Genomic DNA, 53,678 nt, shown 5'->3' with positions numbered 1-53,678 from the left:
GACAAGAACTGGGGTTTTGGTGGCTGCTGCCGAGAGAGTGCGCAGGGTCTCCTGAGCTACTCTCGCGTCATAAAAGACGTCGCCGGCGAGGATCAGGTCGACCTCGGGCATACCGAGCTCGGTCCAGGCGTGCAGCGTTGCTCCATTGGCTTCGGCATTGAGCAGCATGGCGGCATGCGCGAGGGGATCGGGCTCGATGGCCCAGACTTGCGTCGCGCCAGCCTTGGCGGCGGCAATACCGACGAGACCGGAGCCAGCGCCGAAATCGAGCACAGTCTTGCCGGCAACCAGTTGGGGGTTTTGCGCGAGATGAACGGCGAGGACGGCGCCACCGGCCCAGGCATAGGCCCAATAAGGCGGTTCGTCGGCGCGGCCTTCTTGAGCCAGAAAAGAGATCAGCCCGCTCTTGGGCGTGGGGCGATAAAGCGAAATATCCGGACGGGCCGAAAGGGGCGTCAGCGCGAAGTGGTCAAGGATATAGTCCCTGGCGCTCACTCGGGGAGCTGGCACGCATCCACCCATCTGTTGCCGCAAAGCTCGGCCAGCCGCGCGACGGTGAGGCGCACTGAAGCGTGGGTATCGCCGCCGGCGGGAATGACCACGTCATAAATCTTGAGCGAGGTATCGAGATAGATCGGCAATGGCGCGGGAAGGCCGAAGGGGCAGACGCCGCCGACGGGATGGCTCGTCAGCCGCAACACATCCTCGGCGCCGAGCATGCGCGGACGACCGCCGAAGGCTGTTTTCGATTTCTGATTGTCGAGCCGCGCATCGCCGCGGGTCACGAGCAGCACTTCTTCGTCGCGGATGCGGATGCAGAGCGTCTTGGCGATCTGGCCGGGTTCGACGCCATGCACGGCCGCGGCAAGTGGCACGGTGGCGGTCGATTCCGCAGTGACTTCAACCGATAGGTCAGGCGCGCGGTTGGCGAGATCGATACGGACGGAATCAAGGCTCATCGGGAAAAGACTCAGAACAGGTCTGCGAGACGGGTTTCGTATTTGAACCGCGTCTGTTCGCGGATCGGCGTCATCACGGCACGGCGGAGAAAGTCGAGCGGGATATTTTTCGTCGTATCGAAAGCCATGAGCTCGGAGACCGTCACCCGCTCGCCCGCATAGGGCGTGACGGAGACATCCATACCGGCTTCGACAGTGCCGGGCTGCAGCACGCGGCAATAGGCGCCGGGGCGATTGGCGCGGTGAAAGCGCTTGACCCAGAACTTGTCGCCCATCTTGGCGGCAAAGGTCATGCAGGGGGTGCGATGATAGGCGACTTCGAGGAGGCAATCGCCGATTTGGTAGCGGTCGCCGATGGCGGTTTCAGCGCTGACCGGACCGTCGATGACGAGGTTTTCGCCGAAGAGACCCGGCGTGTTCGCCACCCCGTCTTGGGCCCACCAATCGTAATCGCCCTGGAAATAGACGTAGATGGCCTGGTCGTTGCCGCCGTGATGTTTGCGATCGAGCACGGCGTCCTCGGCAATGCCGTGCATTTCGATCGCTACTGGTCGAGCGACCGGGCGCTTGTTGATGCCGGTCAGTGGGCGATAGCCTTCTATGTGTTCAGCCTTGCCGATGCAGACAGCGAGCAGTTTTGCCATTTCTCAGTTCTTCCGGCTGGCAAAGAATTTTGCGGTGGCGCGGAGGCCATCGGCCTTGGGGCCGAAGGTGCGGAGGGCGAGGAGCGCCTCATTGACTGTATTGTCCAAGACCTTCCTGGCGCCTTCAAGGCCGAGGGTCGAAACGAGCGTCTGCTTGCCGGCTTCGGCGTCCTTGCCAGTCGCCTTGCCCATGGCTTCGGGCGTGGCGGTGACGTCCAAGATGTCGTCGGCGAGCTGGAAGGCGCGTCCGGCCGCTTCCGCATAGGCAGTGAGTGCCGATAGCGCGCGCGGATCGGCGCCGCCGATGATGGCGCCCATGCGGACGCTGGCGCGGATGAGGGCGCCGGTTTTCATCGCCTGCATGATGGCAATCTGGCCATCGGAAAAGCCGCCCATTTCGCCTTCGATATCGCGCATCTGTCCGCCCACCATGCCGCCGGCTCCGGCGCCGAGGGCGAGTTCGGTGACGAGGCGAATGCGGACGGCGGGGTCGGCATGGGTGGCCGGTTCACCGAGGAGCGCAAAAGCGTGGGTCAGGAGCGCGTCGCCGGCGAGTATGGCGGTGGCATCGTCATAGGCCTTGTGGACCGTCGGGCGGCCTCGGCGCAGATCGTCATCATCCATGGCAGGCAGATCGTCATGAATCAGCGAATAGCAATGGATCATTTCGACCGCGAGGCCAGCAGGGAGAGCGGCCTCCGGCGGCACCGAAAAGATCGCGGCGGCCTGGCGCACCAGCAACGGGCGCAAGCGCTTGCCGCCTTCAAGGCTGCCATGGCGCATGGCGGCGATGACGCGGTCGGCTGCCGGGCCCGGACCGGACAGGCGCGGGCCGGTCAGATAATCGGAGAGGCCGGCTTCGACGGCTCGGGCGCAGGCGGCGCTGTCGGTGGAAAAGTCGTACATAGCTTGTTGCTAACCCGTTGCCCCAAAAGCGGCAAGGGGACTCCGGCCTTGGCCCCGGCGCCAACTGCCGCTATCACCGGATCATGGCACGAAAGGCAAAAGGTTTGAGGCGGGCATTGCGCCTTTTGTTCACCGCGATTGCGGTGCTCGTCGCCATTCCTCTCGTCCTGACCCCGGTTTATCTGGTGGTCGATCCGATCTCGGTGCCGATGATCGAGCGCTATCTGACGGGACGGCCGGTGACGCGGGAGTGGCGGGATATCGATCAGGTCTCGGACCGCCTGAAGGCGTCGATCATCCTCTCGGAAGATGGACAATTCTGCCGGCATTGGGGCGTCGATTTTGGAGCGCTGCGCGCCGAGGTCGACAATTATCTCGAGGGCAAGCCGACGCGGGGCGCTTCGACCCTGACCATGCAGGTCGCGCGCAATCTCTTTCTCTGGAACGATCCGAGCCCGATCCGCAAAGTCCTCGAAGTGCCGCTGGCGCTTTATATCGACCTCGTCATGCCCAAGAAGCGGATCATGGAGATCTATCTCAATATCGCGGAATGGGGGCCAAATGGCGAGTTCGGCATCGCCGCCGGGAGCGAGCGAGCCTTCGGGCGCGAGCCGCAAAACTTGGATTGGCAGACGGCGAGTTTGCTTGCCGTGACGCTGCCCAATCCATTGGTGCGCAACCCCGCGCGGCCGAACAATGGGCTATTACGGGTGGCGGGGATCGTCGCCGAGCGGGCGCAGATGTATGGCGAGCGCGCAAATTGCGTCGGCAGCGGCGGGCGGCTGGCGCTTTAGGCGTCGTCACCGCCGCCATGTTCGCGGACGAACTTGGTTTCCGGCTCCGGTGGGGTATCGTGGGGGCGGCCGAAGTCGGGGGCGGCGGTTTCCTGGCCGGCGTTGATGATGGAGCGGCGGATGGCGCGGGTGCGGGTGAACATCGCTTCGAGCGCGTCGCCATCGCCGGTGCGCACAGCGCGTTGTAGCACCGAGAGATCTTCGAGAAAGCGGCCCAGCATTTCGAGCACGGCATCACGATTGGTGAGGAACACGTCGCGCCACATCACCGGGTCGGAGGCAGCGATGCGGGTGAAATCTCGGAAGCCGGAGGCGGAAAACTTGATGACTTCGGATTGGGTCGCGGTTTCGAGATCGGCGACCGTGCCCACGATATTGTAAGCGACGAGATGGGGGATGTGGCTCGTGATAGCGAGCACCATGTCGTGGTGCGCGGCATCCATGCTTTCGACCTTGGAACCCATGGCGCGCCAGAAGGCGGCGAGCTTTTCGGTCTGATCAGCGGGCACTTCTGGGCCCGGCGTGAGAACGCACCAGCGACCGGCAAAGAGCTCCGGGAACCCCGCGGAGGGGCCGGAATGTTCGGTGCCGGCGATGGGGTGGCCAGGAATGAAGTGCACCATGGCGGGCAAGTGTGGCGCGACGACCTTGACCACATGCTCCTTGACCGAGCCGACGTCGGATACGATGGCGCCGGGTTCTAGGGCGGGGCCGATGGCGCGCGCAAGCGCATCATAGGCGCCGACGGGGGCGCAGAGAATGACGAGATCGGCGCCGCGCACAGCGTCGGCGGCGTCGAGTGTGTAGATGTCACCGAGCTTCAGGTCGCGCGCTTCGTCGAGCGTTTCCTGGCGGCGGGTGGCGATGGAGATGACATCGGCCAAACCCTGGCGGCGAGCGGCGAGGGCAATGGACGAGCCAATGAGGCCGATGCCGATCAGGGCAAGCTTGCGAAAATGGGCGCTCATTGGGCGGCTTCCATGGATTTGAGAATTTTGGCGACGCCTTGCATGGCTTCATCGGAGCCGATGGAAATGCGCAGGCCATTGTGGATGTCGTAGGACTTGCCGACTTCACGCACAACATAGCCACCCGCGAGGAGAGTATCGAAGGCACGGGCCGCTGTCGCTGCATCGGGAAACAGCACGAGGATGAAATTGGCCTGGCTCGGCAGCACCCGCATGGCATTGCCACTGAGTTCGGTCGTCAGCCAGTCGCGCCACTTGGCATTGTGAGCGCGCAGCTTCTCGTTGAACTCGACATCGCGCGTCGCCGCAGCGCCCGCAAGCTGGGCCGGAAGGTTGACGTTGAACGGCCCGCGGATGCGGTTGAGCGCGTCGATAATGTGGTCGGGACCAACCATCCAGCCGATGCGCGCGGCAGCCAGACCCATCTTGGAGAAGGTGCGGACCATGACGACATTGTCCGCCTCGCCGACCAGTTTTAGCCCTACGGAAAAGTCAGCCGCGGTGACATATTCGGCATAGGCATTGTCGACGACAAGCAGAATATCGGGCCGCAGCGCAGCGTGGAGCCGGCGCACTTCGGCGTCCGAGAGATAAGTGCCTGTCGGGTTATTGGGATTGGCGAGCCAGACGATCTTCGTGCGGTCGGTAACGGCGGCCAAGATGGCGTCGACATCGGCGGTATAGTCGGTCTCTTCGACCATGACGATCTTGGCGCCGGTGGCCATGGTGATGATCGGATAGACCGAAAAGCCATAGCGGTTCATCACCGCCTCGTCGCCTTCCCCGAGATAAGTCTGGGCGATCAGGTGAAGGAGGTCATCCGAACCATTTCCGCACATGATGCGGGCGGGATCGATGCGGTGCACTTCGCCGAGGGCTTCGCGCAGGATACGCGAGGAACCTTCAGGGTAAATCGCAAGATTTTCTGCAGCGCCTGCGAAGGCCGCGACGGCCTTGGGGCTGGCGCCAAGCGGGGATTCATTGGCCGAGAGTTTGACCGTCGTGCTGCCCGGCGCGCCGGATTTGCCCGGCAAATAGGGGGCGATATCCAAAATTCCGGGCTGCGGCGTGGGGCGAATGGGATTGGTCATGACGCACTTTTATGACGGGCAGGAAAGGCCGCGCGGACCATATGCAAAAGGGGTCTGAAAGGCAAAGCCTGTCTTGCCTGGATGGTGATGGTTGGGTCGGGGGATGGGCACACTTATCCCGTTTATCCCCGCCACCCCGGTTTCACGCTATTCTTTAGGTCCAACCTCGCACGGACGGTCTGCAGACGACAGTGGCGAGGGGGCCCGGCGATGGATCGTCTCCATCGCACGTTCGGGGATTGGCCGCCTCGCGACGAGCGATCAAAGGGGCGCTGTGAATCCTGTCCGAAAAGCGGGCGCCCCGGAGCGGTTTCCGCTTCATAACCTCTAAATTCCTTCGAGGCGAATGCCGCTCCGGGGTCCGTCCACCACGTCAACCGGAGGCTCAGGCCATCCGGCGCCCCGTCATGTCCTCAAGAGCCGGATCGGGCGGTTGCCGGTGCCATGCCGGGAAGGCGCACATAGCGCTCGGCACGTTTGCGGCGGGGGATGGCTGGGAAGGCTTCCTTGCGGGCGCGGACGCAGATGACGCCACTCATCGGCGGGCCGAAAAGGCGGCCCATGCGCTCAAAAAAGCGGGCGGAGCGGAGGAACAGCGAGGACTGGACCGGGGGCAAAAAGAGGCCGTCGCGCCAGGCCTCGGGTACAAAGGAGTGATCGCGGAGCAGCTTTTCGAGTTGCCCACCGGAATAGGGATTGCCCTGGCCGAACGGGGTCACATCACGTTGGGCCCAGATGCCGCGGCGGCGGGGGACGATGATGATGAGATGCCCGTTAGGCGCGGTGATGCGCCAGAGTTCGCGCATCAATTCTTCAGCATCGGCAACATGTTCGAGGGCATGGACGGCGATGGTGAGATCGATCGCGGCATCGGTCAGCGGCATCTCGAGGGGATCGCTGAGGACGGTGCGCGACGGACCTTCACGCGGCCAGGCCGAGGCGCCCTGGCGGGCCGGCATAAGGGCGACGACGCGTTCGGCGGGTTCGAGCGCGAAGCGTAGATAGGGGGTGGCAAAGCCAAGACCCAACACGCGCTTGCCGGACAAATTGCCTGACAAAGCAATGATTTGCTCGCGGATCAAGGCGCGAGAAATGCGCCCGAGCGGGGATTTATAATAGGAGATCAGGCGGGTGACATCGCTGGTCATGGCTTGAGTTTAGCCATTGGGGCGTGGACTTGTCCAATGCGGCGGTTGTGTTCGGCCCTTGGGCACCCTAGCTTTGGTACCCGAACCGAATTTTGAAATTGCAAGGAGCCGCTAAATGGCTTTGGTCGTCGATGTTTTTTCCGCCCGGACCGATAATTTCGGCTATTTGCTGCATGATCAGGCGACCGGCAAGACCGCGGCGCTCGATGCGCCCGAAGCGAATGCGATCCGCGATGCGCTGGAGCGCACCGGCTGGACATTGACAGATATTTTTATCACCCATCACCACATCGACCATGTGGAGGCCATTGCCGAATTGAAGGCGGCGTTTGGGTGCCGGGTCGTAGGGCCGCGGGCCGAGGCGGACAAGATCGATGGGCTCGATGAGCTGGTGGGCGATGGCGACACCGTTACGCTCGGCGAGACCTCCTTCAAGATCATCGCGACGCCGGGCCACACGCTGGGGCATATCGTTTACTTCGAACCCTTTGGAAAACATCTGTTTTCCGCTGATGCGCTGTTCTCGCTTGGGGTCGGGCGGATGTTCGAGGGGACACCTCGACCGATGTGGGAAGGGGTCAAGCGCCTCCGCGAACTGCCGGACGATACGCTTGTCTATTGCGGTCACGAATATACGCAATCCAATGCCAAATTTGCGCTCAGCATCGATCCGCATAACCGGGCGCTGCAGCAGCGGGCGGATCTCGTGAACTCGCTGCGCAATGGTGGGAAGCCGACGATTCCGTTCGAATTGGGCGAGGATAAACGCGCCAACCCATTCCTCCGGGCGGATGCGCCGGAACTGGCAGCGCATTATGGTTTGGAAGGCAAGGATCCGGCCGAGGTGTTCGCCGCGATCCGCAAGGGCAAGGATAATTTCTGACCTCTGACGACGATTTGGGATCGTAATCGGTTAACATTCCGTTAACATCTGGCACGCCCGTTGCTCCTATAGGGGCATAGCAGTGTTGTCCCGTCTCAAAATGGGACAACCGGCTCGCAATGAGACAGGCGAGGGTTCCAGATGACCGAGACTGAGACATACCGATCCCAATTGCCCGCGCTGGTGACGCCGGCTGCGGCGCGTCCATCGCTCGCGAGCGGCGCGCCGACTGTTGAATTTATCAGTCAGTTGATTGCGGCGCGCGATCGGTTGCCGCCGCAGCGCGAACGGCGCCGGGCGAGTGTCGATCGCGCCGTCGGGGCCTATGCGCAGAGCGCGGCTATCGCGGTGCTCCGGATGCCGGAAGGTTATCGAAAGACGGTTGTGGCCTGAAGGTTTGACCAGAGTTCAAAAGAACAATCCCCGCTGATGAGGCGAGGATTTTTTGTTTTTGGGGGATGGCCGGTACATCTCAGGATGGGCCCGGGCCTTCGCCGGGGTGACATCCGGGAGAAGCCCAAGTCAGTTCATGGAGACGTCGCGGCTCGCGCTGGTGATGGAGACGGTGAAGCCGGCGACGACGTCGATCAGGCTCATGACCATCAGAAGGAAGAAGACCGAGCTGGCGGCGGCGCCGACGAGCAGGAATTCGACGAGGAAGATGACGAAGAGGAACATCGAGAGCATGTGCTCGATGATCGAATTGCGCGCCGTCTGGGTCGATTTCAGCACTTCGAAGAAAAGCATGATGACGCCGATGACGAGGAGAAGATCGCCCGCCGTCACGGCCCAGGGCATGCCTGAGGGCATGGGAATGGAAAAAAGCCCGGCCGCCCAATTGATCGGATTGCCGCCGAAGAAGAGGAACACGACGAGATTGTAGATCAAGAAGGGGATGATCAGCAGCGGCACGATGAAGCCATTGCGGCGGCGGCTGGTGACGGTGTGAGTGGGCAGTACGACGGTTTCCGTCATGGCGGATCTCCGATTGGTCGCACGAGCATGCCAGAGGTTTGATTGAGGCGGAAGAAGACTATTCGCCTGCCTCAGGACTTTGCGACGAGTTTCCTCAGCGCCCGAGCGATGGCAGGCGGGTCATAGGGTTTGGGAAAGAAGAGGCTGCCGTGGGGGAGTTCTTCGTTTCCGACGAGGCGGAAACCGGAGGTGACGGCGAGCTTGATATGGGGCCAGCGCTGCCGGACGATATTCGCAAGCTCTATGCCGCCCATGCCGCCGGGCATATCGACATCGGTAAAGACCACGGTCAGATCGGGGCTGCGCTCGAGAAGTGCGATGGCTTGATGGGCATTGCCTGCTTCGAGGACCACAAAACCCTCGTCTTCAAGGTGATCGACAATGCCCATGCGCAGAAGCGGTTCGTCTTCAACGACAAGAACGTTGATCGGCCTTTCCATCAGGCCGAGACCTCGACAAGACCCGCATCGGCCGGCGGAATATCCGCTGTGTCCCAAGCCGGGCAGGTAAGGGTGCAGACAAGACCGGTTGGGGGATAGTCGATGGCGACTTCACCGGCAAAGTCGGATGGCAGCACACGGGAAATCAGCCGCGAGCCGAAACCCGAGCGCTGCGGCGGGGCGACGATGGGGCCGCCTTTTTCCTGCCAGGTCCAGCCAAACATGGGCTGGCCAGTTTCGGACCGGAAGAGACTCCAGCCGATCGAAATTTTGCCCTCGGCCTCGCGAAGGGCCCCATATTTGATGGCATTGGTCGCAAGCTCGTGGACCGCAAGCGACATGGACAGCGACTGCTTGGGGCTGAGATCGAGCGTGGGACCCGAAATATGGAAGCGGTGCGCCTCGCCGTGGGGCAGGAGGGCGGACCGGATGGTCTCGTCGAGCGGCGCGCTATGCCAGGTGCGCTTCAACAAGAGCTCATGCGCATTGGCGAGCGCCGAGAGGCGCGCGGTGAAGGCCGCACGGCGATCCTCGATGTCGGCGCCCTTGAGCGTCTGCATGGCGATGGCCTGAACCATAGCCATGGAATTCTTGAGGCGGTGGCTGATTTCGCCCTCGCGCAATTTTTCCGCAGCAACGGCTCGCGCCTGCTTAAGGGCGGCCTGGGTGCGGTCCGCGACGGCGCGAACGAAATCGGCCTCGACCTTGCCGAAGGGGCGGGGCTTATCGAAATGCAGCAGCATCAGCCCGGTCATGACGCCGCTTTCCATGATCGGGATATTGACCAGCATGCGGATATCATGGGCGAGCAGCAGCGCCTCGGAGTCTCGGGTTCGTTCGTCCTCCGAGACATCGAAAATCAGCACATCTTCGCCGCGCTTCAAATTCTCGATAAAAGACCCGTAATCGCGGAAATGATGCATGCCGGCCATCGAGACGGCGCTGCCCGATGTCCAATCCTGACCGACCTCGACAGTTTCGGTCAAAGGATCGACCTGCCCATACCCTGCACGCGTGCTGCCGAGCGCCTTGCCGAGGACTTCGGCGGTGCTTGCAAGGATCAGATCGATATCGATGGTGGCGCGGGTCCTGTCGCCAATTTCAAGGAGAGCGGCCTGGCGCAGCGTCGTGAAATCCTGGCTCGCCCGCAATTCTTCTTCGGCTTTGACGCGAGCCGTGACGTCCATAAAGAGCATGACGAAGGTATCGGGGCCCGTCGACTGGCAAGATCCCTCATACCATCGATCAAAGCCGCTGAACTGGCGGAGGAAGCGGGCAGGCTGGCCCGTTTCGACGACAGAGGCGACTTCATCGAGCCATTCACGCTCGATGGCTGGAAAAAGCTCGCGGAGGGTTTTGCCGGCTATCTTGCGATAATCGATACCGAGCATCCTGCCGCAGGCTGGGTTCACCTCGCGATGGCGCCAATCGTAAACGTGGCCCGCTTCATCGCGGAGGACCTCGCCCATGATCATGCCTTCATGCAATTGGGCGAACATGGTCTCCCAATTGAGATCGGAAATATAGGCGCGGATCTTGTCGCTGACGACTTCGGCGATGGATTCAAGAAGGAGACGGTTTCGCTCGCTCCAGGCGCGCGCATCGGTATCGATGGCGGCGAGAGCGCCGACGACCTCGCCGGTCGGCAAACGGAGGGGCGTGCCGAGATACGCGATGACGCCGAGATCGCGAATGGCGAGATTGTCCTTGAGCACCGGATGAAGGCGCGCGTCGGCGACCGAAAGATTGGCTTCCTCGCGCACGACATATTGGCAAAAGGAATGGGTGAGCGGGGTTTCACCCTTTTCGGCCCAGACTTTTGGCAGGCCAGCATGAGCGGCAAAAACCTGGCGATCTTCTTCGAGCAGCGAGACGATAGCGACGGGAACGCCGAGCGCGTTGCGCACGAGCTGGATATGCTTTTCGAAGTGATCGTCGCCGGCTGCGTTGAGCAAACCGGACTGACGAAGAGCGCGGACATGGGGCGCCACACCCGGCGCTCTGTGGCTTTCAGTCAAGATCGGCATCCGATACGCGGAAATAACACGGGTTAACAGTGTATCGGCAACTATCACTCACGCCAACGAGTTCCCGGCGGCTTCATGGATTGTGGGAAAAGTGGTGATTGGACAGGCTTTGAAAAAGAGCCAGACTGGGTGTCGAAGACGCCAAGGCTCAGGCGTCGTATTGGTGATCCCGCTCGGCGGGCTGGTTTGAGGAGACAATCATGACGATCGCCAAAAATACGATTTGCATCTGGTTCGACAAGGATGGCGAAGCGGCAACGCGGTTTTATGCCGAGACTTTTCCCGATACCGTCGTCAAGTCCGTGCACAGGGCGCCGAGCGATAATCCATCGACCGACGCGGGGGCCGTGTTGACGGTCGAGTTCGACCTGATGGGCATTTCCTGCATCGCGCTCAATGGCGGACCCGCCTTCAAGCACAGCGAAGCGTTTTCCTTCCAGATCGCGACGGACAGCCAGGAAGAGACCGATCGTTACTGGGACGCCATCGTCGGCAATGGCGGGCAAGAGAGCATGTGTGGCTGGTGCAAGGACAAGTGGGGCATTTCCTGGCAGATCACGCCGCGCGCTCTGTCCGAAGCCATGCAGAAGGGCGGGCCGGGTGCGAAGCGCGCCTTTGAAGCGATGATGAAAATGAAGAAGATCGATGTCGCTGCAATCGAGGCGGCGGCGCGGGGCTAGGCTTCAGGCTCTTATGGCACCCCGGCTTTGGGTCGGGGTGCCTCGACATCTCAGGATGGGCCCCGGGTCGAGCCCGGGGTGACATCTGGTGGGGTGGGGACGAGGTGAGCCTCGGTGTTGCGAGGGATAACCTGCCTTAGTGGCGCGGGGTCAGTTCGATGACTGGAATGGCCTCGCGCGTAGTCTTCTTTTCGTAATCGGCAAATTGCGGGAAGAGGCTCGCCTGGCGCGCATAGATCGCGTCGCGCTCTTCGCCTTCGACGACGCGGGCATGAATGGGAAGGCGGCTGATGGTCGTGCCGTCACCTACGGAAATGTCGAAATCGGGGTGGGCGATGAGGTTGTGATACCAAGCCGGATTGTTGGGGGCGCCGGCATAGGAGGCAAACACATACCAGGGGCCGGTGTCGTTTTCGCGCAGATACATCAGCGGCTGCGTGCGTTCGAGCCCCGACTTTGCGCCGATCGAATGCAGCAGGAGCACCGGGGCGTTTTCGAAATAGCCGCCGGGCCTGCCGCCATTGGCGTTAAAGTCGGCGATGACCTGGTCGTTGAAATTGCTCATGTCGGACCTCGTGTCTGGGGTGAGGCTAGAGCTAGGTGTCGCGGACCCATTGAACAAGACCGGTGAAAACAAATGCCGCCCGGTTGGGGCGGCATTTTTTTGAGGCTGACGAAGCTTACTTCTTGATCGTCAGTGGACCGACCATCTGCTCGGGCTTCACTTCGGCGTCGAATTCTTCGCCTGTCAGGAGGCCAAGGTCGATGGCGGTTTCGCGCAGCGTCGAGCCGTTCTTGTGTGCGGTCTTGGCGATCTTGGCCGCGTTATCATAGCCGATCTTGCGGTTGAGCGCGGTCACCAGCATCAGCGACTGATCGACGAGTTGCTTGATGCGCTTGCGGTCGGGTTCGATGCCGACGGCGCAATTGTCGTTGAACGACTTGGCCGCATCGGCAAGGAGGCGGACGGACTGGAGGAAATTGTAGGCGATGACGGGCTTGAAGACGTTGAGCTCGAAATTGCCCTGGGAGGCGGCAAAGCCGATGGCGGCGTCATTGCCCATGACATGGGCGACGACCATGGTCATGGCTTCGGACTGCGTCGGATTGACCTTGCCCGGCATGATCGAGGAGCCGGGTTCGTTTTCCGGAATGGTCAATTCACCGAGGCCGGAGCGGGGGCCGGAGGCGAGCCAGCGCACGTCATTGGCGATCTTCATGAAGGCGACGGCAAGCTGTTTCAGCGCGCCCGAGGTGCCGACAAAGGCGTCGTGGCCGGCCATGACGGCGTATTTGTTGGGGGCAGTGATGAACTCGTGGCCCGAGAGCGTCGAGATTTCAGCGGCGACAGCGACGGCATAATCGGGGTGGGCATTGAGACCCGTGCCGACGGCGGTGCCGCCAAGGGCGAGTTCGCGCAGCTGGGGCAGGGTGACTTCGATGGCTTTTACCGCGAGGTCGATCTGGGCGACCCAGCCGCTCATTTCCTGGCCGAGGGTCAGGGGCGTCGCGTCCTGGAGATGGGTGCGGCCGATCTTGACCACGTCCATGAATTCTTCGGACTTGGAATGGAGCGTATCGCGCAGGATTTTGACGCGCGGGAAGAGGTAATTGACGACGGCTTCAATGGCGGCGATGTGCATGGCCGTCGGGTAGGTGTCGTTGGACGACTGGCTCATATTGACGTGGTCATTGGGGTGCACCGGCTTTTTCGAGCCCATTGTGCCGCCGGCCATCTCGATGCCGCGGTTGGAGATGACCTCGTTGACGTTCATGTTCGACTGGGTGCCCGAGCCGGTCTGCCAGACGACGAGGGGGAAATGATCATCGAGCTTGCCCTCAATGACCTCATCGGCTGCAGCAACGATCAGGTCGCGCAGCGCGGGGTCGAGGAGGCCGAGCTTGGTATTGGTGATCGCCGCGGCCTTCTTGAGGATCGCGAAGGCGGTGATGATTTCCTTGGGCATCTTTTCGCCGCCAATGTCGAAATTGGCGAGGCTGCGAGCCGTCTGAGCACCGTAATACTTGTCGGTCGGGACATTGATGGTGCCCATCGTGTCCGATTCAATACGCATGGTCATATCTGGCTCTCCGGCTGTGGCCGCTCTTGTCGGCGGTCCCTTGGACAAAACAAAAAGGCCGACCCTTTTGCAAGGATCGGCCGATACATCATTTCAGGTCGCGCGCATTCGCGTCGCCAGCCCTAAGGCTTAGCTCTTGACGGCGAGGATCTGACGACCGCGATACATGCCGGTCTTGAGGTCGACGTGATGCGGACGACGCAGCTCACCCGAATCCTTGTCTTCGACATAGGTGGGGTTTGCAATCGCGTCGGCCGAGCGGCGGAAGCCGCGCTTCATCGGCGAGGTCTTTCGTTTTGGCACTGCCATGGTCGGTACTCCGAATTCAAAATCGTTGCGCCGCCGAAAGCGGCCCAGAGACACGTCTCTGTTGGGATTGGGGGCTCTATAGAATAGTTGCCCGCCTTTGGCAACACGGGCTTTGGGGGATTCGATGGGGCTGACCTTGGCCAGTGGTGATTGCCGCTATCCCCACCCAGCCTCCCCTTGGAAGGGGAGGGGCCGCGGTTGAGAGACCGACTTGCCTCAGATTAAAAAAGCGGCGGCAAAGTCGTGATGGGGAGGAGGCCGGAGGAGAGGGTGCCGGCGCGGAAGTTGAGTTGATTGGTGTGGCGGCCGTCGGCGCCGGGGACGCCGAGGACGAGGGTGCGCCAGGGTTCTTCGATCATGGGGCCGATGCGTTCGGCAACGCCCTGGGAATCGATGTTGATGGTGCCATCGACGAGACCGGTAGGGCCAAGGGCGAGGTTGCCGCTGGCATTGAGATCGGCGGTATCGTCGGTCATCTTGACCGAGACGATCTTGAGTTCGCCGCCGGCCTGCTGCCAGGTGGGGAGAACGGGCGTGAGGCCAATGGTCGAATAGTCGTCGGGAATGCCGGTGAGTTCGGCTTCGACTTCGACGGCCGTGTTGGTCAGCGTCGCGGCGGGCAGTTCGAGGGCATCGGCGCGCATATAAAGAGCGAGCGCGGAAAGATTGCGCTCGGCATTGTGCGCCTCGGGCATATCGAGAAGGTGGAATTCGGCGTGCTTGGTCCGCGCGAGGAGCGTGTCGCCGAGCAAAAGATCGTTCCAGCCGATGTCGTCGCCGATCAGGGAAAGGCGGGCGATGCGGTTGTCGGTCAGCCGGAGGCTGCCTTCAAGCGCCGTCCAGGACACCGCGGAGCGTTGGCCGGTAAAGGCATCGGAGATTTCCGCCGGGCCCTTGGCCGAGCCGAGGAAATGATTGAGTTCGTAGACCATGGCGCTGGCGCGAAGGCCGGGAACCTTGATCATGACATCGCCAGTCGTGACGACGGCATCGGTGCAATCGACATCGAAAGCGAAGGGGAAGCCGCTGACGCCGAGATTGGCGCAGGTGAGGCGCGGGGAGGTCTCGCCATCGGCATAGGCGAGAAGCTCGATCTGCTGCCGCAGCTGGCCGGCGAAATAATACCAGGCGCCGGTAACGGCGGCGATGACAAGCAGGATGACGGCGCCAAGGGCGATGATTCGATTCTTCATGGGTCGGTTTTATCTCCAAAGCGCGTCGCGATCTCCGAGATTCGCATCGCGCGCTTTAGCTCTTTGTTTTTCGCATGTCGTCATCCTGACCCTAGGCGATTTCGGGCGGCATGCTACGGGATTGGCAAAATGCAAAAGCGGGTCGCCTTGAGACCGCCTTTGTTGGCATCAGATTATCTGCCCCATGGTTGTGGCCGGGGCGAGGCCGGGATTAAGCTTGTGGACCGCCGTGAAGGTGGGTGTGGGACTGAAGCGGAGATAGTGATGACGGAAACGACTGCAGCAAGCCACTGGGTGTTTGGCTATGGTTCGTTGATCTGGAACCCGGGCTTTCCGTTCGTTTCAACCCAGATCGGGCGCCTCAAGGGCGCGCATCGCTCGCTCTCGATCATTTCGCACCATCACCGGGGCACCAAGGAACAGCCGGGTCTGGTTTTCGGCCTCACGCGGGGCGGTTCCGTGCGCGGCATGGTGTTCGAGGTGGCTGATGAAAACTGGGCTGACGTTCGCGCCTATCTTGAAGAACGCGAGCAGGTGACGATGGTTTACCGCGACGTGATCCGACCGGTCGTGCTCGACGATGGGCGACGGGTTTCAGCGCTGACTTTTATCGTCGACGAGACCCATGAGCAGTTTGCCGGCAATCTCGATCTCGACGCGCAACTGGCCATGGTGAAGGTCGGTGTCGGGATTTCGGGGCGGAATGTCGACTATGTCATCAATACCGCGCGGCATCTCGAAAGCCTCGGCATTCATGACCGGGTGCTGATGGATCTGGCGCGGCGGCTCGAAGATAATGAAGCGACGAGTCAGGCGGCCTGATCGATCCTTGCGGGCACGGCGCCTTCTAGATCTGCAATGACCGAGAGCCGGCCATCGTCCAGCATGGGGCGGGCGAGGCGGAACACACCATCGGCGCGGTTCATGGCTTTGCGAAAGCGCAGGCGAATGGCGGGTTCGGCAATGAGATCGAGACCGCAGCCGACCCAGAGAACGCTGTTGCCGCGCGCGATCAGATAGAGATCGGCGCCGTTAAGAACAAAGTCCCCGAGATTCTCATGTTCCAGAGCATAGGCATGGCCGGACAGGCCGAGCCACTGGCTGGTCTTCTTATGGCGAAGTGGCGGTTCGAAACCCGCCTCGATCCAAGAAAGCATCCTGTCCCTCCCTGCACGGAGTAGAACAAAATTAGAACAAATACCGCGAATCAGTCAAGCGGCGTTTTCAGTCCTACTACATCTAGTGGCGGGTGGCTCTAGGGGATCAAGATGCGGAGGTGCGCTGTCGGGCAGCAGCAATCCGCTTGGCAAGGTCGGAATCGATCGGGCGAACGAGGCCTTTATCGACTGCAGCGAGCGCCAATGCGTCCGAGCGCGGCTCAATCGCTTGGCGCAGCCGCTCGGCAAAAACGTCGGGAGCAAGGCCCGCTTCGATCGGCGGCATGATCTCGGCCTCGGCAAGGCCCGGCCAGATGATGAGCGAATTGCGGCCCCAGAAGAGGCCTGAATTGAGCGCCACGGGGACCACCGGCACATTGAGCTCGCCATACATGCGAACGATGCCCTGGCGATAGGCGGGAGCCGAAAGGGGCGCCTTGCGGGTGCCTTCGGGGAAGATGACGATGCGGCAGCCGCGATTGATGGCGTCACGGGCGCCGCGCATCATGGCCGGGATCGCCTCGGCGCCCTTCTTGCGATCGACCGCGATACAATCGAGCGACCGCGCGGCCCAACCAAAGAAGGGAATATTCATCAGCTCCTGCTTGACGATGTAAGCAGGGCGGCCGGTATAGGGGAAAATAGCAAAGACGTCCCAATCGGACTGGTGCTTGCTGGCAATGATGCAGCCGCCGGGTGGAATATTTTCGGCGCCTGTGACCTTGGTGCGGAGCCCGGTGATGACGCGCAGCAACTGGACGTTCGACCAGCACCAATAGCGAGCCAAAGCCCAGGTGAAGCGGGTGGGGCCTGCAATCATGCCGACAATGCCGATGATGATGGCAATGATCGCCGTCTGGCCGATGAAGATGAAATAGAAGAGACCCGTGCGGATCGCCTGGACGGCTGTTATCAGTGGCATGCGTGCTCCTGGCGTCGGCTTATCCTTAGCGGGATAGGGGCGAGATGACGAGGGGGGCTTTTTTGGGGGGAGAGGATTGTTCGCTGAGGCCCCCTCACCGACCTGCGGCTTCGCCGAGCCTGCCCTTCCGGGCCTTGTTCGCTGAAATCGCTCCACTGGAGCGATTTCCGGGCGCGTCCAAGTCTCCCCGAGAGGGAGAGGAATAGGAAGGGCGCGTTGGGCTATTCTTCTCCCTCTCGGGGAGAAGGTGGCCCGAAGGGCCGGATGAGGGGGCTCTGCAGCGACCGTTAGGTGCGATGACTAAGAGGCTTCGCTGAGGTAGCGGCGGACGGTCATGCGGGAGGTGACGGCGGTCAGGACGGCGATGACCGGAATGACGAGGATGACGAAAATGGTGCCATCGATGCCGAGGACGAAATTGCCGAAGATGAAACCGACCTGGGTCGTGGCCTCTGTGGGGAGCACCGAACCGGCAGCGGTGCCGATGAGGATGAAGAACAGCGTGCCGAGGAGCGCGCCGAGAAGGCCGCCCTGTAGACCGATGGTGAGGAAGCGGCCCTGGAATTCTCCAGCGATGAACTTGTTGGACGCGCCGATGAAGTGAAGGACGTCGACGATCTCGCGATTGGTGGCCATGGCGCCGCGGGTGGCAAAGATAATGGCGAGAACGGTCGCGACGCCGATGAGACCGAGAACCAGCAGACCGGAAATGACGACTGTGCCGGCCATGGTGTTGAGCTGCTGGCGCCATGCAGCGTGGGTATCAAGGCTCGCGCCCTTGATGGCCTGAAGATTGCGCTGGAGCTGATCGATATCGGCGTCGACCGGATCGCCCAATTGCACGACGATGAGACGTGGCACGGCAATGGCGGAGAGATCGAGACCCGCGCCGAGCCAGGGCTCGAGCAGGGCCTGGCTTTCTTCAAGGCTGAGGGCGCGCGCACCGGCGACGCCGGGCGTTGCCTGCGCGAGGGACACGGCGGTGCGCAGATTGCTTTCCATCACCTCGCCCTCGACCGGGCGGATCTGGATGGTCATTTCGCGGCCGACATCGGCGGACCAGGCGATCGCCGATTTTTGCACGAGGACGACGCCCCCGAGCGTGACGGCGGACAAAAAGCTCATGATGGTGATGAGCATGAGGAGCGTTCGGCCGGCGACGCTATGTTTGGGGACGATGGGTGCGCCAGCGCTACGGCGCGTCAGGCGCGCCAGCAATTGCCTAATCATGGATGGTCAGCGTCCCTTTGTTGAGCACCATGCGCGGATAGGAAAAGCGATCGAGCAGCGGCAATTCGTGGGTGGCGAGAATGATCGTCATCCCCAAAGTGCGGTTGAGCTCGGCAAAGAGATGAACGAGGCGGCTTGAAAGATCGGGGTCGACATTGCCGGTGGGCTCGTCGGCCAGAAGAATTTTGGGCCGGGCGATAACGGCTCGAGCGATGGCAGCGCGCTGCTTTTCACCGCCCGACAGAACGGTCGGGAGCGCATGCATGCGCTCGCCGAGGCCGACCCATTCGAGAAGTTCGGTGACGTTTGGCCGATATTCGCTTTCCGGCTGGCCGAGGACGCGGAGCGGCAGAGCGACATTTTCAAAAGTCGTCAGGTGATCGAGGAGCCGGAATTCCTGGAAGACGATGCCGATATGGCGGCGCATCTGGAGGAGGCTATCGCGATCGAGGGTGCCTACATCCTCATTGAGCATGGTGACCTTGCCGCGGCTCGGTTTGAGCGCCAGGAGCAAAAGCCGGAGGAGGCTGGTCTTGCCCGAGCCCGAGGGGCCGGTCAAAAAATGAAACGAGCCGGGCTCGATGGAAAAGGTCAGATCACTCAGGATTTCGGGACCATTGCCATAGCGAAGGCCGACATCGGAAAATTCGATCAAGAACGGGTGCTCCCCAGCTCGTCCGGTGGTCTTGCCGCAACACGCGAATCAGAGACCGCGCCATCATAGCAGCGTCGTGCCGGGTCTGCGGCATCGCACCCGCTATGGACGGGGGAAAGCGGCACTTTTGTGTTCTTGCCTCAGGTTCTTGCCGGTTTGAGGAGTATTAACCCGCGGCAGGCTAGGGTCAGGACAAGCCCAATATGGTTGCGCCGGTTTAGATGATCATTACCTGCCCCAATTGCCAGACGAAATACCAGGTGACCTTCGAGGCCATCGGCTCGGCTGGTCGTAAGGTGCAGTGCGCCAGTTGCCGGCAATCCTGGCAGCAGCCGGCGCTGCCTCCGCCGGGGCCGGATCTGCGACTGGTGCCGAAATCTGAGCCTGAATCGGACCGGCTTTTCGACAATATGAGCGAAGAGGCGCTCGACGCTGCGATCGAGGCGGAAGAAAAAACCGCCGTCGAAGACGCGCCGCGTCCGGCCGATCCTCTCGATCCTGTGGAGCCGCGCCCGGCGAAAAAACGGGAATCAGCGGCCGAAGTGCGCGAGCGGCAGAAAAAACTGTCGCGCCGCCAGGTCGCCATGGCCGCCAGCATGCCGCTGGCGCGTATGCGACGGACGGCAAGGATCGCCGGCGCAGTCACCTTGGTTGGTATTCTGGGGCTTGGCTATTTCGGGCGCGTCCAGATCGTCGAGCGCAATCCTGATCTTGCGGGCATTTACCAGGCCGTCGGGCTGGGCGTGAACGTCGTTGGGCTCGAGCTGTCGGATCTGCAATCGACACGCAGCCTCAGCGAAGGCAAGGAAGTGCTGGTGGTTTCGGGACAGATCGTGGGGCTGATGCCCAACCCGGTTTCGGTACCGCCAGTATTGGTGAGCCTCCTCGATAGCACGGGGCACACGGTTTATGAGTGGAGCGTCGCGCCGCGTATTCGCGATCTGATGGCGGGCGAGCGCGCGACATTCGATACGCGCCTGCCGCTGCCCCCCGTCGAGGCGACGCGGGTGCGCCTGAGTTTTGCAGGCGGACGCACAGCCATCAATGGCGGCGAAGCCACGCAGCCGGCGGGTGTGCCGCCGAGCCCGACCAGCGATGGTCACGGTGCGCCAGCTGAACACGGGGCGCCAGACGTGGCCGCTGCAGAAAGCCATGGCGAGCCGGCGGTTGCCGAAGCGCATGGTGCGGAAGCCGAGGCAGGACCCGCCGGCCACGATGCGCCGGAGCCAGAGCATGGCGCGGCGGAAACGCCTGTTGAAGCCGAAGCCCCGGCGGTTCACCACTGACGGGATCGTTCCTATATTCAATGCATTCTAACGCCGGTTCTTCACCCCAGAACTGGTTCTAGCCTTGCAACGGCCCGAGCGCCGTTTGCCCGGAGACGACATATGGCCCGCATTCTTGTCGCTGAAGATGATCCCTCCGTCCGCGCCTTTGTAGTCAGCGCGCTGACGATGAAGGGGCACGAGGTCGTCGCCGAAGAAGATGGTGGCCTCGCCGCAGAGACGATGGAAGCAGAGGAGGGCAAGTTCGACCTCCTGCTTTCGGACATCAAGATGCCGGTGATGGACGGGATTGCGCTGGCGCTGCAGGTCGGCTCGTCGTTTCCCGAGGTGACGATTGTCTTGATGACCGGATTTGCCGATCAGCGCGAGCGGGCGCATGGGCTAGAGGCGCTGGTTTACGATGTGATCGTGAAGCCGTTTACGCTGGCGGAGTTGCTGGCCAAAGTTGAGGATGCGCTTGAGGGGCGGCCTGTCGAGGTGGTTTCGCTGGCACGACAGGCTCGGGAAGAGTAGGGGGCGCTTCCTAAGTCCCAGCTCTTTCTATTCTTCTCCCCATCGGGGAGAAGGTGGCGCTATAGCGCCGGATGAGGGGGCTTCTTCCGGGGGGCGCGTTTGCTGCGACATCCCCCTCACCGACCCAGCTTTGCTGGGCACCTCTCCCCGAGGGGGAGAGGGATAAGGGCGGTGCTCGCCTGCCAATTCAGATCCAATCTGGGACGCTATCGAGCGCCAATAATTCCTCGATGCTCTTGCGCGGGCGGATGACGTGCCAGCGGTGGCCGTCCACAAGAACTTCGGGGATCAGGGGGCGGGAGTTGTAGGTCGAGGCCATGACGGCCCCATAGGCGCCGGCGCTCATGATGGAGAGCAGATCGCCTTCCTTGACACCGGGGATGGTGCGGCCCTTGGCGAGGTAGTCGCCGGTTTCGCAGACGGGGCCGACGATGTCGCCGGTGATGGGCGGCAGGTTGGACTGGTTGACCAGTTCGACGTCGTGATGGGCCTCGTAAAGGGTGGGGCGGATCAGGTCGTTCATGGCGGCGTCGACGATGATGAAGTTGGACGCGCCTTCCTTCACATATTCGACTTTTGTCACCAAGATTCCGGCATTGCCGACGAGGAGGCGGCCGGGTTCGATGACGAGGGTGCAGTCAAGCTGGCCGACCTTTTCGCGCACGATGGCGGCATAGGCGGATGGGGGCGGCGGGGCGTCTTCGTTCTGATTATAGGGGATGCCGAGACCGCCACCGACATCGACATGATGGATGGTGTGGCCATCGGCGCGGAGCGTTTCGACGAGTTCCGCCATGAGGCCGAAGGCGTTCCCAAAAGGTTCGAGATCGGTGATCTGGCTGCCGATATGCATGTCGACGCCGACGGCAGTGATATTGGGCAGTTCGGCGATGCGCTGGTAGACTTCGCGGGCGCGCTTGAACGGGATGCCGAACTTGTTCTCGGACTTGCCGGTCGAGATTTTCGCGTGGGTGCGCGCATCGACGTCGGGGTTGATGCGGACGGAGACGTGGGAGGTGAGGCCCATGTCGCTGGCGATCATCGAGAGGCGTTCGAGTTCGGGTTCGCTCTCGACGTTAAAGCACTTGATGCCGGCGGAAAGCCCCTGGCGCATTTCGGCGACGGTTTTTGCAACACCAGAGAAGACGATCTTTTCGGCCGGGATGCCGGCGGCGAGGGCGCGCTGGAGTTCGCCGCCGGAAACGACGTCGGCACCGCAGCCTTCATGGGCCATCAGGGTGAGGACGGCCTGATTGGAATTGGCCTTCATAGCATAGGCCATCAGCGTCGGGATGCCCTCAAAGGCCTCGCGGACGACGCGGACATGGCGGCGGAGGGTCGCGGCGGAATAGACGTAAAAGGGCGTGCCGACCTTTTCAGCCAGGTCGTTGAGATTGACGTCCTCGGCATAAAGCGTGCCGTCGCGGTGGTTGAAGTGGTGGACCATTTTTCGCCCTTTGGTGCCGCGCTCGCCGCGTGGGTGCTGAACTCTGCGCTTCCCCTAAGCCAAAGGCCCAAAAAACAAAAGTCAGACTTCTCGATCCGTCTCATAAACGGCTTCGATGCGCTCTGCGACGAGGTTTTGGAGGCGCCAGAGGTGAGGGTCGTGGAGGCCCATCTGTTCGAGGTGTTCTACGGTGGCAAAGAGATAGTCGGCCATTGAGCCGCGACTGCCGACGGCCTTGGCGAGAACATCGGCGATCTCGGCTTCGGAGAGGCCCGATATGTATCGGCCCGAATTACGGTCGATGCAGAAGGTCAAGGCGTTGATCTTGCGCTCGCCGGAGCGGACGCTGACCGTGCGCGGCGGAAAGGCGCTTGGCAGCCAGCTCATTTCGCGCTCGAAAAGTTTGATCAGGCATTCGTCGCGGCGGCCGGGCGGGAGGCGGTAAAGCGCGCCCTTGCAGGCGCCGCCGCGATCGAGCGCCAGCATGAGGCCGGGGTTTTCGTCACTGCCGCGGAAACGGTTGTTCCAGCCGAGGCAAAAGGCACGATGCCAGCCGTGGAGGAGGCCGGTCCGCACTTCAACGAAGTCGCAGGCGGGTTTCCAGATCAGCGAGCCATAGGCGAAGATCCAGGTTTCGTCAGATGGGTCGGCGTCACCGAAGAATTTGGCGATGGTCGCGAGGTGGTCGGCTTCGGAGGCCTGGTGCATACCCTCGGGCGGTGGGGGCAGGTCTTCGCTGACGGTTTCGGGCTGGAGATAGGCGACGTGGCGCGGGCTGAGGCGCATCTGTCGCTTTTTGTCAGGCATGAATTTTCTCTCGCCACATCAACGGCTGCCGGCACCCCCTCCCAACCTCCCCCGTCGAGGGGGAGATGCAGATCGAGTTTCGAACTCGATAGGAGCCAAATCCACTGGTCCGGCACCCTCCCCCTTGCGGGGAGGGATGGGGAGGGGGATGACGCGCTCAGGAGCGGAGGTGTCTGCCTCGATGATTAAGCGTGGAGTAGTTCGTCGCTTTATTCAACACCGCCATCGCCATGGCCGCCATGCTTCTTTCTGGTGAGCGGCTGGGGTTGGTGGTCTTCGCCGGTAAGGGCTGATTTCCAGCGGGCGGCCTGGGCCATGACGTTGATGGGGGCGGTGCCGCCATAGGATTTTCGCGCGGCGACGGAGGCCTCGACGGTCAGCACCTTGTGGATGCGACTATCGATGCGTTGGTCCACGGTCTTGAAGTCCTCGATGGTGAGGCCTTCTAGGCCGCAATTCTTTTGTTCGGCGAGGGCGACGATCTGGCCGGTGATGTGGTGGGCGTCACGGAAGGGAATGTTGAGTTCGCGGACGAGCCAATCGGCGACGTCGGTGGCGGTCGAGAAGCCAGCGGAGGCCGAGGCGTGCATCTTTTCGCGGTTCGGGACCATGTCGGCGACCATGCCGGTCATGGCGGCGAGCGAAAGGGAGAGGGCGTCGAGGGCGTCGAAGGCGACTTCCTTATCTTCCTGCATGTCCTTGGAATAGGCGAGCGGCAGGCCCTTCATGACGACGAGGAGCGAGTTGAGCGAGCCCATGATTCGGCCGATTTTGGCGCGCACGAGTTCGGCCGCGTCCGGGTTGCGCTTTTGCGGCATGATGGACGAGCCGGTGGTAAACTTGTCCGAGAGCCGGATGAAGCCGAACTGCGCCGAGGACCAGATGACCATTTCCTCGGCAAAGCGGGAAAGGTGCATGGCGCAGATGGCGGCGGCGGCTAGGGTTTCGAGGATGAAATCGCGGTCGGCAACGGCGTCGAGCGAATTGGCGGTCGGGCGGTCAAAGCCGAGGGCCGTTGCCGTCATGTCGCGATCGATGGGATAGGGCGTGCCGGCGAGGGCGGCGGACCCAAGCGGGTTTTCGTTGAGCCGGCGGCGCGCATCGGTGAGGCGACCGGCGTCGCGGCCCAGCATTTCGACATAGGCGAGGAGATGATGGCCGAAGGTGACGGGCTGGGCGTTCTGGAGATGCGTGAAGCCGGGGAGGATGGTTTCGGCTTCTTCCTCGGCGCGCTTGACGAGGGTCAATTGCAGCGTGTGGATCTGGGCGACCAGGTGATCGATGGTGTCGCGGACATAGAGCTTGAAATCGGTGGCGACCTGATCGTTGCGGCTGCGGGCTGTGTGGAGGCGGCCGGCGGCATCGCCGATCTTTTCGCGCAGGCGCGATTCGACATTCATATGAATATCTTCGAGCGCCCGCGAGAATTTGAACGAGCCGTTCTCGATTTCGGCGAGCACCTCGTCTAGACCCGCAAGGATCGCATCGCGATCGGCCTGCGTCAGTATGCCAGTGGCAGCGAGCATTGTGGCATGGGCTTTGGATCCGGCAATATCCTGGCGGAAAAGGCGCTGGTCGAAACCGATCGAAGCGTTGATTTCTTCCATGATGGCGTCGGGGCCGGAAGCGAAACGGCCGCCCCACATCTTGTTGCTCATCTTATGCCTTTCGGGAGTTACCCATGTCGGAAACCAGCCAGCCCAAACCAGCCCGCCGAACAGTGCCGGCGCTTCTGGGGGTGGGGGTCGCAGGTTTGGCGCTAGCTATAGCGGCGTGGATTTATCTCGGCAACACTGCCCAGGCCAACTCATGCCCCGCCAAGATCGCGCAGGCGCAGGTGGTCGATGCGGCGGCCACAGGGGAACTTGCCGCGCTCATGGGCACAGGGGAAGGCCGGGGTTATGCCGACATGGCGTTCAAGGACGAGAGCGGCAAGGCGATGACGCTGGCCGACTTTTCGGGCAAGTCGCTACTCGTCAATTTCTGGGCGAGCTGGTGCGTGCCGTGCCGGGAAGAAATGCCGGCGCTCGACGCGATTGCCGGCGAGTATAATTCGGACAAGTTCCAGGTCGTGCCGATCAATCTCGATATCGGAGAGGGCGGCCTCGGCAAGGCCGAAGAGTTTTTGGCCGAGGGAAAATTCCAGAACCTGCCGCTTTATGCCGACAATACGTTTGCCGCCTTCGATCGACTGAAGCGCGAGGCGGTGGCGGTGGGCCTGCCGGCGACGTTGCTGCTCGATCCCGAAGGGTGTGAGATCGCGGTGTTGCAGGGGCCGGCGGAGTGGAACAGCCGCGATGGCAAGGCGGTTATCGACGCGTTGATCGGGCTGAGGGGGTAACAGCCCACGGCTTCCGGATTTGATCCGGGATCCATCTCCAGATTTCAGGATGGGCCCCGGCTCAAGGCCGGGGTGACGACCGAGTTCTGGAACGTGCCTTAGTGCACTCGTGCCTAAACCAAAAGATCGACTTCCGCGCCATTGGTGGGCGTGAGCAGGGCTTTGCTCGGGGTTTCCGAGCGGGCTTCTTCGGCTTGGGCAGCGAGCATCTCGCCGCGGGATTTGGCGACCTGGGCGAGGAGCGAATTGGTGCTGGCGCCATCGCGGAGGGCGAGGCGGGTGACCATGGCATTTGGATTGGTAGCGATGGCGCTGGCCATCGGCGTTACGCCGATTTGTCGATCTGCGTGCCTTGACCGGGCGGGAGCACGGCCTGGGCCGGTTGCAGCAGCATGTCGAGAAGCTGGGTCTGCATATCGTGCTGCTTCTTTACGATCGCGATCTGGACCGACTGATGCGTCTGGGCGCTACGAGCCGCCATGAGGCTGGAGGCGAGGTCGGTATCCATGGCTGATTGTCCTGACGCGATACTTACGAGACGCGGGTTAGGTTAAGGGTTTTGGGTAAAGAAAGTGTCTGCGGAACTCAGGCTTCGTGGCTCCTTACACCCCTCCCGGCCTCCTCGCCTGAATTCGCTCCGCTGGAGCGAATTCCCCAACGGGACGGGTCAGAGCCCATCAAGGGGGAGGTGTGGCGCTTGTGAGTGAGGGTCGTTTATCGCCCGCCGAAAAGCGGAACACTTTTGCGGCGCATCAGTGGGGCGAGGGCGATGCCGGCCAGGAAGCCGCCGATATGAGCCCACCAGGCGACGGGTTCGGTCGATCCTATAAGGACATAGAAAAGCTGGGTGGCGACCCAGAAGCCGAGCATCCAGAAGGCGGGGACGGGCAGCGGAATGGGAATGACGATGCGCGCGAGGACAAAGACGCGGGCATGGGGGAAGAGGAGGATATAAGCGCCCATGACACCGGCGACAGCGCCGGACGCGCCTATAAGAGGGCCATTGCCATCGAGGTTGAAGGCGAGATGGGCGAGCGCCGCAAGGACAGCGCAGGCAAAGTAAAAGGCGACGAAGCGAATGTGGCTCAGCGCATCCTCGATATTGTCACCAAAAACCCAGAGGAAGAGCATGTTGGTCAGGAGGTGCAGCCAATCGGCATGAAGGAAGGCATAGGTAAGGAGTGTCGCCCAATCGGGGAGCCAGGGGAGCGGGGCAGGGTAGAGATCGCGGACGACGATCGGGATCATGCCGAAACGAATGGCCGCCTCGTTGATCGCCGAGGGCGGCATCAGCATCTGGATGAGGAAAATCAGGACGTTTAGGCCGATGAGGCCATAGGTGACATAGGGGAAGCCGACATGGCGGTGCGGGTTGACGTCATGGAGGGGGAGGAACAGGGTTTTTCTCCTTTCGCCAAGACGTCAGTTGTTTGCATGGTGTGTCGGGGGCTCTCGACCACCCCCACCCAACCTCCCCCCCGAGGGAGAGGGGTGCTTCTGTAGGTGGGATGATGGCTTAGCCGCCGCGGCCGCCGAAGAAGAAGAGGGCGCCCATGAGGAGGATGATGGCGACGGCCTGGCCCATGACGCGGAGGCGCATCAGGCGCTGGCTGGTGTTGGACGAGCCGCCCTTGGTCATGTTCCATAGGCCCATGCCGAGAACGATGACGACGAAAAGGAGGGCCAGCGCGATGCCGATATTGAGAAGAGTGTCCATAACGACCTGACTATGTGCGGCGTTCAGCCCTGCATATAGGCGGAAAGGCGCTCCGCCAAGGCATCATAGATGGCACGAATGCGATGGGAGGTGAACAGTTCCCGATGCGTCGTCAGCCATATGGGGAGGGGCGGGATGGCCAGATCGATGGGCAGGATTTCGAGCCCCGGCGTTTGTCGCGCCAGATTGGCCTGGCCGAACCCGATGCCGAGCCCCGCACGGATCGCTTCCCAGAGATGGGGCTGGTCGTCGGAGCGGATGATGAAATTGTCGCGGGTGAGCGGAAAACCGAGCTTTTGGGCGTGGAGGATGATCGCGTCTGACCGGTCAAAGCCGAGGAGATCGTGTTTCCAGAGCTCTTCGGCTTTCGTGGGGCGGCCGCGGCGCGCGAGGTAGCGCTGATGGGCGATAGGAACGACGGGAATATCGCCGAGGTGTTTTGTGACCAGTTCGAGCTGGGTGGGGCGGAACATGCGAACCGCGATATCGGCCTCGCGCATCAGGATATTGCCCGCAGCATCGGTCGGGACGATTTCGAGCGCGATGCGCGGATGCAGCATGCGTATGGCGTAGAGAATTTCGGGCAGCACATAATTGGAAATCATGGTGCTGGCGGTGATGCGGACCGTGCCGCCGGTATCGTCCTGGGCGCCTTCGGCCATCATGGTGGCCTCGGCCAGTTCGCCCTTGGCGCGGGCAATGGGGCCATAGAGTTTTAGAGCTGTTTCATTGGGCTTTAGTCCGGAGAGGCTCCGCTCGAAGAGCTGAACGCCGAGTTGGTCTTCGAGCAGTTCAACATGGCGGCCAACAGTGGGCTGGCTGGATTTGAGCGCTCGCGCCGCGCCTGAAAGAGAGCCGTTTTCGATGACGGCGGCAAAGCTGCGCCACAGGGACCAGTCCGGCTCTCTATTCATGGGTGAATATCAAATCTCGAATTTTGCGCAATCGCTATAAATATCTGTAGCGCGCAGAGTGAGCTTCAGCAATCGCACAATGGAGCTGAAGAATGAGCAAGGGCAAGGTGACGGTCCTCGGCAGCAATGGCCATATCGGGAATGCGGCGATGATCGCGTTTCGCGATGCGGGGTGGGAGGTTACGGGACTGGGGCGGACAAATCGGCGTCCGGTCAGCGGCACGACGTTTGTCGCGGGTGATGCGGATGATGTCGGGGTGGTGCGGGCCGCGATCGCGGAAGCTGATGTCGTCGTCCATGCGCTCCACCTGCCCTATGACCAATGGGGCAATGGCCGCTCGGAAAAGCAGTTGCAAGTGGTGATCGATGCGCTGGGGACGAGCGGCAAGACGCTGCTGTTTCCGGGCACGATTTACAACTATCGCGCCGGGGACCGGGTCGTTTCGCCCGCGACGCGGCAGAGTGCCGAGGCGCCGCGCGGGGAGATCCGCATCAAACTCGAAACCATGCTGCGGGAGGCTGCAGCGGCGGGCAAGTTTCAGACGATCATTTTGCGCGGCGGGGATTTTTATGGGCCGGGCAATCGCGGCGAATGGTTCGGCGATGGCATGCTGATGGATCTGGGCAAGGGCCGGATCTATCACATGGGCGATCTCGATATGCGCCATAGCTGGGCCTATCTGCCCGATCTGGCGCGAGCCTTTGCGGTGCTGGCCGAAAAGCGCGAGAGTTTGCAGGCGTTCGAGAATTTCCACTTTGCCGGCCATTGGGTCGCGCATCGCCAGGTGATGGCGGCGATCGAAGCCGCCCTGCCGCAAAATTTGAAGGTTGGGGCTTTCCCATGGTGGGGATTGGCGATGATGGGGCTGATCAATCCCGTGATGCGGGATTTGCATCGCATGCGCTATCTCTGGACCCATGAGATGGAGCTGGTCGATCCGCGGCTCGAATCGATATTGGGCGGGGGGTTCTTGACGCCGTTCGAGGTGGCCGTGGCGGCGACAGTGGAGGAGTTTGTGGAGGCGAAGAAGGCGGCTTGAGTTAGGAAGAAGGCCCCCTCAACCGCCGACTTTGCCGTCGACCTCTACCCCAGAGGGAGAGGTGTCGCTTCGCGACTTTTTTAAAAGCCGACGGCCCGCTTCACATCGTCGGCGGTCCAACCCTCGCTGCGCAGATCGGCGAGGGTTTGGCTGTTTTTGGATTTGGAGAGCTTTTGGCCATCGTCGTCGAGGAGGAGGCGGTGGAAGTAATAGATGGGCGTCGCATAGCCCAGCAGCATCTGGAGGAGGACGTGAATATCGGTGGCCGCTTCCATGTCACGGCCGCGGGTGATGTGGGTGATGCCCTGGGCGGCGTCGTCGACGACCACGCTGAGGTGATAGCTGGTGCCGATGTCCTTGCGCTGAAGCACGACGTCGCCCCAGCGCTGGGGACGGGCGTAGCGGATCTGGGGGCGGTCGGTCAGCGTCGGGCCGATAACAGTATAGGTCAGCATGCCGGCTTCCTCGATCGCGAGATCGGTATGGAGGCGGAACTGGACGGGGTCGCCACGCTCGAAGCGCTCGATGCGCTCGGCATTGGAGAGATGTTTGCAGGTGCCGGGATAGATCGGCGCGCCATCGGGATCGGTGGCGTCGGCATGGGCGGCGATTTCGGCGCGGGTGCAGAAGCAGGGATAAATCAGATCACGCTGGCGCAATCGGTTCGCAGCCTCCGCGTAAACTTCGAAGCGCTCGGACTGGATCATGACCGGTTCGGGCCAGAAGAGGCCAAGCCAATGGAGGTCCTCGACAATCGCGTCGGTAAATTCGGGTTTACAGCGGTTGATGTCGATGTCTTCGATGCGCAAAAGCGCGGTGCCGCCCCAGGTTTTGGCGGCCGTCCAGGTGACGAGTGCGGAGAGGGCGTGGCCGAGATGGAGGCGTCCGTTCGGGCTTGGGGCGAAGCGAAGAAGTGGTTTTGACATGGTTATTGCAGTTAGCACTTTCGCGCCGGGCGCGTCACCGCGGATCGATACGCCGGAGGGCGTTGCGGCTCATCTCGATAGCCTGATGGCTTTGGTGCCCGAGCTCATTCCCATGCGTGAGCGGGTCGGTGCGGTATTGCCGCGGGTCAATCCCAAGGGTTTTGCCGGCATGGCCAAGGTGATTTGCGGGCAGCAGCTTTCGGTGCAAAGCGCGGCGGCGATTTGGGGTCGGTTTTCCCTTTTGCCCGGAGCATTGGAGCCCGAGAGTTATTTGCTGCTCGACGAGGAGACTGTGCGGGGCGCCGGGTTTTCGCGCGGAAAATTTGCTGCGGTGCGGACGATTGCCGAGGCGGTGGTGGCAGGGGAACTCAACTTTGCCGAGGTGGATGCGCTGCCGGCAGAGGAAGCGATTAAGGCGCTGGTGGCGCTCAAGGGGATCGGGCCATGGACGGCTGAGGTCTATCTGCTCTTTTGCGCTGCGCATCCCGACATTTTTCCCGCCGGAGACCTGGCGCTCCTCAAGGCCGCGCATCACGGTCTCGAGCTTGACGCGCGACCGACGATCAAGGAAATGATCGGGCTTGCCGAGAGCTGGTCGCCGCATCGCTCGGCGGCGGCTCTCTTGTTCTGGCGCTATTTCGCGATGATGCGTGACCGGGAGGGAATTCTTCTATGACCAAGCTTTCGGGTCCGATGATGGCGCCAGCCAATGGGCAGGCGCCGGACAGCGCAGTGGTGCTGCTGCATGGTTATGGCAGCGACGGCAATGACCTTATTGGCCTCGCGCCGCATTGGCAGAGCCTGCTGCCGGGCACGCTGTTCGTCGCGCCCAATGCGCCGACGCCGACGGGCATGAGCGGCTTTCAGTGGTTCTCGATCGACTGGACCGGTGATCGCGTTGCGGGACGGCAGCGGGGCATTTTGGAAGCGCGGCCGGTGATTGAGGAATTTCTGCGCGATCTCTGGGCCCAAACTGGCATAGCGCCCGAGCGCACAATTCTCGCTGGCTTCAGCCAGGGGGCCATGATGGCGCTTCACACCGGCACGGCGCTCAAGGAGCGGTTGATGGGTGTCATCGGTTTTTCTGGCGCCTATCTACCGCCCGAGGGCCTCGGCGGCGACACTATGGCCAAGCCGCCGATCTGCCTTGTCCATGGGGATATGGATCAGGTGGTCGATCCCAATCTCTCAAGCGACGCCAATGCCGTGCTGACCAAAGCCGGCTTTGATGTGAGCTATCACGTCAGCCGCGGCGTGGGGCACGGGATTTCGCCTGATGGACTCAGCTTTGCCAGCGATTTCATAGCGAAAATTGCCGCGAAATAAGTCCTTCATCCCCGCTTCACAGCCCTGACACAAAGGGCTTACTATAAAGGGGCTATGGACTTTACAGATTCCCGCTTCGGGAGACTCTCGTGACCATCCATGTGTCGCCTGAGGCCTGTCCCGCTCTCGTGTTGAACGCCGATTTTCGGCCGCTCAGCTATTACCCGCTCTCGCTATGGTCGTGGCAGGACGCGATCAAGGCGGTGTTCCTCGAGCGGGTCAATATCGTCTCGCTTTATGACACGGTCATCCATTCGCCCAGCTTCGAAATGCGATTGCCGAGCGTCGTGTCGCTCAAGGATTATGTGAAGCCGGCGCGGCATCCGGCCTTTACCCGCTTCAACGTTTTCCTGCGCGATCGCTTCCAGTGCCAATATTGCGGCTCGCGTGATGACTTGACATTCGATCACGTCATTCCGCGCTCGAAGGGCGGTCTGACGACGTGGGAAAACGTGGTGGCGGCCTGTGCGCCATGTAACCTTAAAAAGGCAAACCGGTTGCCGAGCGAGATCAAGATGTTTCCGCATCAGGCGCCGTTCGCGCCAAGCGTGCATGATCTCCACAATAACGGCCGCGCGTTCCCACCGAACCACCTGCACAAGAGCTGGCTCGACTATCTCTATTGGGACATCGAGCTCGAGCCCTAAAGGCGTCGGTGGTTATGCGGACTTGCTGCAGACTGCGCCAATAACTATTATTGGATGGAGTTTGCAGGAGATATCGACATGGCAATCAGTGCAGATTTAGGTGCGACGCTCGAAAAGGTCGTGAACGATCTCGTCGAAAACGGGCGGTACAATTCCAAGAGCGAAGTTTTGCGTGAGGGCGTGCGGCTGGTGCAGGAGCGTGAGGCGCGATTGCGAGAACTGGGTGCAGCGCTAGCGGCGGGACAAGCGGATATTGATGCTGGTAGAACCAAGCCGATCGAGGAAGTTTTCGAGCGCCTTATCGCCAAGTATGAATCCATGGCGAAGGTGAGTGGCTGATGCATGTAACCGTCTCTCACCTTGCCGAAGCGGACATTGAGACGATTACGGACTTCATCGCGGCAGATAACCCGATACGCGCGCTCTCATTTGCCAAGGAGCTTTTGAAGGCGTGCCTAGACTTAGCCGACATACCTTTCCGTTTCGCACAGCTAGAGGATTACGAGGCCCTTGGATACCGAAGGCGTATCTATGAGAGATACTCAATCATTTATCAGGTCAATGGCGCAGAAGTCGTAATCGTCCGCATCATTTCCAGTGCAATGGATGTGGATATTGCACTTGGGCAAAATTGACCGCTGACTAAGCTTTCCGACGCGCCTGAAACACCATCGCGGCGATCAGGAGCACCACCATCGCCAGCGAGATCAGGGCGTTATAGCCGGCGAGGGAAATGCCGAGGAAGCGGAACTGGACGACGTCGCAGCCGATGACGGGCGTCATGTTGTTGAGCTGATCAAAGCTCATGGGGCCGCCAACGCCCGTGCAGGCCGTGGGGCCGGGCCAGAAACGCCATTCGACGCCAGCATGGTAGGCGCCCATATAGGTGCCCCAGGCAAAGATCGCGGTGGCGATGGCCATGGCAGTATACCAGACAGGCAGCGGCAGGCGGTTCCAGAGGATGAAAATGAGCGCGAGAAGCGGCAGGCCCCAGTAGTAGGCGAGGCGCTGTTCGAGGCAGAGCTCGCAGGGCTGCAGGCCCCCGATATATTGGCTGCCAAGGGCGCCCAGAATGGTCGCGAAGCCGAGAAAGAATGCTGCGCCGGTGGCGAGTTTGTCGAGGGGGCGGGAGGCCAGAGTTGCCATGAAAATTCTCAAGTGACGCTTGGAGTGGGTGCGATAGCTCCGCTTTACGGCAAAAACCAGCGGAGCACGGGGACGTGATCAGCTCTTCGGTGGAATACCAAGCTTGGCCGCCAGCGCCATGGCATTTGCCGGCGCATGCAGTTTGTCCTCGTGGACGAAATAGGCATAGGTGTCTATGCCCCCATTGCGCCAGCCGGTGATGGTTTTGGCGAGATCTTCGATGTCGGCGTCATCGTAGCCAGTGGCGTCCGGCCGGGCTGGACCTTGCAGGCGGCAATAGGCGAAATCGGCGGTCAGGTCACGGCTTGGATTGTCGATCGTATCGGCGATGACGCGGGCGACGTTGTGTTCGCGCAGCAGCGCATCGACCTCTGGCGTGTGAAAGCTCGGATGGCGCATTTCCACGGCGTGCCGGAAATCAGTGAGGCCATTGGCCTCAAGATAGGGCGAGGCCTTGGCACCGTCGGCTTTGCTCGCCAAGGCGAGATAACTCTCGATGTCGCGGGGCAGAGCGGCAAGGAATGGTGAAAAGCTCGTGGGATCGTAGCTGAGATTGGGCGGCAATTGCCAGATGAAGGGGCCGAGGCGATCGCCCAGGGCCAGCGGGCCGGAGGCGAAGAAGCCGGCGAGCGCTTCGGTCACATTCTTGAGCCGCTTGATATGGGTCACAAGCTGCGGACCCTTGACCGAGAACTGAAACCCTTCAGGCGTCTCGGCGGCCCATTTCGCAAAACTTTCGGGCTTCTGGTTGCCGCGGAAGGTGGCGTTGATCTCGATGCTGGTCAGATGCCGGCTGGCATAGTTGAGTTCTTTTTTCTGCACGAGCCCTTCGGGAAAGAAGGTGCCGCGCCAGGGCGCAAAGACCCAGCCTGCCGTGCCTGTGCGGATCGTTCCCGTCTTGCTCATGTGCACTCCCCTTTTCCCCGAGCTTGGCTGAGAGCGATGTGATTGGCAATCTCGGCTTGTGATCGGGGATGGTCAGGATCTGGTAATGCTTTTTTGCCTTATTGGTCCTTATGGTGAACGAAGTCTTTCGGGGGCCGGATTGCGCGTGAATAAGCTTTTGTCGACTGCCGCCTTCGCCTTGCTGGCCAATTCCGCTTTGGCATGCGAGAGCCTCGACATGATGCCCGGCGGGACGATCGTCGAAGTGACCGATGGCGACACGGTGGTTCTGAACGATGGGCGCAAGGTGCGGCTGATCGGGACGCAGGCGCCAAAACTACCGCTCGGCCGGGAAGGTTTTGAGACCTGGCCGCTGGCGCCCGAAGCGCAAAAGGTGCTGTCCGATCTTTCGCTCAACAAGCCCGCTCGGCTCGGTTTTGGTGGCGAACGCATCGACCGCTATGACCGCGCGCTGGCGCATCTCTTCGTCGAGACGGCATATGGGGAAATCTGGGCGCAGCTTTTCATGGTCGAACAGGGCTTGGCGCGGGTCTATTCGTTCCCCGACAATCGCGCCTGTCTCGATCAGCTTTTTGCCGCCGAGGCGCGGGCGCGCACGGAGCGGCTTGGCATTTGGAGCAATCCCTATTACAGCGTGCGGGCGGCGGACCGACCGGACGAGTTGCTGAATCGGGTTGGACATTATGAGCTGGTGGAAGGCAGGGTTTTCCTCGCCGACCGGTCTGGCTCTCGTGTCTACCTCAATTTTGGCCGCTTCTGGAAAGAAGACTTCACCGCTGTGATCGAGGCTCCAGCCCTACGCCTTTTCGAGGCGGATGGCATGGATCCGACAGTGCTTGAGGGGGCGCTGGTTCGCATTAGAGGATGGGTGGACGATCGGGATGGTCCACGCATCGAAATCACCCATCCCGAGCAGATCGAGGTTTTGGCGACGCGATGACGGCGCTTTCTCTATCCAAGTCACTGCGCCTCGGCGCCCTAGCTTTGTCCGTCCTGGCTGTCGCGTCGTGCTCGTCGCTGACCGGGAAGTCTGTCGCCGTCACCAAGACCGGCGACAATCCCGCACCCATGGTGGTGCCGGAAGGCACGGAGCCCGATGATGTCGTCATCGGACGCCGCGAGCATCCGCGGATCATCGCCGCCTATGGCGGGGTATATTCCGATCGCGAAGCCGAAATCATGGTGGCGCGGATCGTCGGGCGCCTTTTGGCGGCGGCCAATCAGCCCAATGCGCAGTTCCAGGTGACGATTCTCGACACGTCCGAGGTCAATGCCTTCGCACTGCCGGGCGGCTATATCTATGTGACGCGCGGGATTTTGGCCCTGGCTTCGGATACGAGCGAGTTGGCCGCGGTTCTGGCGCATGAAATTGCGCACGTGACGCTGCGCCATGCGCGTGCGCGCACCGACAAGACACGGACGACGCAGATCGTCGATCGCGTCATCACCGGGATTTTTGGTGGCGACACATCGACGGATGCGACGGCGAACCGGACGCGAGAATCGCTGGCGGCCTTTGGTCAGCAGCAGGAACTTGAAGCGGATCGCGAAGGCATCAAGTTTGCCGGCAAGGCGGGCTTTGATCCGCAGGCCGCGGCGCGCTTCCTTGGCGTGATGAGCCGGTTTGCGACATTCTCGGCCGGCGAAAATGCGGGCAACAATGGGTTCCTCTCGTCGCACCCCTCGACGCCGCAGCGTATTCAGAAGGCTATGGAAACGGCCCAGCAGATGTTTGGGACGGCGCCGGTCGGTGAGACCGATCGCGCAGGCTATATGGCTGCGATCTCCGGGCTCGCCTTTGGCGACAGTCCATCGCAGGGCTCGATTGTCGGTAATCGGTTTATCCAGTCGGGCTCGAAATTTACCTTCACCGTGCCGCAGGGTTATACGCTGCAGACGGCGCAGAGCGCGGTGGTTGGCGTTGCCGGCGATGGCGAGGCCGTGCGCTTCGATAGTGCCGATGTGCAGCCCAACATGCCGCTGACGGATTATCTGAAGTCAGGCTGGATCGCCGGGCTCAAGTCCGAGACGGTCACCTCGCATACCTATAACGGGATCGAGATGGCTTCGGGCCTGGCGCAGACGGAACAGTGGTTCTTCCGCGTCGCCGTGATGCGGCTCGATGGGGCGGTCTATCGCTTCATCTTTGCTGCAAAGGCCGATAGCCAGCGTTTTGCCGCCGGGGCCGATGCGACGATCAAGAGCTTCCGTCGTGCCGAAGCCGGCGATCTCAACCAGATCCGCAAGCTCTCGATGCGCGTGGTGACGGCCAAGGCCGGCGATACGGCAGACAAGCTCGCCGCGCAGATGTCGGGCGTTCCGGGTGGACGCGACCTCTTCTACATCCTCAACAATCTTTATCCGGGCGATCCGGTCAAGGTTGGCGAGCGGTATAAGGTCGTGGGGCCGAACTAGGCCTTATTAGAGCAAATCACAGAGAGCCGCGATGAGCGGTTCGTCGGCGGGCGGCATGGGGTAATCCCGTAGCGCCTGCGGGCGGACCCATTTGAGCGCCTTGTGCTCAGTGGTCTGTGGCGTGCCCTGCCAGCGGCGGCAAACATAGAGCGGCATCAGGAGATGCATGTGCTCATAGGAATGGCTGGCAAAAGAGAGGGGCGCGAGACAGGCTTCCTTGGTCTCGACGGCCAATTCCTCACGCAGTTCGCGGATGAGCGCGGCCTCAGGCGTTTCGCCTTGCTCGACCTTGCCACCGGGAAATTCCCACATGCCGGCCATATGCTTGCCTTCGGGGCGCTGTGCGATGAGGACGCGGCGGTCAGCGTCGACGAGAGCGCAGGCGACGACCAGCAGGATGGGCTTGGCTTCACTCACTTGACCGCTCCTGGGATGCGATAGGTGTAATCGTATTGGTGGGTAAAGCCGAGCTTTTGGTAGAGCGCCTGGGCGCCGGAATTGTCGGCCTGGACATTGAGGGCGGCGGTTTTTGCGCCCTTGGCTTTGGCCCAGTTCAGGCCAGTCTGCATCATGGCGGCGGCAAGGCCCTGGCGACGGCGGGTGGGGTCGGTAACGACATTACCGGTGATGACGATGTCATTGGAAATCGCCATGAGGCCGGAGGCGACGGGCTCGCCATCGCGATAAACGACGATGCCGGTCGCGGGGACGGCCATGACGCCAAGAAGGGCTTTCATGCCGGCAATTGTTGTCTCGCTATGGCCCTGCAGCTTTTGCTGGGCAGACAGAAAAGCGGGATCGAGGAGCGGCAGGAGCTTTGCCTCGCTGTCCGGCTCATGATCGCCGAGAGGCATCGCGTAAAGGTGCGAAAGGTCGATCGTGTTCCAGCCGGCGTCGTCGAGCGCTTCGTTGAGTGCGGGGGCTGAGAGCGGTGTGATCCGGAAGACCGGTTTGACGCCGCGCACGACGAGCCAGGAGCTGGCGCCGATGATGCGATCTTCGACATCGGCGTCGTCATTGGGGTCAAAGCACTGCACGGAATTGGCGCGCTTGGTGTAGCCGCCGGCGGTGCGGCGCACCCAATTGCCATCCCACTTCACCTCGATGCCGGGCCAGGCTTCTAGGCCGGCGCGTTCGAAGGTTTCGACGGAGGGGAGGGGGGATTGGGTCATGATTTTCTTCGTTTCTCGCCAAACCCACCGGCTGTCATCCCGGCAAAGGCCGGGGTGACATCGTGTTGGTGTCGGCAGTGGGCTCTTACCCTCAGCTTTTATCGTCGCTGAAAATCAGCTCCGATAATCGCCGTTGATGGTGATGTAGCCGTGGGTGAGGTCGCAGGTGTAGACGGTAGCCGAGCCGGTGCCGAGGCCGAGGGAGACGGTAACTTCGAGCTCTTCGCCTTTCATATAGGCGGAGGTGGCTGCTTCGTCATAGACCGCGGCGCGTTCGCCGTTTTCAGCGACGAGCAGGTCGCCGAAGCGGATGGCGAGGCGGTCGCGATCGGCGGGTTCGCCGGCCTTGCCCACGGCCATGACGACGCGGCCCCAATTGGCGTCTTCGCCGGCAATGGCGGTTTTGACAAGCGGGCTATCGGCAATGGACTTGGCGATGCGGAAGGCTGAGGCGTCGTCGGTGGCGCCTTCGACATTGACGGCGACCTGCTTGGTGGCGCCTTCGCCATCACGGACGGTGAGAATGGCGAGTTCAAAGAGAACATCGAAAAGCGCTTCGCCAAAGATTTCGGCGCGCGGATCGTCAATGCTCGTGATCGGATCGAGCTTGGCCTTGCCGGTGGCAAAAGCGAGGAGCGTGTCCGAGGTCGAGGTGTCGCTATCGACGGTGATCGAATTAAAGCTCTTCTGGACGTGCTTGGAGAGCAGCGCCTGCAGCACCGGGGCGGCGATCGGCATGTCGGTGACGACAAAGGAGAGCATGGTGGCCATATCGGGCGCGATCATGCCCGAGCCCTTGGCGATGCCATTGATCTTGACCTCGACCCCGTCGATGTCGAGCACGGCGCCCGAGAGTTTGGGGAACGTGTCGGTGGTCATGATGGCCTTGGCCGGCTCGATCCATGGGGTCTGGGTGAGGCGCGTCGCGGCTTCATCGAGCACGCCGGCAAACTTGGCGGCAGGGAGAGGCTCGCCGATGACGCCGGTCGAGGCCAGAAAAATCTCATTGGTCGAGCAGCCGAGCGCCTTGGCGGCATAGTCGGCCGTGAGCTGAACGCTTTCCTTGCCCTTAGCGCCGGTAAAGGCATTGGCATTGCCCGAATTGACGACGAGGCCACGGGCCTTGCCACCAGGCAGGTTGGCGCGGCACCAGTCGACGGCAGCCGAGGAACATTTCGAGCGGGTCAGAACACCGGCAGCCGTCGTGCCTTCGTCGAAGGTCATCAGCAGGACGTCGGTGCGGTTCTTGTACTTGATGCCGGCTTCGGCGGTGGCGAAGCGCACGCCATCGATTGCCGGCAGGTCCGGATAGGATTTCGGGGCAAGCGGGGAAACCGGATGGGCAGCCATGGCAAAACCTTGAGCGGTAAAATGACCGTCCCGGTTTGCCCGATTAGTATGACGGGTGCAAGGCTTGGTGGGTTTTAGGGGTGAGGGAGCGTTGGGGGCCTATTGATAGATCCCCCTCATCCGCCCTGCGGGCAGCTTCTCCCCGAGGGGGAGAAGAATAAAAGGTGGCCCACCTTTTCCCCTCCCTCTCGGGGAGAGGTGGCCCGGCGCAGCCGAGTCGGTGAGGGGGAAGCTTTGCGGACTTACGCCGCTACTCTCTTCTTGCCGGCAATGAAGGCGCCGAAACGGGTGGTGATGAAGGGGACGATGAAGAAAACGATGGTCGTCGCCATGAAGGGCACGAGGATCATGCTGCGCTGCCAGAATTCCCAGCCGGGGGTGAAGGTGGCAACGATGGTCGCGTAGACGACAACCACGGGATAAACCGCAAATGTCATCAGAAAGGCCATGCGGGCACGAGCGGAAAAGGACATAGGAACCTCTATCGAAACGGTACGTTCCGTTAAATAATGAAACGAGCCGTTTCGTTCAAGTCTTTTCTTTGAGATTATTTCGGCCCATATAGAAGCCATGACCAGCACGGCTGAACCAGACGAAAACACCAGGCGATCGATCGGGGCGCGGCGTAATCCGGCGAGCCAGGAAGCGATCCTCGATGCGGCGCAGGAAATCCTCAACGAAGAGGGGATTGCCGGTTTTTCCATCGAGGCCGTGGCACGGCGTGCGCGCGCGGGCAAGCCGACGATTTATCGTTGGTGGCCCAATCGCACGCTGCTGATGCTCGATGTCTATCAGCGGTTCAAGAATGCGCGGGGCTTTCCCGATACGGGGTCGGTGCGCGGCGACCTGATATCGCTCCTTGAAAATCACCTGCTCGGCTTCTGGAAGGATAGTCTTTGCGGCACGGTCTACCGCGCCATCATCGCCGAGGCGCAGAACGATGCCGATGCGGCCGCTGCGCTCTTTGCCTATCAGACGGAGCGCAAGAAAACGACGGCGGTGATCATCGAGCGGGCCAAGGCGCGGGGCGAGTTGGCTCCGGAGGTCAATGGCGAATTGATCATCGACATGATCATCTCCTTTGCCTGGCACCAATTGCTGATCAACCGGCTCGAAGAGGCGATGGGCTCGATCGAGGGCGTCGTCGACGGCATGCTCATGGGCTGCGCGGGCTATAACCCAGCCTGACAATTGCCCAAACAAAAAGGCCACCCGGTCGAAACCGAGTGGCCAAAATTGCAAAAACTCAAAAACTACTGCTGAGCGGCTTCGCCTTCGGCGGGCGCGGCGGCAGCGGCGTCCTGGGCGTCCATGGCGGCCTTGAGTTCCGGGTCGGTGACATCGACGGTGACGCCGTTCATCAGTTCTGCGACCTTTTCATTGAAGACGCGCATCAGAACCTGCTGCTGGAGCTGCGGCGCGACCTGTTCAAAGGCCGGAGGCTGGCTTTCGCGCTTTTCTTCGAGCTTGATGATGTGGAAGCCGAACTGGGACTGGACCGGCGCCGAGATATCGCCGGGATTTGCGAGGGCAAAGGCAGCTGTTTCAAATTCGGGGACCATCATGCCCTTGGAAAAGAAGCCGAGGTCGCCGCCATTGGCGCCTGAACCTGGATCGATCGACTTTTCCTTGGCGATGGTGGCGAAATCGGCGCCGCCCTTGAGTTCGGTCTCGATGGCGTCGGCTTCTTCCTTGGTCTCGACCAGGATGTGGGCCGCGTGAATTTCTTCCTGCGGCTGGAATTGGGCGACGTATTTGTCGTATTCGGCGCGAACCTGCTCTTCGGTGACGCCGGCAGCGATGGCATCGGCGAAATAGGCGCGGCGGAGCGCACGGTCCTTGAGATATTCAAGGCGCTGGGCAAAAAGCGGGGTCTGGTCCATGCCGGCAGTCTTTGCAGCACCGGCCATGACCTTCATGTCGATGAGGACGCGAAGGAGAAAGGCGCGGCGTTCGGATGCCGGCATCTGCGCGATGTCCTGGGCCAGGTCTTCGGCGGCAAAGTTGAGATCGGCCTCGGTGATCTCGTCATCGCCAACCTTGGCGACGACAGTTTCCGGCGCGACTGGGGCAGGTGCCTCGGCGGTGGGAGCGGCCGGTGCGGCAGCATCCTGAGCGAAGGCGCCCAGCGTCGGCGCAGCGCCAATGAGAGCGGCAAGGCAAAGGGTGCGCATCAGGCGCGAGGAAAACTTCATCATGAACGTCCTGGATCTCCTGGGCCGGCCAGCGGGCCGGGCATGATCAATCGGGGCAGCGGGGCCCAAAGCGCGCCTTGCCTCACATAACAAGGGGGCCAAATTGTGCCGCTTTCCGGTCGGTTTGGGCTGGTGCCGAGGCACCAGCGGGGCCGGGCGAGAAAGGTGTGGCCCATTTCGCCAACATTGACAAGACAGGACCCCACTCTTACATCTCAGCCGCTTTTTCAAAGCGTGGAGCAGGGGCCGTTTGTCGCTGCTTTCCACGGATCAATCCACACGGGGAGCCAAAAGGGCCTCCCAGAGTTGTGACGAGGCGAGATGGGCCGATGGCGCCCTTGGTTCATTCGCCTGAATGAACTAGGTCTTTGTTCCGAACGTTTTCAAAATGGAAGAGTGGGATCCACTTTTTCTGAAAGCGCTCCGGCGCAAGCTGCCCGCCCCTTTCGCCACGCCACAAAAATTGAAGGATGAACACCCATGGCTCTCGCTTCGCTCGCCCGGCGGATTTTCGGATCGCCGTCGGATCGGCAGGTCAAGCGCTATCAGGGCAAGGTGGCTGCGATCAACGCGCTCGAGCCCGAACTGGCCAAACTGAGCGACGATGAACTGCGCGCCCGCACCGAAGAATTCAAGGCGCAACTGGCTCAGGGGGCTGACCTCGAAGCCCTGGTCGTGCCAGCTTTTGCCACCGTCCGAGAAGCCTCCAAGCGCGTGCTCGGCATGCGCCACTTCGACGTGCAGCTCATCGGCGGCATGGTGCTCAACGACCGCGCCATTGCTGAAATGCGCACCGGCGAAGGCAAGACCCTCGTCGCGACGCTTGCGGTTTATCTCAATGCCCTGACCGGAAAGGGCGTTCACGTCGTGACGGTCAACGACTATCTCGCCCGCCGCGACGCGAGCTGGATGGGTCAGATCTACAATTTCCTCGGGCTCTCCTATGGCATCATCGTCCATGGCCTGACCGACCAGCAGCGTCGCGAAAGCTACGCCGCCGACATCACCTACGGCACCAATAACGAATTCGGCTTCGACTATCTGCGCGACAACATGAAATATGCGCGTAACCAGATGGTGCAGCGTGGGCACGCGTTTGCCATCGTCGACGAAGTCGACTCCATTCTCGTCGACGAAGCGCGTACGCCGCTGATCATTTCGGGTCCCTCCGAAGATCGGTCCGAGCTTTACATCAAGATCAATGCGCTGATGCCGATCATCGGTGAAGGCGATTTCGAGCTCGATGAAAAGCATCGCGCTGCGACCTTTACCGATCAGGGCGTCGAAAAGCTCGAAGCGGCGCTGGCCGAAGCGGGACTGCTCAAGAGCGAGTCCATGTATGACGTCGAGAACGTCGCGCTCGTGCACCATGCCAATTCGGCACTGCGCGCACACAAGCTGTTCCGCAAGGACAAGGACTATATCACCCGCGATACGCCGGAAGGCGGCGAGGTGGTGATCATCGACGAATTCTCCGGCCGCATGATGCCGGGTCGCCGTTATTCCGAGGGCCTCCATCAGGCGCTGGAAGCCAAGGAAGGCGTCAAGATCCAGTCGGAAAATCAGACGCTCGCCTCGATCACCTTCCAGAATTATTTCCGCCTTTACGAGAAGCTAGCCGGCATGACCGGTACGGCCTCGACGGAAGCGGAAGAATTCGCCGACATCTATAATCTTGGCGTCGTCACCATCCCGACCAATCTGTCGGTGCAGCGTATCGACGAAGACGATGCGATCTATCGCACGGCAGCAGAAAAGTTCGATGCCATTGCCGACCTGATCAAGGAATGCCAGGAGCGCGGCCAGCCGGTGCTTGTCGGCACGACCTCCATTGAGAAGTCGGAAATGCTTGCTGACATTCTTCGCAAGAAGAACGTTGGCAAGATGAACGTGCTCAATGCCCGTCACCACGAGCAGGAAGCCTTTATCGTCGCCGATGCGGGCCTTCCTGGTGCGATCACCATCGCGACGAACATGGCGGGCCGTGGTACCGATATTCAGCTCGGCGGCAATCTCGAAATGCGCATCGAGCGCGAGGCCGGCGAGCTTGAAGGCGAAGCACGCGAAGCCAAGATCACAGAGATCAAAGCAACGATCGCCGAAGAGAAGGCCAAGTCGCTGGCGGCTGGTGGCCTCATGGTGATCGGCACCGAGCGGCATGAAAGCCGCCGTATAGACAATCAGCTCCGCGGCCGTTCGGGCCGTCAGGGTGACCCCGGCCATTCGAAGTTCTATCTGTCGCTTCAGGACGACCTGATGCGCATTTTCCCAGTGGATTCTATGGATTCCATGCTGGGCAAGCTTGGGCTCGAACAGGGCGAGAGCATTACCCACCCATGGGTGACCAAGGCCATCGAACGCGCCCAGGGCAAGGTCGAAAGCCGCAACTTCGATATCCGCAAGAACATCCTCAAATACGACGACGTGATGAACGATCAGCGCAAGGTGATCTTCGAACAGCGTCTCGAATTTATGGATGCCGAAGACGTCAGCGACACCGTCACCGAAATGCGCCATGACGTGGTCGACAATATCGTCGCCAAGTCCATTCCGCCGCGCGCTTATCCCGAGCAGTGGAATGCCGAGCAGCTACAGGCTGACGCCAAGACCTATCTCAACGTCGATGCGCCGATCAGCGAATGGGCCAAGGAAGAGGGCATCGAGGCGGAAACCGTCGAGACCCGCATTCGCGACGCTGCCGATGCCGTTATCGCGGCCAAGAACGAGGCCTATGGCGAGGTGATGCGCCAGGTGGAGAAATCCGTCCTGCTGCAGTCGATCGATGGCCTGTGGCGCGAGCACCTCGTGCTCCTTGACCACCTCTCCAAGGTCGTTGGCTGGCGCGGTATCGCCCAGCGCGATCCGCTAACCGAATATAAGCAGGAAGCTTATGAGCTCTTCCAAGGCCTGCTTTCGGGCCTGCGCGAGCAGGTCACGCAGCAGATGAGCCATATCCAAATCCAGATGCGTCAGCCCGAGCCGCCGCCGATGCTTGATCTGACCAAGCTCGAAGAGACCCATATCGACCCGACGACCGGGGAGAATGATGCGGTGGGCGATGATTCCGACGTCGGCGCACTGCCGCCGCTCGATCCGAAACTGCTCGTCGGCCTCTCGCGCAATGCGCCTTGCCCTTGTGGTTCGGGCAAAAAGGTCAAGCACTGCCACGGCGCGTTTGTCTGAGGTTTTTTGGGTTTTTGAAGTTTGGGGCTCCGGAGATTTTCGGGGCCCTTTTTTGTTTTTCGTAATGGCTGTCACCCCGGCGCAGGCCGGGGCCCATCCTGATGATTTGGCCCAAGTACCAATCTTGGCTCACGTCATGCAGGAGATGGGCCCCGGCCTGCGCCGGGGTAACAGTCAGTGTGCGGCGTGGGCAGACCCCTATTCCGGCAGCGCGAATTCCAGCAGCAGTTGCCGCTGCCAGTCGTTGAAATTGTTGTCTGAGCCGATGAGGATCCGGGTTTCGCCGGCGGGGGTCTGGTGGACGAGGATCGATTCCATGTTGTCGATCTCGGCGCCTTCGGCGGAGAGCAACAGTTCGCCGCGCATGAGGTTGCCGGGCCGGACTTCGGCGGCGGGAACACGGCGTAGGTTCATGACGAAGCTGAAGAGCGCAACGCCGCGTTCGAGGACGAGAAGGTCGCCATTGGGCAGAAAGGCGCAGTCTGTCGGGTTGACCACCGGCGAATTGAAGTAGGTCACCGGGCCCTTGTCGTTCTGGCCAAGAAAGTGGCCGCGATGGTTGCCGTTTTCGTCGAGCGCCTCTTCGGTGAGGAGAAGGGTCGAGCCGGCAACTGGGGAGGTCGCTGGAGCAATGCAGATCGATTCGAGCGAGCGATTGGTCCGGAGCTTGGTCATCCAATCGGGGATGGCAATTTCGCGGGCGGGACCGCCGGGACGGCCATCGGTTATGGCGAAATCGGCGACGCGGGTGAGATTTTCGAAGCTGACGCGAACAGCGACGGGTTGGCCATCGCGATAGACGGTGTCCATGCCTTCGGCGTCACGTGCGAATTGGCGGGGCAGGGCTTCGCCGGCCGAATTCTGGATCGGGTCCATGGTGACGCCGATGAAGCTTAACAGCCGATCGTCCTGATCATAGGCGAGCTTGCCGGAGACGAACTGGCCGCGATCGGTGATGAAGGCGACATTCTGGTCGGCACCGGTCATGGTGACGCTCGAGAGGCCACCGAAGAGATCGTCCTGCGACTGCATGGTTAACCCGCCGCGGAAGATCAGCTTGTCTACCGGCTGGTCGAGGGACGCGCCCTTGAAGCGCGTCACTTGAGCGGCTGTGACGATTACATCCAAAGCGTAATTTGGCGAGGCGAGAAGCGCAAAGCAGCAGGTCGCTAGAAAGACCCGCCGCTTCATCCCCGCGGCCGCCTGCGGGCTTGTGCCGGGAGTTCTTCATCAAAGAGCGCGGCAAGCTCATCGGTGAGCGCGCCAGCCAGTTCCTCGGCATCAAGCAGGGTGACGGCGCGGCGATAATAGCGCGTGACGTCGTGGCCGATGCCGACAGCGACGAGCTGGATCGGGGAGCGCGTTTCAATGTCTTCGATCACCTGACGAAGGTGCGCTTCGAGATAATTGCCGGCATTGACAGACTGCGTCGAGTCATCGACGGGGGCACCATCGGAAATCACCATCAGGATGCGGCGTTGCTCGGGGCGGGACATGAGGCGCTTGCGCGCCCATTCGAGCGCTTCGCCGTCGATGTTTTCCTTGAGCAGGCCCTCACGCATCATCAGGCCAAGATTGCGCCGCGCGTGGCGCCACGGCTCGTCGGCGGCCTTATAGATGATGTGGCGGATGTCGTTTACGCGGCCGGGATTGGCCGGGCGGTTGGCATCAAGCCAGGCTTCGCGGCTCTTGCCGCCCTTCCAGGCGCGCGTTGTAAAGCCGAGGATTTCGACCTTGACGCCGCAGCGTTCGAGCGTGCGTGCGAGAATATCGCCGCAGATCGCCGCGATCGTGATCGGGCGGCCGCGCATGGAGCCGGAATTGTCGATCAGGAGCGTCACGACCGTATCGCGGAAGTCGGTATCGTGCTCGACCTTGAAGCTGAGAGCCTGCAGCGGATCGGTGACGACGCGGGTCAGGCGCGCGGTGTCGAGGAGGCCTTCTTCGAGGTCGAACTGCCAGGAGCGGTTTTGCTTGGCCATCAGGCGGCGCTGCAGCTTGTTGGCAAGACGGGCGACTGCGCCGGCGAGATTTTCAAGCTGCTTGTCGAGGAGGGCGCGCAACTGGTCGAGCTCGTCGGGCGGGCAGAGTTCGGCCGCCTTGACGATCTCGTCGTATTTTTGGGTAAAGACCTTGTAGTTGAACTGGTTGGAGAGGCGCTCGCCGCCGTCCTTGGCGGGCGGGGGCATGGGGGCGTCTTCGCCGGCTTCTGCCTCGGCATCGTCGTCGACATCGGCCATGTCGGCTTCCATGCCTTCGACATCGCCGGTTTCTTCGCTTTCGCCCGACTGCTGATCTTCTTCCGATTCGGCCTGTTCGTTCTCGCCTTCGCCCTGTTCCGGCGACTGGTCAGAGCCCTGAGCCTGTTCGGGCTGGCTGTCGTTGCTTTCGTCTTCGTCCGAAGCGTCGCCGTCCTCGAATTCGCTTTCGGCGATGAGGTTAAGGTCGCGCAACACGGCCTTCACCGCGCGCGAAAAATCCTCCTGGCTTTCGTAGGTCGAAAGCAGCTTGTCGATGGAGGTGCCGGCCTTGGAATCGATTTCCTGGCGCCAGAGATCGACCAGCGCGTGGCCCGAGGGCGGCACGGGGACACCGGCGAGCTTTTCGCGCAGCATCAGGCCCAGCGCCTCTGCAAGCGGGGCTTCGTTCTTGTCGTCGACCTCGGCGAAATTGGCGCGGAAGAGCCGATCTTCCAGCATTTCGTGGATGTTTCCAGCCATGCCGGGCATGCGCAGAACACCGAGGCTTTCGACACGCGCCTGCTCAAGGGAATCGAAGGCAGCGCGCGCCTGCGGATCCATGGGGCTGCGCTTGCGATGCGCATCGGGATCGTGGCTCGCAAGCCGCATCGCCATGGCATCGCCCTGGCCGCGGGCAATGGCGATATCGCGCTTGGTGGGGAGGCGCGGCAGGTTGGCGAGCCGGGCCTTATCGGAGGTCAGCAGGGGCCGGTCGGCGGTGAAGGTGACTTCGAGATCGGCCTTGCCCCCGATCGCGCGCACCGTCGAACCCATGGCCGATTTGAAGACCTGGGTTTGATCGGGCTTATTGGGCTTGCTGCGCGGGGGATTTGCCATATTTGCCATCCGAGGCGCGGACGCGAGAGCGCACCTGTTTTCACCGCGTCATTCCCGCGAAAGCGGGAATCTCTTTTTGGCACGACCTCTCGGAAAGAGATTCCCGCTTTCGCGGGAAGGACGTCGTGAATGAACTAGGCAGTGATCGCGAGGTTGGCCGAGGATTCCGGCAGGTCTTCGCCGAAGACGCGCTGGTAGAATTCGGCAACCACCGGCCGTTCGAGTTCGTCGCACTTGTTGAGGAAGGTGAGACGGAAGGCAAAGCCGACATCGCCGCCGAAAATCTGGGTGTTTTCGGCCCAGGTGATCACCGAGCGTGGGCTCATCACGGTCGAGAGATCGCCATTGATGAAGGCCGAGCGGGTGAGATCGGCGAGGCGCACCATGTTGGAGGCGAGTTTCTTGCCCTTGTCGGTCTCGGTAAGAACCTTGTTCTTGGCGAGGATGATGCCGACTTCCTTGTCATGCGGCAGATAGTTGAGCGTCGTGACGATGCTCCAGCGGTCCATCTGACCCTGATTGATCTGCTGCGTGCCGTGGTAGAGGCCGGAAGTGTCACCAAGGCCAATGGTATTGGTCGTTGCGAACAGGCGGAACGAAGGGTGCGGGGTGATGACGCGGTTCTGATCGAGGAGCGTCAGGCGGCCAGACTGCTCGAGAACGCGCTGAATCACGAACATCACGTCCGGACGGCCGGCATCGTATTCGTCGAAGACGAGCGCAATATTGTTCTGCACGGCCCAAGGCAGGATGCCGTCGCGGAATTCGGTGATCTGCTTGCCGTCCTTGAGGACGATGGCGTCCTTGCCGACGAGATCGATACGGCTGACGTGGCTATCGAGATTGACGCGGACGAGCGGCCAATTGAGGCGCGCCGCGACCTGTTCGATATGGGTCGACTTGCCGGTGCCGTGATAGCCCTGGACCATGACGCGGCGATTGAAGGCAAAGCCGGCAAGGATGGCGAGCGTGGTGTTGCGGTCGAAGAGGTAATCCGGATCGGCCGGGGGCACGTGATCGGAGCGCTCCGCATAGCCTTTGACCACCATGTCGGTATCGATGCCGAAGAGATCCCGCGCCTTGTATTCGGTGTCGGGCTGGTTGGTGAAATCGGTCATGGCAGGACTCGTGGATCAGAGATTTTCAAAGGCGGGAGGCCCATCGGCCATGGGCTCTATAGCAGCAATGCTGACATGCTGGTAGCCAAACTGTCACGCGGGAATCCCGCCTGACATTGGCTTTTTTCAAGATCAGCTCAGCGGACGACGAAGCCCATTTTCTTGAGATGAGAATAGGCTGCGATGATCGTCCGGAGTTTTTCTTCGGAGGATCGGTCGCCGCCATTGACGTCGGGGTGGTGGGTCTTCACGAGGTTCTTATAGGCGTGCTTGATGTCATCGGACTTCGCATGGCCGGGAAAGCCAAGCTGTTCGAAAGCACGGCGATCGTTCTCGTTGAGCGGTTTGACGCGCTCGGCGGCCGGGGTCTGGGACTGGCGATAGCGATATTTGGCGAAGACGCCGAAAGGATCGCCATATTTGTCGCCCGGCCGGGTGCTGGCTGTGCGGCCGGCAGCGCGGGCGTTCTGCGGATTGCCGGTCGCAAAGCTTGAACGTGACTCGGCCTTGGGGGGAGTCGTCAGGGCCTCGTCCAATTCTTCCTGGCTCATGCCGGCGAAGAAATTGAAGGCCTTGTTGTAGTGGCGGACGTGTTCGAGGCAGAAATGGTGATACTGCCCTTCGCTGCGCGGACCCTTGGGCGCACGATATTCGCCCGCCTCCCCGCAGCCTTCCCACTCGCAGGTGAATTCGGCCGGTTCGGGCTTTTCTTCCCGGCGCGGTCTGATGCGGATCCCATCGAAAAGCTTGGATTGCTGTTTCATAGCACCTAGTTAAATGCCTAGTTTTCAATAGTGGCGCTCATCGGAGCGCATTCAAAAGCCCAAAGCGGAGACCGCCAATGTCCATGAAGGACACTATCACGACCAAGCTGACCGAGCGGTTCTCACCAACCCACCTCGAGGTGATCGACGAATCGAACAAGCATCGGGGTCATGCCGGATGGCGTGAAAGCGGGGAAACCCACTTCCGCGTCAGAATCGCGACCAGCGATTTTGACGGTTTGAGCCGCGTGGCGCAACACCGTGCGGTGTTCGATTTGCTCAATGCCGAACTCAAGGAGCAGGTTCACGCTCTCAACATCGAGATTTTGCCAAGTTAGGGAGAACGCATCTCCTCCAAAAAAGCCGAAACCTTGGCAGGATCGACATACTTTTCGATGAAAGCCTGACCAATGCCTCTTGTCAGGATGAAAGTCAGGGCGCCGCGCGAGACTTTCTTGTCCTGCGCAATGGCGGCCATCAGGGTCTCGGTCGAGCCGAGCGTTCCGGGGATGTCGCCCAATGTGGTGGGCAGGCCCGATTTTCGCAAGTGGGCCGAGACGCGGCCGGAATCCTGACCCGGGGCAAGGCCAAGGCGATTGGAAAAGGTATGGGCGAGCACCATGCCGATCGAGACGCCTTCGCCGTGCAGCAGGCGATCTGAGTAGCCAGTGTCTTTTTCGAGCGCGTGACCAAAGGTGTGGCCGAGATTGAGGAGGGCGCGGACGCCGGTTTCCTTCTCGTCCTCGATGACGACGTGGGCCTTATGGGCGCAGCAGCGGGCGATGGCTTCGCCGCGCGCCGGACCGCCGGAAAAGATATCGGCGTGGTTCGCCTCAAGCCACTCGAAGAATTCGGGATCGTCGATGAGGCCATATTTGACGACTTCGGCATAGCCGGCAGCAAACTGGCGCTGGGGCAGGGTATCGAGGGTCGAGAGATCGGCCAGCACGAGCTTGGGCTGGTGGAAAGCGCCGACCAAATTCTTGCCCTGGGGCGAATTGATGCCGGTCTTGCCGCCGACCGAAGAATCGACCTGCGCGAGGAGCGAAGTCGGCATCTGGATAAAATCCATGCCGCGGCGGGTAATCGAGGCGGCAAAGCCGGCGAGATCGCCGATGACGCCGCCGCCCAGCGCGATCACGAGATCATTGCGCTCAAGCTTGGCGGCGAGAAGGCCTTCGACGACGGTCTGCAGATGCTCCCAGCTCTTGGTGCTTTCTCCCGCGGGCACGGTGATGGTCTCGTGTGTCAGGCCAGCTTTATCGAGGCTCGCGACCAGCCGCGGCAATTGTGCTTGGGCGACATTGGTGTCGGTGACGATGCCATAGCGGCGGCCGGGAAATTTTTCGGCCAAAATCGTGCCGGCATAATCGAGAAGGTCGGGGCCGATCAGAATGTCATAGGCGCGCTCGCCCAGAGCGACGTGAACCGTGTGGGTGATTTCGGCCATTTTTTTTCGGACCTTCAGCGCAGATGATGGAGGAGGGCGGAAATCACGTCGGCGGCGACGCTGTCTTGCGGCACGTCGCGGCTAAGGACGGTCAGGTCGGCCTCGGCATAGATGGGATAGCGGTCTTCGATCAGCTTTTGCAGCGTCGCCTTGGGGTCGGTGGTTTTCAAAAGTGGTCGATTGGAGCGGCGCGAGACCCGTTCGAACAGAATATCGAGATCGGCCTTGAGCCAGACGGAAACCGCCCCGGACTTGATTTGGGCCCGGGTTTCGAGATTGACGAAGGCGCCGCCACCCGTTGCGAGGACGATGCCGTCTTCCTTGAGGAGACGCGAGATGACGCGGGTTTCCCCGGCGCGGAATTCGGGCTCGCCGCGCTGCGCGAAAATTTCCGGAATGGTCATCTGCGCGGCTTTTTCGATTTCTTCGTCGCTATCGATGAAGCGCCGATTGAGACGGGTGGCGATGCGCCGCCCAACCGTGGTCTTGCCCGCGCCCATCATCCCAACGAGCACGAGCGGACGGCCGCCGAGACGCTCGGCCAATGCCTTGGCGCGCGCAGAGCGCGCGGTGTTGTCCGATTTGCTCACGCCAGGCGCCCTCCGACTTCATGTCGCTTGAAGCGATCTCACTCACCTATGTCAAGCGCGACGCGATTTCACCTACCGGATGGAAACCTTTCTGTGCCAAGGTTTGCTCTCAAACGCCGACTGGACTGCCATGCCGACACTGTTTCGCCTCCTGATCACGATCGTTTTTCTCGTGGGCCTCGTCTATGCGGGCATGTTCGCGCTTGTCTCGTTCGTGGAACCGACGCCCAAGGCTGTCACCCTGCGCCTCTCGACGCAGGACCTTTTGGGTGAGAGTGCGCCGACGCGCCCTGCGGGTCTACCGACACCCAATGTGACGAGCACGCCGAGCCCGGCGCCCGCGCAATGAGCGGCAACCACCTGATCGGCGCTTTTCTCGAAATGATGAGCGCCGAGCGTGGGGCCGCGGCCAATACGATTGCGGCCTATCGGCGCGATCTGGCGAGCTATGCCGGGTTTGTCGCGGGGAAGAAAGAGACACTCGAAAACTCTTCTCGCGAGACGGTCAACGCCTATCTTGATTTTCTCAAGCAAGAGGGACTGTCTGCCTCGTCAAGCGCGCGGCACCTTTCCGCTGTGCGCCAGTTTCACAAGTTCTTATGTGCCGATGGGATCAGGGGCGACGATCCGACGCGGATCGTTTCGAGCCCCAAGACCAGGCGGCCACTGCCCAAAGTTTTGTCGGTCGCCGAGGTCGATAAGCTGCTCAGTCTGGCCGAAGCAGAGGCCAACACTGCAGATGGAGAGGGGCAGAACGCGGCACTGCGGCTCTATTGCCTCCTCGAAATGCTGTACGCCACGGGGCTGCGTGTGTCCGAGCTGGTTGAGCTCAAGCGCTCGGCAGTCATGCGGGAAGCAGCGTTCATCACCGTGGTCGGCAAGGGCCGCAAGGAACGGGTGGTACCGATGAATGACCGGGCGCGCGATGCCGTCCGCCCTTGGGTCAAGACGCTGCCCGCGGGGACCTGGCTGTTCCCGGCCAAGGGAGAATCGGGGCATCTGGCGCGTCAGGTGTTTGCGCGCGATCTCAAGGGACTTGCGGCGCGGGCCGGTATTTCCTCGGCACGCGTCGCGCCGCACGTCTTGCGCCACGCATTTGCCAGCCATCTTCTGGCCGGTGGGGCCGATTTGCGGGTGGTGCAGATGCTGCTTGGGCACTCGGACATCTCGACCACGCAGATTTATACCCATGTGCTCGACGATAAACTCAAGACCCTTGTCGAGAAGCATCACCCGCTCGCCAGCGACTAAGATTGAGCTTTCCCCGGCAAATCCGTCGCAAAACTTGACTCGGTGTTGAACCATCGCCACTTTCCGGCCACTTTAGGGCGCAAGAGCCGGGGCCTGGAATAGTCCGGGTCGGCAATAACGACCCTTACGGGCGGGTGGGATGCAGTCTTATCTCGATTTTGAAAAGCCGGTTGCCGATCTTGAAGCCAAGATCGCCGAACTCAAGTCCTTGGCCGCGTCCGATCAGGCCGTGTCGATCGATGAGGAAGTGAACCGACTCTCCGCCCGGGCTGAGGAAGCCCTGGTCGAGATTTATAAAAAACTCACGCCCTGGCAGAAGACGCAGGTGGCCCGCCATCCGCAGCGGCCGCATTTCTCCGACTATGTCGGCGCGCTGATCACCGAATGGACACCGCTGGCCGGCGACCGGACCTTTGGTGAAGACGCCGCGCTGCAGGCCGGCTTTGGCCGGTTCAATGGCGAATCCGTCGCCGTGATTGGTCAGGAAAAGGGTAATTCCACCGAAACGCGCCTCAAGCACAATTTCGGCATGGCCAATCCGGAAGGCTATCGCAAGGCCGTCCGCATCATGGATATGGCCGACCGGTTCAACATTCCGGTCATTTCCTTTGTCGACACCGCCGGCGCCTATCCCGGCATTGGTGCCGAGGAGCGCGGCCAGGCCGAGGCGATTGCGCGCTCGACCGAAAAGGGTCTCGAACTCGGTGTGCCGAACATTGCCATCATCATCGGCGAAGGTGGTTCGGGTGGCGCTATTGCCATCGCTACCGCCAACCGCGTGCTGATGCTCGAAAACGCCATCTATTCGGTAATCTCGCCGGAAGCCGGCGCCTCGATCCTCTTCCGCGACGCGGCCCGCGCGCAGGATATGGCAACCGCGCAGAAGATCACGGCACAGGACCTTCTGGGTTTCAAGGTGATCGACGGCATCATTCCCGAGCCGACTGGCGGCGCACATCGCCACCATGGCCAGGTAATGGAGGCGACCCGCCGCGCGCTCAGCTCTTTCCTCGGGGATTTCGCCGGCAAATCGCG

General features: G+C 61.5%; 62 protein-coding genes (2 of these 62 only partly in view). 22 read left to right on the top strand and 40 right to left on the bottom strand.

Features of this window, described 5'->3' with window-relative positions:
- The 4 genes in view from ASG47_RS07980 to ASG47_RS07965 are tightly spaced (at most 11 nt apart) and all read right to left on the bottom strand, a layout consistent with a single transcriptional unit that may run on beyond the window.
- On the bottom strand, positions 1-510 hold the 5' portion of the coding sequence (locus ASG47_RS07980; protein WP_162243233.1) for a class I SAM-dependent methyltransferase. The gene continues 141 nt to the left of window position 1, outside the view; 510 of the gene's 651 nt are visible here — the first part of the coding sequence; it begins with the start codon at positions 508-510; its stop codon lies off the left edge, out of view.
- Positions 492-959 carry a YbaK/EbsC family protein gene (locus tag ASG47_RS07975; protein WP_061908214.1) on the bottom strand — a complete coding sequence of 156 codons (468 nt, stop codon included), beginning with the start codon at positions 957-959 and terminating at the stop codon, positions 492-494. The genes ASG47_RS07980 and ASG47_RS07975 overlap by 19 nt, the downstream gene beginning before the upstream one ends.
- Before the next feature lie 11 nt (positions 960-970).
- Positions 971-1,603 (bottom strand): MOSC domain-containing protein, encoded by a 633-nt coding sequence (locus tag ASG47_RS07970; protein WP_061908213.1) that lies wholly within the window; start codon positions 1,601-1,603, stop codon positions 971-973.
- 3 nt (positions 1,604-1,606) lie between these two features.
- On the bottom strand, positions 1,607-2,509 hold the full coding sequence (locus ASG47_RS07965; protein ID WP_061908212.1) for a polyprenyl synthetase family protein: 903 nt from the start codon (positions 2,507-2,509) through the stop codon (positions 1,607-1,609).
- 116 nt (positions 2,510-2,625) lie between these two features.
- Here ASG47_RS07965 and ASG47_RS07960 point away from each other — a divergent pair, with 116 nt between their 5' ends.
- Positions 2,626-3,303, top strand: a complete 678-nt coding sequence (locus tag ASG47_RS07960) for a biosynthetic peptidoglycan transglycosylase (protein ID WP_244487060.1) — start codon at positions 2,626-2,628, stop codon at positions 3,301-3,303.
- Here the strand turns inward: ASG47_RS07960 and ASG47_RS07955 are convergent.
- The 3 genes from ASG47_RS07955 to ASG47_RS07945 form a co-directional block, all read right to left on the bottom strand.
- Positions 3,300-4,271 carry a prephenate/arogenate dehydrogenase family protein gene (locus tag ASG47_RS07955; protein ID WP_061908211.1) on the bottom strand — a complete coding sequence of 324 codons (972 nt, stop codon included), beginning with the start codon at positions 4,269-4,271 and terminating at the stop codon, positions 3,300-3,302. The two genes, ASG47_RS07960 and ASG47_RS07955, sit on opposite strands and share 4 nt — an antisense overlap.
- Positions 4,268-5,362 carry a histidinol-phosphate transaminase gene (hisC, locus tag ASG47_RS07950; protein WP_061908210.1) on the bottom strand — a complete coding sequence of 365 codons (1,095 nt, stop codon included), beginning with the start codon at positions 5,360-5,362 and terminating at the stop codon, positions 4,268-4,270. Before hisC ends, ASG47_RS07955 begins: the two co-directional genes overlap by 4 nt.
- A gap of 413 nt (positions 5,363-5,775) precedes the next feature.
- Positions 5,776-6,510: a class I SAM-dependent methyltransferase gene (locus ASG47_RS07945; protein WP_061908209.1), complete on the bottom strand. Its 735-nt coding sequence runs from the start codon at positions 6,508-6,510 to the stop codon at positions 5,776-5,778.
- A 115-nt stretch (positions 6,511-6,625) separates the two neighbouring features.
- On the opposite strand from ASG47_RS07945, the gene gloB reads away from it, so the two are divergent.
- On the top strand, positions 6,626-7,393 hold the full coding sequence (gloB, locus tag ASG47_RS07940) for a hydroxyacylglutathione hydrolase (protein WP_061908208.1): 768 nt from the start codon (positions 6,626-6,628) through the stop codon (positions 7,391-7,393).
- Positions 7,394-7,534: 141 nt separating this feature from the next.
- Complete coding sequence (locus tag ASG47_RS07935) at positions 7,535-7,786, top strand: hypothetical protein (RefSeq protein ID WP_156464026.1); 252 nt, start codon at positions 7,535-7,537, stop codon at positions 7,784-7,786.
- A 129-nt stretch (positions 7,787-7,915) separates the two neighbouring features.
- Here the strand turns inward: ASG47_RS07935 and ASG47_RS07930 are convergent, their stop codons facing one another.
- The 3 genes from ASG47_RS07930 to ASG47_RS07920 form a co-directional block, all read right to left on the bottom strand.
- Positions 7,916-8,368: a hypothetical protein gene (locus ASG47_RS07930; protein WP_244487059.1), complete on the bottom strand. Its 453-nt coding sequence runs from the start codon at positions 8,366-8,368 to the stop codon at positions 7,916-7,918.
- Positions 8,369-8,439: 71 nt separating this feature from the next.
- Positions 8,440-8,808, bottom strand: coding sequence for a response regulator (locus ASG47_RS07925; RefSeq protein ID WP_061908206.1), 369 nt, complete (start codon positions 8,806-8,808; stop codon positions 8,440-8,442).
- Entirely contained in the window at positions 8,808-10,826 is a 2,019-nt protein-coding gene (locus tag ASG47_RS07920) for a GAF domain-containing protein (protein WP_162243232.1), read from the bottom strand. Before ASG47_RS07920 ends, ASG47_RS07925 begins: the two co-directional genes overlap by 1 nt.
- A 209-nt stretch (positions 10,827-11,035) precedes the next feature.
- Here ASG47_RS07920 and ASG47_RS07915 point away from each other — a divergent pair, with 209 nt between their 5' ends.
- Positions 11,036-11,515: a VOC family protein gene (locus ASG47_RS07915; RefSeq protein WP_061908204.1), complete on the top strand. Its 480-nt coding sequence runs from the start codon at positions 11,036-11,038 to the stop codon at positions 11,513-11,515.
- A 136-nt stretch (positions 11,516-11,651) separates the two neighbouring features.
- Here the strand turns inward: ASG47_RS07915 and ASG47_RS07910 are convergent, their stop codons facing one another.
- From ASG47_RS07910 to ASG47_RS07895, 4 genes are all read right to left on the bottom strand, one after another.
- Positions 11,652-12,080 (bottom strand): nitroreductase/quinone reductase family protein, encoded by a 429-nt coding sequence (locus ASG47_RS07910; RefSeq protein WP_061908203.1) that lies wholly within the window; start codon positions 12,078-12,080, stop codon positions 11,652-11,654.
- Positions 12,081-12,195: 115 nt separating this feature from the next.
- Complete coding sequence (fumC, locus tag ASG47_RS07905) at positions 12,196-13,596, bottom strand: class II fumarate hydratase (RefSeq protein WP_061908202.1); 1,401 nt, start codon at positions 13,594-13,596, stop codon at positions 12,196-12,198.
- 129 nt (positions 13,597-13,725) lie between these two features.
- Positions 13,726-13,905, bottom strand: coding sequence for a 50S ribosomal protein L32 (rpmF, locus tag ASG47_RS07900; protein ID WP_061908829.1), 180 nt, complete (start codon positions 13,903-13,905; stop codon positions 13,726-13,728).
- A 221-nt stretch (positions 13,906-14,126) separates the two neighbouring features.
- Entirely contained in the window at positions 14,127-15,098 is a 972-nt protein-coding gene (locus tag ASG47_RS07895; protein ID WP_061908201.1) for a DUF2125 domain-containing protein, read from the bottom strand.
- Between the two features lie 264 nt (positions 15,099-15,362).
- Between ASG47_RS07895 and ASG47_RS07890 the strand changes: the two genes are divergently transcribed.
- Positions 15,363-15,920, top strand: coding sequence for a gamma-glutamylcyclotransferase (locus tag ASG47_RS07890; protein WP_061908200.1), 558 nt, complete (start codon positions 15,363-15,365; stop codon positions 15,918-15,920).
- Here the strand turns inward: ASG47_RS07890 and ASG47_RS07885 are convergent.
- From ASG47_RS07885 to ASG47_RS07870, 4 genes are all read right to left on the bottom strand, one after another.
- The gene (locus tag ASG47_RS07885) at positions 15,908-16,255 is read right to left on the bottom strand and encodes a hypothetical protein (RefSeq protein ID WP_061908199.1); all 348 of its coding nucleotides are present in this window, start codon (positions 16,253-16,255) and stop codon (positions 15,908-15,910) included. The genes ASG47_RS07890 and ASG47_RS07885 overlap by 13 nt on opposite strands.
- 106 nt (positions 16,256-16,361) lie before the next feature.
- On the bottom strand, positions 16,362-17,177 hold the full coding sequence (locus ASG47_RS07880) for a lysophospholipid acyltransferase family protein (protein ID WP_061908198.1): 816 nt from the start codon (positions 17,175-17,177) through the stop codon (positions 16,362-16,364).
- A gap of 300 nt (positions 17,178-17,477) precedes the next feature.
- Positions 17,478-18,407, bottom strand: coding sequence for a cell division protein FtsX (locus ASG47_RS07875; RefSeq protein ID WP_061908197.1), 930 nt, complete (start codon positions 18,405-18,407; stop codon positions 17,478-17,480).
- A complete protein-coding gene (locus tag ASG47_RS07870; protein ID WP_061908196.1) occupies positions 18,400-19,062 on the bottom strand; it encodes a cell division ATP-binding protein FtsE in 663 nt (220 codons plus the stop codon). The genes ASG47_RS07875 and ASG47_RS07870 overlap by 8 nt, the downstream gene beginning before the upstream one ends.
- A gap of 221 nt (positions 19,063-19,283) precedes the next feature.
- On the opposite strand from ASG47_RS07870, the gene ASG47_RS07865 reads away from it, so the two are divergent.
- Together ASG47_RS07865 and ASG47_RS07860 are read left to right on the top strand one after the other, a co-directional pair.
- On the top strand, positions 19,284-20,348 hold the full coding sequence (locus tag ASG47_RS07865) for a zinc-ribbon domain-containing protein (RefSeq protein ID WP_061908195.1): 1,065 nt from the start codon (positions 19,284-19,286) through the stop codon (positions 20,346-20,348).
- Positions 20,349-20,450: 102 nt separating this feature from the next.
- Positions 20,451-20,861, top strand: coding sequence for a response regulator (locus tag ASG47_RS07860; RefSeq protein ID WP_061908194.1), 411 nt, complete (start codon positions 20,451-20,453; stop codon positions 20,859-20,861).
- A gap of 187 nt (positions 20,862-21,048) precedes the next feature.
- On the opposite strand, the gene lysA is transcribed toward ASG47_RS07860, so the two are convergent.
- From lysA to argH, 3 genes are all read right to left on the bottom strand, one after another.
- On the bottom strand, positions 21,049-22,308 hold the full coding sequence (lysA, locus tag ASG47_RS07855) for a diaminopimelate decarboxylase (protein WP_061908193.1): 1,260 nt from the start codon (positions 22,306-22,308) through the stop codon (positions 21,049-21,051).
- 81 nt (positions 22,309-22,389) lie between these two features.
- The gene (locus ASG47_RS07850; RefSeq protein WP_061908192.1) at positions 22,390-23,115 is read right to left on the bottom strand and encodes a gamma-glutamylcyclotransferase; all 726 of its coding nucleotides are present in this window, start codon (positions 23,113-23,115) and stop codon (positions 22,390-22,392) included.
- A gap of 209 nt (positions 23,116-23,324) precedes the next feature.
- Positions 23,325-24,773, bottom strand: coding sequence for an argininosuccinate lyase (gene argH / locus ASG47_RS07845; protein ID WP_082511634.1), 1,449 nt, complete (start codon positions 24,771-24,773; stop codon positions 23,325-23,327).
- Positions 24,774-24,796: 23 nt separating this feature from the next.
- Here argH and ASG47_RS07840 point away from each other — a divergent pair, with 23 nt between their 5' ends.
- Positions 24,797-25,456, top strand: a complete 660-nt coding sequence (locus ASG47_RS07840) for a TlpA disulfide reductase family protein (protein ID WP_061908191.1) — start codon at positions 24,797-24,799, stop codon at positions 25,454-25,456.
- A gap of 113 nt (positions 25,457-25,569) precedes the next feature.
- Here ASG47_RS07840 and ASG47_RS07835 read toward each other — a convergent pair whose 3' ends face one another.
- The 5 genes from ASG47_RS07835 to ASG47_RS07815 form a co-directional block, all read right to left on the bottom strand.
- Entirely contained in the window at positions 25,570-25,776 is a 207-nt protein-coding gene (locus tag ASG47_RS07835) for a hypothetical protein (protein WP_061908190.1), read from the bottom strand.
- 5 nt (positions 25,777-25,781) lie between these two features.
- Positions 25,782-25,964 carry a putative motility protein gene (locus ASG47_RS07830; RefSeq protein WP_046143266.1) on the bottom strand — a complete coding sequence of 61 codons (183 nt, stop codon included), beginning with the start codon at positions 25,962-25,964 and terminating at the stop codon, positions 25,782-25,784.
- 206 nt (positions 25,965-26,170) lie between these two features.
- The gene (locus tag ASG47_RS07825; protein ID WP_200940877.1) at positions 26,171-26,752 is read right to left on the bottom strand and encodes a rhomboid family intramembrane serine protease; all 582 of its coding nucleotides are present in this window, start codon (positions 26,750-26,752) and stop codon (positions 26,171-26,173) included.
- Between the two features lie 220 nt (positions 26,753-26,972).
- A complete protein-coding gene (locus ASG47_RS07820; protein ID WP_061908188.1) occupies positions 26,973-27,173 on the bottom strand; it encodes a twin transmembrane helix small protein in 201 nt (66 codons plus the stop codon).
- A 23-nt stretch (positions 27,174-27,196) separates the two neighbouring features.
- Entirely contained in the window at positions 27,197-28,087 is an 891-nt protein-coding gene (locus tag ASG47_RS07815) for a LysR family transcriptional regulator (RefSeq protein ID WP_061908187.1), read from the bottom strand.
- Between the two features lie 92 nt (positions 28,088-28,179).
- Between ASG47_RS07815 and ASG47_RS07810 the strand changes: the two genes are divergently transcribed.
- Positions 28,180-29,127 carry an NAD-dependent epimerase/dehydratase family protein gene (locus tag ASG47_RS07810; RefSeq protein ID WP_061908186.1) on the top strand — a complete coding sequence of 316 codons (948 nt, stop codon included), beginning with the start codon at positions 28,180-28,182 and terminating at the stop codon, positions 29,125-29,127.
- An 80-nt stretch (positions 29,128-29,207) separates the two neighbouring features.
- On the opposite strand, the gene gluQRS is transcribed toward ASG47_RS07810, so the two are convergent.
- A complete protein-coding gene (gene gluQRS, locus ASG47_RS07805; protein ID WP_061908185.1) occupies positions 29,208-30,053 on the bottom strand; it encodes a tRNA glutamyl-Q(34) synthetase GluQRS in 846 nt (281 codons plus the stop codon).
- On the opposite strand from gluQRS, the gene ASG47_RS07800 reads away from it, so the two are divergent.
- The 5 genes from ASG47_RS07800 to ASG47_RS07780 all read left to right on the top strand — a co-directional run bounded on the left by ASG47_RS07800 (position 30,052) and on the right by ASG47_RS07780 (position 32,661).
- Positions 30,052-30,729 (top strand): DNA-3-methyladenine glycosylase family protein, encoded by a 678-nt coding sequence (locus ASG47_RS07800; protein WP_061908184.1) that lies wholly within the window; start codon positions 30,052-30,054, stop codon positions 30,727-30,729. The genes gluQRS and ASG47_RS07800 overlap by 2 nt on opposite strands.
- On the top strand, positions 30,726-31,379 hold the full coding sequence (locus ASG47_RS07795; RefSeq protein WP_061908183.1) for an alpha/beta hydrolase: 654 nt from the start codon (positions 30,726-30,728) through the stop codon (positions 31,377-31,379). The genes ASG47_RS07800 and ASG47_RS07795 overlap by 4 nt, the downstream gene beginning before the upstream one ends.
- Before the next feature lie 89 nt (positions 31,380-31,468).
- Positions 31,469-32,026 (top strand): HNH endonuclease, encoded by a 558-nt coding sequence (locus tag ASG47_RS07790; RefSeq protein WP_061908182.1) that lies wholly within the window; start codon positions 31,469-31,471, stop codon positions 32,024-32,026.
- Between the two features lie 78 nt (positions 32,027-32,104).
- Positions 32,105-32,365, top strand: a complete 261-nt coding sequence (locus ASG47_RS07785; protein WP_061908827.1) for a type II toxin-antitoxin system ParD family antitoxin — start codon at positions 32,105-32,107, stop codon at positions 32,363-32,365.
- Positions 32,365-32,661, top strand: a complete 297-nt coding sequence (locus tag ASG47_RS07780; RefSeq protein WP_061908181.1) for a type II toxin-antitoxin system RelE/ParE family toxin — start codon at positions 32,365-32,367, stop codon at positions 32,659-32,661. The genes ASG47_RS07785 and ASG47_RS07780 overlap by 1 nt, the downstream gene beginning before the upstream one ends.
- 7 nt (positions 32,662-32,668) lie before the next feature.
- On the opposite strand, the gene ASG47_RS07775 is transcribed toward ASG47_RS07780, so the two are convergent.
- Together ASG47_RS07775 and ASG47_RS07770 are read right to left on the bottom strand one after the other, a co-directional pair.
- Positions 32,669-33,172, bottom strand: a complete 504-nt coding sequence (locus ASG47_RS07775; protein WP_061908180.1) for a disulfide bond formation protein B — start codon at positions 33,170-33,172, stop codon at positions 32,669-32,671.
- 78 nt (positions 33,173-33,250) lie between these two features.
- The gene (locus ASG47_RS07770) at positions 33,251-34,078 is read right to left on the bottom strand and encodes a DUF72 domain-containing protein (RefSeq protein ID WP_061908179.1); all 828 of its coding nucleotides are present in this window, start codon (positions 34,076-34,078) and stop codon (positions 33,251-33,253) included.
- 145 nt (positions 34,079-34,223) lie between these two features.
- Between ASG47_RS07770 and ASG47_RS07765 the strand changes: the two genes are divergently transcribed.
- Positions 34,224-35,018: a thermonuclease family protein gene (locus ASG47_RS07765; RefSeq protein ID WP_244487058.1), complete on the top strand. Its 795-nt coding sequence runs from the start codon at positions 34,224-34,226 to the stop codon at positions 35,016-35,018.
- Entirely contained in the window at positions 35,015-36,493 is a 1,479-nt protein-coding gene (locus ASG47_RS07760) for a M48 family metalloprotease (RefSeq protein ID WP_061908178.1), read from the top strand. The genes ASG47_RS07765 and ASG47_RS07760 overlap by 4 nt, the downstream gene beginning before the upstream one ends.
- A gap of 6 nt (positions 36,494-36,499) precedes the next feature.
- Here the strand turns inward: ASG47_RS07760 and mutT are convergent, their stop codons facing one another.
- From mutT to ASG47_RS07740, 4 genes are all read right to left on the bottom strand, one after another.
- On the bottom strand, positions 36,500-36,910 hold the full coding sequence (gene mutT, locus ASG47_RS07755) for an 8-oxo-dGTP diphosphatase MutT (protein ID WP_061908177.1): 411 nt from the start codon (positions 36,908-36,910) through the stop codon (positions 36,500-36,502).
- A complete protein-coding gene (locus ASG47_RS07750) occupies positions 36,907-37,665 on the bottom strand; it encodes a GNAT family N-acetyltransferase (RefSeq protein WP_061908176.1) in 759 nt (252 codons plus the stop codon). The genes mutT and ASG47_RS07750 overlap by 4 nt, the downstream gene beginning before the upstream one ends.
- 114 nt (positions 37,666-37,779) lie before the next feature.
- On the bottom strand, positions 37,780-39,015 hold the full coding sequence (argJ, locus tag ASG47_RS07745) for a bifunctional glutamate N-acetyltransferase/amino-acid acetyltransferase ArgJ (RefSeq protein ID WP_061908175.1): 1,236 nt from the start codon (positions 39,013-39,015) through the stop codon (positions 37,780-37,782).
- Positions 39,016-39,257: 242 nt separating this feature from the next.
- Positions 39,258-39,488, bottom strand: coding sequence for a hypothetical protein (locus ASG47_RS07740; RefSeq protein WP_061908174.1), 231 nt, complete (start codon positions 39,486-39,488; stop codon positions 39,258-39,260).
- A 97-nt stretch (positions 39,489-39,585) separates the two neighbouring features.
- Between ASG47_RS07740 and ASG47_RS07735 the strand changes: the two genes are divergently transcribed.
- Complete coding sequence (locus tag ASG47_RS07735; protein WP_061908173.1) at positions 39,586-40,203, top strand: TetR/AcrR family transcriptional regulator; 618 nt, start codon at positions 39,586-39,588, stop codon at positions 40,201-40,203.
- A gap of 65 nt (positions 40,204-40,268) precedes the next feature.
- On the opposite strand, the gene ASG47_RS07730 is transcribed toward ASG47_RS07735, so the two are convergent.
- Complete coding sequence (locus ASG47_RS07730; RefSeq protein WP_244487057.1) at positions 40,269-41,213, bottom strand: peptidylprolyl isomerase; 945 nt, start codon at positions 41,211-41,213, stop codon at positions 40,269-40,271.
- Positions 41,214-41,690: 477 nt separating this feature from the next.
- Between ASG47_RS07730 and secA the strand changes: the two genes are divergently transcribed.
- Entirely contained in the window at positions 41,691-44,393 is a 2,703-nt protein-coding gene (secA, locus tag ASG47_RS07725; RefSeq protein ID WP_061908172.1) for a preprotein translocase subunit SecA, read from the top strand.
- A gap of 198 nt (positions 44,394-44,591) precedes the next feature.
- Here secA and ASG47_RS07720 read toward each other — a convergent pair whose 3' ends face one another.
- From ASG47_RS07720 to ASG47_RS07705, 4 genes are all read right to left on the bottom strand, one after another.
- A complete protein-coding gene (locus ASG47_RS07720) occupies positions 44,592-45,584 on the bottom strand; it encodes an esterase-like activity of phytase family protein (RefSeq protein WP_061908171.1) in 993 nt (330 codons plus the stop codon).
- Entirely contained in the window at positions 45,581-47,470 is a 1,890-nt protein-coding gene (cobT, locus tag ASG47_RS07715) for a cobaltochelatase subunit CobT (RefSeq protein WP_200940875.1), read from the bottom strand. The genes ASG47_RS07720 and cobT overlap by 4 nt, the downstream gene beginning before the upstream one ends.
- A gap of 134 nt (positions 47,471-47,604) precedes the next feature.
- The gene (gene cobS / locus ASG47_RS07710; RefSeq protein ID WP_061908169.1) at positions 47,605-48,588 is read right to left on the bottom strand and encodes a cobaltochelatase subunit CobS; all 984 of its coding nucleotides are present in this window, start codon (positions 48,586-48,588) and stop codon (positions 47,605-47,607) included.
- 137 nt (positions 48,589-48,725) lie between these two features.
- Entirely contained in the window at positions 48,726-49,352 is a 627-nt protein-coding gene (locus ASG47_RS07705; protein ID WP_061908168.1) for a J domain-containing protein, read from the bottom strand.
- An 83-nt stretch (positions 49,353-49,435) separates the two neighbouring features.
- Here ASG47_RS07705 and ASG47_RS07700 point away from each other — a divergent pair, with 83 nt between their 5' ends.
- The gene (locus ASG47_RS07700) at positions 49,436-49,690 is read left to right on the top strand and encodes a BolA family protein (RefSeq protein ID WP_413813454.1); all 255 of its coding nucleotides are present in this window, start codon (positions 49,436-49,438) and stop codon (positions 49,688-49,690) included.
- Here the strand turns inward: ASG47_RS07700 and aroB are convergent.
- Together aroB and ASG47_RS07690 are read right to left on the bottom strand one after the other, a co-directional pair.
- Positions 49,687-50,802: a 3-dehydroquinate synthase gene (gene aroB, locus ASG47_RS07695; protein ID WP_061908166.1), complete on the bottom strand. Its 1,116-nt coding sequence runs from the start codon at positions 50,800-50,802 to the stop codon at positions 49,687-49,689. The two genes, ASG47_RS07700 and aroB, sit on opposite strands and share 4 nt — an antisense overlap.
- A gap of 14 nt (positions 50,803-50,816) precedes the next feature.
- Positions 50,817-51,392 (bottom strand): shikimate kinase, encoded by a 576-nt coding sequence (locus ASG47_RS07690; protein ID WP_061908165.1) that lies wholly within the window; start codon positions 51,390-51,392, stop codon positions 50,817-50,819.
- Between the two features lie 130 nt (positions 51,393-51,522).
- Here ASG47_RS07690 and ASG47_RS21250 point away from each other — a divergent pair, with 130 nt between their 5' ends.
- From ASG47_RS21250 to ASG47_RS07675, 3 genes are all read left to right on the top strand, one after another.
- On the top strand, positions 51,523-51,741 hold the full coding sequence (locus tag ASG47_RS21250) for a hypothetical protein (RefSeq protein ID WP_320408915.1): 219 nt from the start codon (positions 51,523-51,525) through the stop codon (positions 51,739-51,741).
- Positions 51,738-52,643, top strand: coding sequence for a site-specific tyrosine recombinase XerD (locus tag ASG47_RS07680; protein ID WP_061908164.1), 906 nt, complete (start codon positions 51,738-51,740; stop codon positions 52,641-52,643). The genes ASG47_RS21250 and ASG47_RS07680 overlap by 4 nt, the downstream gene beginning before the upstream one ends.
- A 139-nt stretch (positions 52,644-52,782) precedes the next feature.
- Positions 52,783-53,678: the 5' portion of an acetyl-CoA carboxylase carboxyltransferase subunit alpha gene (locus tag ASG47_RS07675; protein WP_061908163.1), read on the top strand. It continues 58 nt past the right edge of the window; the window shows 896 of its 954 coding nt (coding positions 1-896); it begins with the start codon at positions 52,783-52,785; its stop codon lies off the right edge, out of view.

The sequence above is a fragment of the Devosia sp. Leaf420 genome (assembly GCF_001425445.1).
Lineage (GTDB): Bacteria > Pseudomonadota > Alphaproteobacteria > Rhizobiales > Devosiaceae > Devosia.
The sequence above is the reverse complement of the archived record's forward strand: the minus strand, read 5'-3'. Positions and strand labels throughout refer to the sequence as shown.

Excerpts from the sequence above, each read along its gene's own strand:
- lysA (WP_061908193.1), bottom strand. The coding sequence starts at position 22,308 with ATGGTCCACCACTTCAACCACCGCGACGGCACGCTTTATGCCGAGGAC.
- ASG47_RS07975 (WP_061908214.1), bottom strand. The coding sequence starts at position 959 with ATGAGCCTTGATTCCGTCCGTATCGATCTCGCCAACCGCGCGCCTGAC.
- ASG47_RS07810 (WP_061908186.1), top strand. The coding sequence starts at position 28,180 with ATGAGCAAGGGCAAGGTGACGGTCCTCGGCAGCAATGGCCATATCGGG.
- ASG47_RS07740 (WP_061908174.1), bottom strand. The coding sequence starts at position 39,488 with ATGTCCTTTTCCGCTCGTGCCCGCATGGCCTTTCTGATGACATTTGCG.
- argJ (WP_061908175.1), bottom strand. The coding sequence starts at position 39,015 with ATGGCTGCCCATCCGGTTTCCCCGCTTGCCCCGAAATCCTATCCGGAC.
- argH (WP_082511634.1), bottom strand. The coding sequence starts at position 24,773 with ATGAGCAACAAGATGTGGGGCGGCCGTTTCGCTTCCGGCCCCGACGCC.
- ASG47_RS07880 (WP_061908198.1), bottom strand. The coding sequence starts at position 17,177 with ATGCCACTGATAACAGCCGTCCAGGCGATCCGCACGGGTCTCTTCTAT.
- cobS (WP_061908169.1), bottom strand. The coding sequence starts at position 48,588 with ATGACCGATTTCACCAACCAGCCCGACACCGAATACAAGGCGCGGGAT.
- ASG47_RS07930 (WP_244487059.1), bottom strand. The coding sequence starts at position 8,368 with ATGACGGAAACCGTCGTACTGCCCACTCACACCGTCACCAGCCGCCGC.
- ASG47_RS07760 (WP_061908178.1), top strand. The coding sequence starts at position 35,015 with ATGACGGCGCTTTCTCTATCCAAGTCACTGCGCCTCGGCGCCCTAGCT.
- ASG47_RS07965 (WP_061908212.1), bottom strand. The coding sequence starts at position 2,509 with ATGTACGACTTTTCCACCGACAGCGCCGCCTGCGCCCGAGCCGTCGAA.
- ASG47_RS07860 (WP_061908194.1), top strand. The coding sequence starts at position 20,451 with ATGGCCCGCATTCTTGTCGCTGAAGATGATCCCTCCGTCCGCGCCTTT.
- ASG47_RS07825 (WP_200940877.1), bottom strand. The coding sequence starts at position 26,752 with ATGCTGATGCCGCCCTCGGCGATCAACGAGGCGGCCATTCGTTTCGGC.
- ASG47_RS07705 (WP_061908168.1), bottom strand. The coding sequence starts at position 49,352 with ATGAAACAGCAATCCAAGCTTTTCGATGGGATCCGCATCAGACCGCGC.
- ASG47_RS07700 (WP_413813454.1), top strand. The coding sequence starts at position 49,436 with ATGAAGGACACTATCACGACCAAGCTGACCGAGCGGTTCTCACCAACC.
- ASG47_RS07720 (WP_061908171.1), bottom strand. The coding sequence starts at position 45,584 with ATGAAGCGGCGGGTCTTTCTAGCGACCTGCTGCTTTGCGCTTCTCGCC.
- ASG47_RS07800 (WP_061908184.1), top strand. The coding sequence starts at position 30,052 with ATGGTTATTGCAGTTAGCACTTTCGCGCCGGGCGCGTCACCGCGGATC.
- ASG47_RS07915 (WP_061908204.1), top strand. The coding sequence starts at position 11,036 with ATGACGATCGCCAAAAATACGATTTGCATCTGGTTCGACAAGGATGGC.
- ASG47_RS07780 (WP_061908181.1), top strand. The coding sequence starts at position 32,365 with ATGCATGTAACCGTCTCTCACCTTGCCGAAGCGGACATTGAGACGATT.
- ASG47_RS07875 (WP_061908197.1), bottom strand. The coding sequence starts at position 18,407 with ATGATTAGGCAATTGCTGGCGCGCCTGACGCGCCGTAGCGCTGGCGCA.
- ASG47_RS07795 (WP_061908183.1), top strand. The coding sequence starts at position 30,726 with ATGACCAAGCTTTCGGGTCCGATGATGGCGCCAGCCAATGGGCAGGCG.
- ASG47_RS07680 (WP_061908164.1), top strand. The coding sequence starts at position 51,738 with ATGAGCGGCAACCACCTGATCGGCGCTTTTCTCGAAATGATGAGCGCC.
- ASG47_RS07945 (WP_061908209.1), bottom strand. The coding sequence starts at position 6,510 with ATGACCAGCGATGTCACCCGCCTGATCTCCTATTATAAATCCCCGCTC.
- fumC (WP_061908202.1), bottom strand. The coding sequence starts at position 13,596 with ATGACCATGCGTATTGAATCGGACACGATGGGCACCATCAATGTCCCG.
- cobT (WP_200940875.1), bottom strand. The coding sequence starts at position 47,470 with ATGGCAAATCCCCCGCGCAGCAAGCCCAATAAGCCCGATCAAACCCAG.
- ASG47_RS07815 (WP_061908187.1), bottom strand. The coding sequence starts at position 28,087 with ATGAATAGAGAGCCGGACTGGTCCCTGTGGCGCAGCTTTGCCGCCGTC.
- hisC (WP_061908210.1), bottom strand. The coding sequence starts at position 5,362 with ATGACCAATCCCATTCGCCCCACGCCGCAGCCCGGAATTTTGGATATC.
- ASG47_RS07935 (WP_156464026.1), top strand. The coding sequence starts at position 7,535 with ATGACCGAGACTGAGACATACCGATCCCAATTGCCCGCGCTGGTGACG.
- secA (WP_061908172.1), top strand. The coding sequence starts at position 41,691 with ATGGCTCTCGCTTCGCTCGCCCGGCGGATTTTCGGATCGCCGTCGGAT.
- ASG47_RS07890 (WP_061908200.1), top strand. The coding sequence starts at position 15,363 with ATGACGGAAACGACTGCAGCAAGCCACTGGGTGTTTGGCTATGGTTCG.
- ASG47_RS07840 (WP_061908191.1), top strand. The coding sequence starts at position 24,797 with ATGTCGGAAACCAGCCAGCCCAAACCAGCCCGCCGAACAGTGCCGGCG.
- ASG47_RS07910 (WP_061908203.1), bottom strand. The coding sequence starts at position 12,080 with ATGAGCAATTTCAACGACCAGGTCATCGCCGACTTTAACGCCAATGGC.
- ASG47_RS07835 (WP_061908190.1), bottom strand. The coding sequence starts at position 25,776 with ATGGCCAGCGCCATCGCTACCAATCCAAATGCCATGGTCACCCGCCTC.
- ASG47_RS07785 (WP_061908827.1), top strand. The coding sequence starts at position 32,105 with ATGGCAATCAGTGCAGATTTAGGTGCGACGCTCGAAAAGGTCGTGAAC.
- ASG47_RS21250 (WP_320408915.1), top strand. The coding sequence starts at position 51,523 with ATGCCGACACTGTTTCGCCTCCTGATCACGATCGTTTTTCTCGTGGGC.
- rpmF (WP_061908829.1), bottom strand. The coding sequence starts at position 13,905 with ATGGCAGTGCCAAAACGAAAGACCTCGCCGATGAAGCGCGGCTTCCGC.
- ASG47_RS07830 (WP_046143266.1), bottom strand. The coding sequence starts at position 25,964 with ATGGATACCGACCTCGCCTCCAGCCTCATGGCGGCTCGTAGCGCCCAG.
- ASG47_RS07775 (WP_061908180.1), bottom strand. The coding sequence starts at position 33,172 with ATGGCAACTCTGGCCTCCCGCCCCCTCGACAAACTCGCCACCGGCGCA.
- ASG47_RS07820 (WP_061908188.1), bottom strand. The coding sequence starts at position 27,173 with ATGGACACTCTTCTCAATATCGGCATCGCGCTGGCCCTCCTTTTCGTC.
- gluQRS (WP_061908185.1), bottom strand. The coding sequence starts at position 30,053 with ATGTCAAAACCACTTCTTCGCTTCGCCCCAAGCCCGAACGGACGCCTC.
- ASG47_RS07895 (WP_061908201.1), bottom strand. The coding sequence starts at position 15,098 with ATGAAGAATCGAATCATCGCCCTTGGCGCCGTCATCCTGCTTGTCATC.
- ASG47_RS07865 (WP_061908195.1), top strand. The coding sequence starts at position 19,284 with ATGATCATTACCTGCCCCAATTGCCAGACGAAATACCAGGTGACCTTC.
- ASG47_RS07735 (WP_061908173.1), top strand. The coding sequence starts at position 39,586 with ATGACCAGCACGGCTGAACCAGACGAAAACACCAGGCGATCGATCGGG.
- ASG47_RS07970 (WP_061908213.1), bottom strand. The coding sequence starts at position 1,603 with ATGGCAAAACTGCTCGCTGTCTGCATCGGCAAGGCTGAACACATAGAA.
- ASG47_RS07850 (WP_061908192.1), bottom strand. The coding sequence starts at position 23,115 with ATGCCTGACAAAAAGCGACAGATGCGCCTCAGCCCGCGCCACGTCGCC.
- ASG47_RS07885 (WP_061908199.1), bottom strand. The coding sequence starts at position 16,255 with ATGCTTTCTTGGATCGAGGCGGGTTTCGAACCGCCACTTCGCCATAAG.
- ASG47_RS07925 (WP_061908206.1), bottom strand. The coding sequence starts at position 8,808 with ATGGAAAGGCCGATCAACGTTCTTGTCGTTGAAGACGAACCGCTTCTG.
- ASG47_RS07955 (WP_061908211.1), bottom strand. The coding sequence starts at position 4,271 with ATGAGCGCCCATTTTCGCAAGCTTGCCCTGATCGGCATCGGCCTCATT.
- aroB (WP_061908166.1), bottom strand. The coding sequence starts at position 50,802 with ATGGCCGAAATCACCCACACGGTTCACGTCGCTCTGGGCGAGCGCGCC.
- ASG47_RS07750 (WP_061908176.1), bottom strand. The coding sequence starts at position 37,665 with ATGACCCAATCCCCCCTCCCCTCCGTCGAAACCTTCGAACGCGCCGGC.
- ASG47_RS07730 (WP_244487057.1), bottom strand. The coding sequence starts at position 41,213 with ATGATGAAGTTTTCCTCGCGCCTGATGCGCACCCTTTGCCTTGCCGCT.
- gloB (WP_061908208.1), top strand. The coding sequence starts at position 6,626 with ATGGCTTTGGTCGTCGATGTTTTTTCCGCCCGGACCGATAATTTCGGC.
- ASG47_RS07770 (WP_061908179.1), bottom strand. The coding sequence starts at position 34,078 with ATGAGCAAGACGGGAACGATCCGCACAGGCACGGCAGGCTGGGTCTTT.